The organism is Clostridium fessum (assembly GCF_003024715.1).
GTDB classification, from domain to species: domain Bacteria; phylum Bacillota; class Clostridia; order Lachnospirales; family Lachnospiraceae; genus Otoolea; species Otoolea fessa.
On sequence record NZ_PYLO01000001.1, the window covers coordinates 115,344 to 173,014 of the forward strand.

46 protein-coding genes and 1 pseudogene (2 of these 47 cut by a window edge) are annotated in these 57,671 nt (G+C 48.5%); 43 read left to right on the top strand and 4 right to left on the bottom strand.

The window, feature by feature from the left end; genetic code table 11:
* The 8 genes and pseudogenes from C7U56_RS00565 to brxL form a co-directional block, all read left to right on the top strand.
* Window positions 1-140, top strand: the 3' portion of a protein-coding gene (locus tag C7U56_RS00565) for an SEFIR domain-containing protein (protein WP_106999751.1). The gene continues 1,306 nt to the left of window position 1, outside the view; 140 of the gene's 1,446 nt are visible here — the last part of the coding sequence; its start codon lies off the left edge, out of view; its stop codon occupies window positions 138-140.
* A gap of 37 nt (window positions 141-177) precedes the next feature.
* On the top strand, window positions 178-3,624 hold the full coding sequence (gene pglX / locus C7U56_RS00570) for a BREX-1 system adenine-specific DNA-methyltransferase PglX (protein ID WP_106999752.1): 3,447 nt from the start codon (window positions 178-180) through the stop codon (window positions 3,622-3,624).
* Window positions 3,625-3,666: 42 nt separating this feature from the next.
* Window positions 3,667-5,055 carry a hypothetical protein gene (locus tag C7U56_RS00575; RefSeq protein WP_227589541.1) on the top strand — a complete coding sequence of 463 codons (1,389 nt, stop codon included), beginning with the start codon at window positions 3,667-3,669 and terminating at the stop codon, window positions 5,053-5,055.
* 15 nt (window positions 5,056-5,070) lie between these two features.
* Window positions 5,071-5,310, top strand: coding sequence for a DUF3791 domain-containing protein (locus C7U56_RS00580; protein ID WP_106999754.1), 240 nt, complete (start codon window positions 5,071-5,073; stop codon window positions 5,308-5,310).
* Entirely contained in the window at window positions 5,307-5,777 is a 471-nt protein-coding gene (locus C7U56_RS00585) for a DUF3990 domain-containing protein (RefSeq protein WP_106999755.1), read from the top strand. Before C7U56_RS00580 ends, C7U56_RS00585 begins: the two co-directional genes overlap by 4 nt.
* Window positions 5,774-5,992, top strand: coding sequence for a DUF3791 domain-containing protein (locus C7U56_RS00590; RefSeq protein WP_106999756.1), 219 nt, complete (start codon window positions 5,774-5,776; stop codon window positions 5,990-5,992). The genes C7U56_RS00585 and C7U56_RS00590 overlap by 4 nt, the downstream gene beginning before the upstream one ends.
* Before the next feature lie 86 nt (window positions 5,993-6,078).
* Window positions 6,079-8,676, top strand: a complete 2,598-nt coding sequence (gene pglZ, locus C7U56_RS00595) for a BREX-1 system phosphatase PglZ type A (RefSeq protein WP_106999757.1) — start codon at window positions 6,079-6,081, stop codon at window positions 8,674-8,676.
* Window positions 8,677-8,734: 58 nt separating this feature from the next.
* Window positions 8,735-10,806, top strand: a pseudogene (gene brxL, locus C7U56_RS00600) (protease Lon-related BREX system protein BrxL).
* Window positions 10,807-10,948: 142 nt separating this feature from the next.
* Here the strand turns inward: brxL and C7U56_RS00605 are convergent.
* The gene (locus C7U56_RS00605; RefSeq protein ID WP_146143886.1) at window positions 10,949-11,842 is read right to left on the bottom strand and encodes a selenium metabolism-associated LysR family transcriptional regulator; all 894 of its coding nucleotides are present in this window, start codon (window positions 11,840-11,842) and stop codon (window positions 10,949-10,951) included.
* Window positions 11,843-12,183: 341 nt separating this feature from the next.
* Here C7U56_RS00605 and yedE point away from each other — a divergent pair, with 341 nt between their 5' ends.
* From yedE to C7U56_RS00620, 3 genes are read left to right on the top strand one after another with little or no spacing between them, the layout of a single operon-like run.
* Window positions 12,184-13,332 (top strand): YedE family putative selenium transporter, encoded by a 1,149-nt coding sequence (gene yedE / locus C7U56_RS00610; protein ID WP_338108836.1) that lies wholly within the window; start codon window positions 12,184-12,186, stop codon window positions 13,330-13,332.
* A 19-nt stretch (window positions 13,333-13,351) separates the two neighbouring features.
* The gene (locus C7U56_RS00615) at window positions 13,352-13,573 is read left to right on the top strand and encodes a sulfurtransferase TusA family protein (protein ID WP_106999760.1); all 222 of its coding nucleotides are present in this window, start codon (window positions 13,352-13,354) and stop codon (window positions 13,571-13,573) included.
* 32 nt (window positions 13,574-13,605) lie between these two features.
* Window positions 13,606-13,842: a putative Se/S carrier protein gene (locus tag C7U56_RS00620; RefSeq protein WP_106999761.1), complete on the top strand. Its 237-nt coding sequence runs from the start codon at window positions 13,606-13,608 to the stop codon at window positions 13,840-13,842.
* Window positions 13,843-14,065: 223 nt separating this feature from the next.
* Here C7U56_RS00620 and udk read toward each other — a convergent pair whose 3' ends face one another.
* Together udk and C7U56_RS00630 are read right to left on the bottom strand one after the other, a co-directional pair.
* The gene (gene udk / locus C7U56_RS00625; RefSeq protein ID WP_233430138.1) at window positions 14,066-14,701 is read right to left on the bottom strand and encodes a uridine kinase; all 636 of its coding nucleotides are present in this window, start codon (window positions 14,699-14,701) and stop codon (window positions 14,066-14,068) included.
* Between the two features lie 218 nt (window positions 14,702-14,919).
* Complete coding sequence (locus tag C7U56_RS00630) at window positions 14,920-16,338, bottom strand: tRNA(Met) cytidine acetate ligase (RefSeq protein ID WP_106999763.1); 1,419 nt, start codon at window positions 16,336-16,338, stop codon at window positions 14,920-14,922.
* A 298-nt stretch (window positions 16,339-16,636) separates the two neighbouring features.
* Between C7U56_RS00630 and pta the strand changes: the two genes are divergently transcribed.
* The 15 genes from pta to C7U56_RS00705 all read left to right on the top strand — a co-directional run bounded on the left by pta (window position 16,637) and on the right by C7U56_RS00705 (window position 34,924).
* Complete coding sequence (gene pta, locus C7U56_RS00635) at window positions 16,637-17,632, top strand: phosphate acetyltransferase (RefSeq protein ID WP_022360441.1); 996 nt, start codon at window positions 16,637-16,639, stop codon at window positions 17,630-17,632.
* A 231-nt stretch (window positions 17,633-17,863) separates the two neighbouring features.
* Window positions 17,864-19,054 (top strand): acetate/propionate family kinase, encoded by a 1,191-nt coding sequence (locus C7U56_RS00640; protein ID WP_022360442.1) that lies wholly within the window; start codon window positions 17,864-17,866, stop codon window positions 19,052-19,054.
* Between the two features lie 98 nt (window positions 19,055-19,152).
* Window positions 19,153-19,671 (top strand): YceD family protein, encoded by a 519-nt coding sequence (locus C7U56_RS00645; protein ID WP_022360443.1) that lies wholly within the window; start codon window positions 19,153-19,155, stop codon window positions 19,669-19,671.
* Window positions 19,672-19,673: 2 nt separating this feature from the next.
* Window positions 19,674-19,856, top strand: a complete 183-nt coding sequence (gene rpmF / locus C7U56_RS00650; protein WP_003499726.1) for a 50S ribosomal protein L32 — start codon at window positions 19,674-19,676, stop codon at window positions 19,854-19,856.
* Window positions 19,857-20,645: 789 nt separating this feature from the next.
* Window positions 20,646-21,647: a hypothetical protein gene (locus C7U56_RS00655; protein ID WP_106999764.1), complete on the top strand. Its 1,002-nt coding sequence runs from the start codon at window positions 20,646-20,648 to the stop codon at window positions 21,645-21,647.
* A gap of 408 nt (window positions 21,648-22,055) precedes the next feature.
* Window positions 22,056-23,408 (top strand): ArsB/NhaD family transporter, encoded by a 1,353-nt coding sequence (locus C7U56_RS00660; RefSeq protein ID WP_106999765.1) that lies wholly within the window; start codon window positions 22,056-22,058, stop codon window positions 23,406-23,408.
* A 12-nt stretch (window positions 23,409-23,420) separates the two neighbouring features.
* Entirely contained in the window at window positions 23,421-24,035 is a 615-nt protein-coding gene (locus tag C7U56_RS00665) for a cytidylate kinase-like family protein (protein ID WP_106999766.1), read from the top strand.
* A gap of 326 nt (window positions 24,036-24,361) precedes the next feature.
* Complete coding sequence (locus C7U56_RS00670) at window positions 24,362-25,228, top strand: patatin-like phospholipase family protein (protein ID WP_106999767.1); 867 nt, start codon at window positions 24,362-24,364, stop codon at window positions 25,226-25,228.
* A 175-nt stretch (window positions 25,229-25,403) separates the two neighbouring features.
* Complete coding sequence (gene plsX, locus C7U56_RS00675; protein WP_106999768.1) at window positions 25,404-26,393, top strand: phosphate acyltransferase PlsX; 990 nt, start codon at window positions 25,404-25,406, stop codon at window positions 26,391-26,393.
* Window positions 26,394-26,494: 101 nt separating this feature from the next.
* Entirely contained in the window at window positions 26,495-26,725 is a 231-nt protein-coding gene (acpP, locus tag C7U56_RS00680; RefSeq protein WP_106999769.1) for an acyl carrier protein, read from the top strand.
* A 185-nt stretch (window positions 26,726-26,910) separates the two neighbouring features.
* Window positions 26,911-27,603, top strand: coding sequence for a ribonuclease III (gene rnc, locus C7U56_RS00685; protein WP_107000387.1), 693 nt, complete (start codon window positions 26,911-26,913; stop codon window positions 27,601-27,603).
* A gap of 2 nt (window positions 27,604-27,605) precedes the next feature.
* Window positions 27,606-31,187, top strand: a complete 3,582-nt coding sequence (gene smc, locus C7U56_RS00690; protein ID WP_106999770.1) for a chromosome segregation protein SMC — start codon at window positions 27,606-27,608, stop codon at window positions 31,185-31,187.
* Between the two features lie 40 nt (window positions 31,188-31,227).
* Window positions 31,228-32,178, top strand: coding sequence for a signal recognition particle-docking protein FtsY (gene ftsY, locus C7U56_RS00695; protein WP_106999771.1), 951 nt, complete (start codon window positions 31,228-31,230; stop codon window positions 32,176-32,178).
* A gap of 166 nt (window positions 32,179-32,344) precedes the next feature.
* On the top strand, window positions 32,345-33,622 hold the full coding sequence (gene ilvA / locus C7U56_RS00700; protein ID WP_106999772.1) for a threonine ammonia-lyase: 1,278 nt from the start codon (window positions 32,345-32,347) through the stop codon (window positions 33,620-33,622).
* A 48-nt stretch (window positions 33,623-33,670) separates the two neighbouring features.
* Window positions 33,671-34,924, top strand: a complete 1,254-nt coding sequence (locus C7U56_RS00705) for a chloride channel protein (RefSeq protein WP_106999773.1) — start codon at window positions 33,671-33,673, stop codon at window positions 34,922-34,924.
* A 128-nt stretch (window positions 34,925-35,052) separates the two neighbouring features.
* On the opposite strand, the gene C7U56_RS00710 is transcribed toward C7U56_RS00705, so the two are convergent.
* The gene (locus tag C7U56_RS00710; protein WP_022360458.1) at window positions 35,053-35,346 is read right to left on the bottom strand and encodes a helix-turn-helix domain-containing protein; all 294 of its coding nucleotides are present in this window, start codon (window positions 35,344-35,346) and stop codon (window positions 35,053-35,055) included.
* Between the two features lie 527 nt (window positions 35,347-35,873).
* On the opposite strand from C7U56_RS00710, the gene pyrH reads away from it, so the two are divergent.
* From pyrH to C7U56_RS00795, 17 genes are all read left to right on the top strand, one after another.
* Entirely contained in the window at window positions 35,874-36,575 is a 702-nt protein-coding gene (gene pyrH / locus C7U56_RS00715; RefSeq protein ID WP_106999774.1) for a UMP kinase, read from the top strand.
* Between the two features lie 13 nt (window positions 36,576-36,588).
* Window positions 36,589-37,143, top strand: a complete 555-nt coding sequence (gene frr / locus C7U56_RS00720; RefSeq protein ID WP_022360460.1) for a ribosome recycling factor — start codon at window positions 36,589-36,591, stop codon at window positions 37,141-37,143.
* A gap of 125 nt (window positions 37,144-37,268) precedes the next feature.
* Entirely contained in the window at window positions 37,269-37,994 is a 726-nt protein-coding gene (locus C7U56_RS00725; protein WP_106999775.1) for an isoprenyl transferase, read from the top strand.
* A 12-nt stretch (window positions 37,995-38,006) separates the two neighbouring features.
* Window positions 38,007-38,807: a phosphatidate cytidylyltransferase gene (locus tag C7U56_RS00730; protein ID WP_106999776.1), complete on the top strand. Its 801-nt coding sequence runs from the start codon at window positions 38,007-38,009 to the stop codon at window positions 38,805-38,807.
* Window positions 38,808-38,849: 42 nt separating this feature from the next.
* Complete coding sequence (locus tag C7U56_RS00735; protein ID WP_022360463.1) at window positions 38,850-39,992, top strand: 1-deoxy-D-xylulose-5-phosphate reductoisomerase; 1,143 nt, start codon at window positions 38,850-38,852, stop codon at window positions 39,990-39,992.
* A 1-nt stretch (window position 39,993) separates the two neighbouring features.
* Window positions 39,994-41,121, top strand: a complete 1,128-nt coding sequence (gene rseP, locus C7U56_RS00740; RefSeq protein WP_106999777.1) for an RIP metalloprotease RseP — start codon at window positions 39,994-39,996, stop codon at window positions 41,119-41,121.
* Window positions 41,122-41,349: 228 nt separating this feature from the next.
* On the top strand, window positions 41,350-42,426 hold the full coding sequence (gene ispG, locus C7U56_RS00745) for a flavodoxin-dependent (E)-4-hydroxy-3-methylbut-2-enyl-diphosphate synthase (RefSeq protein ID WP_106999778.1): 1,077 nt from the start codon (window positions 41,350-41,352) through the stop codon (window positions 42,424-42,426).
* 4 nt (window positions 42,427-42,430) lie between these two features.
* Window positions 42,431-46,939 carry a PolC-type DNA polymerase III gene (locus C7U56_RS00750; protein WP_106999779.1) on the top strand — a complete coding sequence of 1,503 codons (4,509 nt, stop codon included), beginning with the start codon at window positions 42,431-42,433 and terminating at the stop codon, window positions 46,937-46,939.
* A 72-nt stretch (window positions 46,940-47,011) separates the two neighbouring features.
* Window positions 47,012-48,286: an O-acetylhomoserine aminocarboxypropyltransferase/cysteine synthase family protein gene (locus C7U56_RS00755; RefSeq protein WP_106999780.1), complete on the top strand. Its 1,275-nt coding sequence runs from the start codon at window positions 47,012-47,014 to the stop codon at window positions 48,284-48,286.
* 242 nt (window positions 48,287-48,528) lie between these two features.
* Complete coding sequence (gene cls / locus C7U56_RS00760) at window positions 48,529-50,091, top strand: cardiolipin synthase (protein WP_106999781.1); 1,563 nt, start codon at window positions 48,529-48,531, stop codon at window positions 50,089-50,091.
* A gap of 16 nt (window positions 50,092-50,107) precedes the next feature.
* Window positions 50,108-50,668, top strand: a complete 561-nt coding sequence (locus tag C7U56_RS00765) for a DNA-3-methyladenine glycosylase I (protein ID WP_106999782.1) — start codon at window positions 50,108-50,110, stop codon at window positions 50,666-50,668.
* A 62-nt stretch (window positions 50,669-50,730) separates the two neighbouring features.
* Entirely contained in the window at window positions 50,731-53,910 is a 3,180-nt protein-coding gene (locus C7U56_RS00770) for an ATP-binding protein (RefSeq protein ID WP_106999783.1), read from the top strand.
* A gap of 33 nt (window positions 53,911-53,943) precedes the next feature.
* Window positions 53,944-55,395 carry an AAA family ATPase gene (locus C7U56_RS00775; protein ID WP_106999784.1) on the top strand — a complete coding sequence of 484 codons (1,452 nt, stop codon included), beginning with the start codon at window positions 53,944-53,946 and terminating at the stop codon, window positions 55,393-55,395.
* 279 nt (window positions 55,396-55,674) lie between these two features.
* Window positions 55,675-56,820, top strand: a complete 1,146-nt coding sequence (locus tag C7U56_RS00780; protein ID WP_055200122.1) for a DUF6017 domain-containing protein — start codon at window positions 55,675-55,677, stop codon at window positions 56,818-56,820.
* Window positions 56,821-56,921: 101 nt separating this feature from the next.
* Window positions 56,922-57,134, top strand: coding sequence for a DUF5348 domain-containing protein (locus tag C7U56_RS00785; RefSeq protein WP_106999785.1), 213 nt, complete (start codon window positions 56,922-56,924; stop codon window positions 57,132-57,134).
* 42 nt (window positions 57,135-57,176) lie between these two features.
* Window positions 57,177-57,653, top strand: a complete 477-nt coding sequence (locus C7U56_RS00790) for a PcfB family protein (RefSeq protein ID WP_055200123.1) — start codon at window positions 57,177-57,179, stop codon at window positions 57,651-57,653.
* Window positions 57,650-57,671 carry the 5' portion of a VirD4-like conjugal transfer protein, CD1115 family gene (locus C7U56_RS00795; protein ID WP_106999786.1) on the top strand. 1,784 nt of this gene lie beyond the right edge of the window, so 22 of the gene's 1,806 nt are visible here — the first part of the coding sequence; it begins with the start codon at window positions 57,650-57,652; the stop codon falls past the right edge of the window. The genes C7U56_RS00790 and C7U56_RS00795 overlap by 4 nt, the downstream gene beginning before the upstream one ends.

Here is a 57,671-nt window from a genome sequence, read left to right on the forward strand (position 1 = left end):
CATTTAAAAAGAAATATATTGAAATCGAAAGCAAAATTAAAGAAGGAAAGATTGGAGAATATCGATATAACAGTGCGTTTGAATCAGCACCAGTTATATGTCAATATGTTAAATCGGAAGAATTAGGGATCAGAAATTAATAGAAAAGTTTGGTAAAGGAAAATTAGTAGAAAATAAATGGATAAGAATGCGATTAAAAAATTTGCTGTCTGGGCAAGAACAGAGCTAATTGCCCGTGTTTCCCTGAAAGGTGTGGAATACGGTATCACAGAGGACAACATTGAGGATGCCAATGCGGACAGCGTTGGCGGCAAAGTCCTCACTGCCGATGAAAAGAAACAGCGTCAGGCTCTCATTGCCGAGATTAACGATAAAGGCTATAAGCAGGTCATGGAGGAGGTTGCCTACACTTGGTTTAACCGCTTCTCTGCTCTGCGATTTATGGAAGTCAACGGTTATCTTCCTTCCCATGTGCGAGTATTCACGGACGAGGAAAACAACTTTAAGCCGCAGATTATAACCGAAGCTATTCATCTGGATTTGGATGGACTCAATATGGAAAAGGTCTATGAGCTAAAAGATGCTGAAAAGACTGAAGAACTGTATAAATATTTGCTGATCGTGCAGTGCAACGCTCTGAATAAGATTCTGCCGGGAATGTTCCAGAAGATTGCGGATTACACCGAGCTTCTTCTGCCGGATAATCTGCTCCGTGAAGGTAGTGTGATTCAGCAGATGATCGAGCTGATACCAGAGGAGGACTGGAAGGATGCTGTCCAGATCATCGGCTGGCTGTATGAAGCATATAACATCGAAAAGAATGAATTGGTTTACAATGGCAATATGTCAAAATCAAGAATCTCCAAGGATCTATTGCCAGCAGCAACAACGATTTTTACACCAGATTGGTCTGTTCGTTATATGGTAGAGAACAGCCTTGGTCGTTTATGGCTGGAGGGACACCCGGATGTGAAAGAGCAGCTTCTGCCGACAGAGGAAGAACAGTCTGCTTATGCTGCCGGAAATCGTGACCTGGAAGATGCCAAATGGCACTACTATCTGGAAGAAGCTGAGCAGGAACCGGAAGTGCAGACACAGCTTGCCGAGATTCGTAAGGAATACGCCGCACTGACACCGGATCAGCTGAAAGTCATTGACCCTTGCTCTGGCTCTGGTCATATTCTTGCATATATGTTTGATGTGCTGATAAAGATTTATGAATCCTATGGCTATACCACCCGTGAAGCAGTGGCAAGCATTGTGGAAAATAATCTTTATGGTCTGGATATAGATGACCGTGCGGCACAGCTGGCTTACTTTGCGGTAATGATGAAAGCCCGTCAGTATGATCGTCGTTTTTTCAGCCGCGGCATTCAGCCCCATGTATATGCTATTGTGGAGAGTAATCATGTAGATAAATTCGCTATGTACTATTTCTGCAATGGTGATATGAAGCTCACAGCTACTATGGATACCATCATCAAAGAGCTGCATGATGCAAAGGAATATGGTTCTATTTTGAACATAACACCGCAGGATTGGTCTGCATTGTATGATCGTTTTACTGAGATTACGGAAGATATCAATATGTCCCGTGAGACGGCACTCAGAGAATTACTGCCGTTGGTGCAGGTGGCGGAAGCATTGGCACAGAAGTATGATGTGGTTGTGACGAATCCGCCGTATTTAGGTAGTTCGAGATTTAGTCCTAAATTAGATTCATTTGTAAAAGAGCATTATCCAGATGTAAAAACAGATTTTTCAATGGTAATGTTTAAACATTCTTTGAGAGATTTATGCAAAGATAAAGGATATGTTTCCTTTATTACAACAACTTCATGGATGTTTTTATCGAGTTTTGAAAAATTACGAGAGTATGTGATTGATGGGTATACTTTTGGTTCGTTGGTTGATTTTGGAACAGAATTATTTGAAGGTAAGGTAGGGCATAATCCGATCGTGGCATGGGTGAATTGCAAGTCAAACATTAAAGCAAATATGACAGCAATACGATTAGTGGACTATTGTTATTCAAAGCGTGATGAAAAAGAAGCAGAGTTCTTTAATTCTCAAAATCTCTATGTTTCAAATCAGAATAAATTTAAAATGATACCAGGAAGTCCTATTGCATATTGGTGGGAGAATTTCAAAATTTTTTCATTGCCGCAAGTTCAAGATTTCTATGAATCCGCAGGGAGAAATAAAACACATAACAATGAATTATATACAAGAAATTGGTGGGAAATATGTGATATGGACAGATGGCAGCCGTATGCAAATGGAGGTCCTTTCAGAAGATGGGAAGGAAATTCGCTTGATGTTGTTGATTGGTCTATTGCCGCTAAAGAGTTTTATGCAAGTCATGGAGGTTTATATAATCAGAAGTATTGTGGAAAGAGAGGTATTTGTTGGAATTTAATTACATCTTACAAAAATGGCTTTAGAATAAAATATAAGAATTATCATTATAGCTCTGCCGCACCCACTATTATTGCAAAAAAAGAAAATTTTGATTTTTGGATGCTTGCATTTTTGAATGGGATTGTAGCTTCTACAATTTTAAACATGTATAATCCTACACTTAATACAACTGTTGGAGATATTCTTAGTTTACCAGTCCAGTTCAAGAAAAGAGAACAAATTGAACCTATTGCAGAGAAAAACGTAGAACTTTCACAAACTGACTGGGATTCTTTTGAAACCTCATGGGACTTTCAGCACCATCCACTGCTTCGTAAAGTTTCTACCATTGCGGAAGCCTTTGAACAATGGAAAACGGAATGTGATGACCGTTTTAATCAGCTGAAAACTAATGAGGAAGAACTGAACCGTATTTTCATTGACATTTATGGCTTGCAGGACGAGCTGACACCGGAAGTTGAGGATAAGGATGTCACTGTCCGCAAGGCTGACCTTGGCAGAGATATTCGTTCTTTCATTTCCTATGCGGTTGGCTGTATGTTTGGTCGCTACTCTCTGGATGTGGACGGTCTTGCCTATGCAGGTGGCGAATGGGATGCCAGCAAGTATGCTTCTTTTGCTGCGGATAAGGATAACATTATCCCGATTTGCGACGATGAATACTTCGAGGATGATATGGTTGGTCTGTTTGTAGAGTTCGTGAAAACCGTTTACGGTGCAGATACTCTGGATGAAAACCTGAAGTTTATTGCCGACGCTCTGGGTGGCAAAGGTCAGCCGAAGGATGTGATTCGGAATTACTTCCTGAGCGACTTCTACTCCGACCACTGCAAGATTTATCAAAAACGCCCGATTTACTGGCTGTTTGACAGTGGTAAAAAGAATGGCTTTAAGGCTCTGATTTATATGCACCGCTATCAGCCGGACACCATTGCCCGTATCCGTACCGACTATGTGCATGAACAGCAGGCTCGTTATCGCACCGCCATTGCCGATTTGGAACAGCGTATTGCCAATGCTTCCACTGGCGAGCGTGTGAAGCTGAATAAAAAGCTGACCACCTTACAGGCACAGGATACCGAAATCAGAACCTACGAGGAAAAGATTCATCACCTTGCCGACCAGATGATTTCCATTGACTTGGACGATGGCGTGAAGAAGAATTATGCAATTTTCCAGGATGTTTTGGCTAAAATAAAGTAAGGAGGGATAGTTATCGAACCGAAACAAAAGAAATCTGTTCTCTTGGGGAATGGAGTAAACATACAGTTTGGTGGAAAAGCCTATTCAAATAGATTCATTTTGTCAAGAATTATCTTTAACGCACAGTGCGATAAGTATGATAGTCTTTTTGAAGGTACGCTGTCGGGAAGTGAAATTGAACAGATATTTCGAGGACTTCTTCCTACTGTAAATGCTGTGCTTGATGGAAAATATGATAAAGTCAATGCTGACGATGTAGTGAAAAGAGCTGTAATGGAGTTCAAGGCACAAAACGCAGAACGCAGCAAATTTGAGCATTATTATGAAATTCCATTAGAAGATTGGTTTTTGTTACTTCGATTATTCTTCATGGATAATCCAGATTTGAGTGATATGTGGAAAGCATCAAAACAAGGATTTGAATGGATGATTCTGGATGCTATCTATAATGCTGGTAAAATTCAAGAAATTTATCAAAAAATGAAAAAGCCTGTCAAACATTTTTTTAAATCGTTTGATTCGATATTTACATTGAATTATGATAATAATATTGAAAAGTTGACTAATAAAACAATTTACCATTTGCATGGGGATTATTCTGTCCTTGCAGATTCTGAAAATCCTGAAACAGTTCAGGGATTTTTGAACAAGCAAAACGGAAAAATTGTTATGAATCCAGATTATCTGCAATGTTATTGTAATGCGCTACTTAATTTTAGTGGACAGAATAAATATAAAGAAGCTCAGGATAAAGTGAAAGGAATTGAGGCACTTCAAAGACTAAAGCAATTACATGATTCGGATGTAGAGAAATTTGAGATAATGAGAGCAGGTGTAGAATCAGAAAAAGCTCAAATTATAGATACTTATATCAAACATCCAGAACTGAAAATTGCTACGGATTATCATTTTGGGGAACTTGAAAAACTTTCAGGTGAATTGCATATTATAGGGCTTTCACCACAGAATGACAGTCATATATTTGCTTGTATAGAAAAAAGCTCATTAGATAAGGTGGTTTTCTATTCGTATGGTGAGCCGCCAAAGAAATTGCCATTGACTAAACCATATGAATTTGCAGATATTAAGCAGTTATGGAAGTCATTGGATGCGAATCAGCCACAATATAATTGTGGTAGAAAATATCCGGATTCTGATGAAGCTAAAAAGTTTTTTGAACTTTTTAATGCATTATCCCTTGATCCGATCACAAAAGAAGAAATTGAGAAAGAAGCAAATTCAATTCCTGAATATATGGCGTTGCCATTATGCAAAGAAGCTATGAATTTGATTAAGGTTCAGACAACACCAAAAAGTGAAGAAGAACTTATGAAACAGTTTAGAATGGTTAGTAGAATAGCTTTAAGAGAGGGAATTTATCCGTCTGCTTTTTATTTGATTTTAATAGACAATTTTTCAAAATTATCGTAAAAGGAGGGCTTGCATATGATAACGGATGAAAGAATCAAAAATTCCAGTGAGCTGGAGTTTGCTGTATTTTGTATTGAAAATGTAGCAGCAAAGCTGGGTGTGGATGCAGAGCGTGTCTATCAGGCATTTACTGAACAGAGTGATATTTTGCACGGTTACATCGTGCCGGAATATGAAGTGCTGCATACCCAGAGTCGGGAATATATCGTTGATGACCTCCTTGATGTGATGAAAGAAAGGGGTGTGGAAGTATGATTCTCTATCATGGTTCTTTCTTAGAGATTGCAAAGCCGGATTTGGTTCATTCCCGTCCCAATGTAGATTTCGGGCGTGGCTTCTATGTCACGCCGCTGTATGAACAGGCGGCGAAGTGGTGCGGCAAGTTCAAACGCCGTGGGAAAGATGGCATTATCTCTCGGTATGAATACGATGAAAGCCGGGAATCTGAACTGAAAACGCTGAAATTTGATTCTTATTCCGAAGAATGGCTGGATTTCATTCTGAACTGCCGCAGCGGAAAAGATTCGACAGATTACGACCTTGTTGTGGGCGGTGTTGCCAATGATAAGGTGTTCAATACCGTGGAGCTGTTTTTTGACGGACTGATTGATAAAACGGAAGCTATCAACCGCCTGCGTTATGAAAAGCCGAACCTGCAAATATGTTTCCGCACAGAGAAAGCACTATCTATGTTGCATTTTGAAGGGAGTGAAGCACTATGACAGCGAACCCGATTTTGCTTCAGAAAAAATATAGCCGTGTTATTGAATGCTTTGCTAAACAGCAGGGACTTTCGCTGGATGCGGCATTGGATTTCTTTTATCATTCCCAGGTTTATCAGCTGATCCGTGATGGTGTTTCTGATATGCACTGCATGAGCGATGCGTATCTGGCAGAGGAACTGGAACAGGAATATGCCGAGAAAACCGCCGGATAAGTGCCGTTAAACCGCCGGATACTACAAAAAGTGCCGGGAAAGTGCCGACAAAATGCCGGATACCAAGGAAGGAAAGAAAGTGACTTATGGATACAGACAAAGTAATACAAGACTTAAACCGCAGGTTTGCTGCACTTCTGCCGGAGTTTTATCAGCGTCGTATCATCTTCTGGTACGATGAAGATAAGGAATTTGAGGATAAACTGGACGAAGTGGTTCTGGAAAATGCAAAGATAATTGCTCTGACCGGAAACAATGCCTTTTCTGTGAAGAAACTGCTTTCAGTGGACGATCTGACCACAAACTATCTGGTTTACAGTCCATTAGCATATAACCGCCCGGATGATAACTGGCTTCTGGATGTGGAGCTTTATAGTGAGGAGTTCCGGGCAGACCTGATTTCTATTTGGATGGATGAGATGGGTCTTACATCGAATCCGGCCATGCGGAAGCAGGTCAAGAATTATCGTGCTTATTTCAATGCGAAAGACCGCCGATTGAAAGTCAGCACACAGAATAAAGTTCCGGCAACGCCTGCACAGCTGCACATGGCTGTCATGGCGGCAATTTGTGGATTAAAAGACGCACAGCCGAATATGATTTTCCGTAGCGTGTTCCGTGCTGGATTGGATTTGAAGAACAATACTGTTTATCAGGATTTTGTAAAATATCATGTTGACGGTGCATTTTGGACAATGGTTCGCCAGGGCTGCGGATTTGTGGAGGAAGAACCAGACCTCGGACGGCTGGCAATTCATTTGCTTTTGACCGCCGCTACCCGTACCATGCGGCAGGAATATCTCGCCGGACTGGATAGCTTTATTTCCATGCCGCATCAGGCATATTGCTATGATTTTATTTCCGAGTGGCTGCACAGCGAGGATATTCAGCAGTTATATGATGTGGCACGGTATGTTGAAGATGAAGCCCGTCTGCATCAGCGTTTTGAAAAGCTGATGGTGGACGATCTGGCAGGAACCGAGTGTTTCCCGTGCATCAACGAAGTGATTTTGACAAAGCTGATGACAGAGATCAGCGACCATATCATTGATGTAGATATGATTACTTCCACCGTTGAAAAGCGAAGAACCTGTGCGTGGTATGAGCCGTTTGAGAATTTCTATGACGGTATCCTGCAAGTGGCGAATATGCAGAGCTTTTTCAAGGAACACTCTGTCGGATTCCATACTGCCGAAGCAAAAGGCATCTGGAAAGAATATACGGAAAGCTACTATCAGATGGATACCTATTACCGTTTGTTTCATCTGAGTTTCCAAAAGAGTCTGGAGACTTCCAATATTCTGCTGGATGATTTGTTTAAGCACGTTGTTGATAAAGTGGAAGGACTCTATACTCACTGGTTCTTGGGTGAATTGGGTAATAACTGGTCAGATGTGTGTGCGGATGAACTGGCAACCTGCGGTAAGGTTTTGGAAGTGCCGCAGCAGGAAGAATTTTACCGTTCTCGCATTAAGACTTCGAATACCAAGGTATTTGTGATTATTTCAGATGCTATGCGATATGAAGTGGCGGCAACTATGGCAGATCAACTTCAGAGAGAAACGCAGAGTAAGGTTTCCATCAGTAGTATGCAGAGTATCTTCCCGTCTATCACAAAGTTTGGTATGGCAGCGTTATTGCCACATAAAGAACTGACAGTAGAAGTTCGGAACGATATTTTGACGGTTCTGGCAGATGGTCAGTCTACGGCAAGCACTTACCGGGATGAAGTCCTGAAATCAGAAGATCCGGCGAGTGTGGCTTTGAAATACAATGACATCATTGCCATGAAACGAGCAGAACGAAGTGCGCTGGTAAAGGGCATGGATGTGGTTTACATTTATCACGATACTATTGATGAAGCCAGCCATACTTCTGACACCGCTGTTTTTTCTGCCTGTGATAAGGCAATTTCAGAGTTAAAAAACCTTGTGCGTATTATTGTGAATGAATTTGGCGGTACGAATATTCTGATTACGGCTGACCACGGATTCCTTTATACATATAGTCCGCTGACTGAGGATGACAAGGTAGATAAGACCAGCTTTAACGGCATGGATGTGGAATATGGCAGACGCTATGCAATCATGCAAAAAGGCGCACAACCGAACTATCTGTTGCCTGTGAAGTTCCTGGGCGGCAAAACGGAATTTGATGGATTTGCACCGAGGGAAAGTATCCGTATCAAGATGAATGGCGGCGGCATGAACTTTGTCCATGGCGGTATCAGCTTACAGGAAATGGTTGTTCCGGTGATCGAGTACCATTATCTCCGCAATGATTCTATGGAATACAAGCGTAATAAACAGAAATATGATACCAAGCCGGTAACAGTCAATTTGCTGTCTGCAAACCGTAAAATTAGCAATATGATTTTCTCATTGAACTTTTATCAGAAGGATTCAGTCAGTGCAAACCGTGAAGCGGCTACCTATCATGTTTACTTTACGGACGAAAATGGCAAGCAGATCAGTGATGTTCAGAAGATTATTGCAGATAAAACCAGCGACAACGGTGCAGAGAGAACTTTCCGTTGCCAGTTTAATCTGAAGTCTCTGAAATACAGCAATACTGCTACTTACTATCTGGTAATTGCAGATGAACAGAGCTTGCAGATGCCGCAGCGTGAGCCGTTCCAGATTGACATCGCCTTTGCGGTGGATGAGTTCGATTTCTTTAGTTAATACCGCAGGAGGATAGAAAGATGGGCAATTTACAGAGGGTGAAAGCACCCGTGAAGAAATAAAGAATAAGCTCCGTCAGAACTTTGACGGTAAGATTGTTCGGAAAGACCTGACAAAGAAAATCAAGGAAGGGGAAAATGTCCCGGTGTATGTCCTTGAGTTCCTGCTGGGTCAGTATTGCAGCTCAGATGATGAAACGGTCATTGAAAAAGGCGTACAGAACGTGAAGCGTATTCTTGCTGATAATTTTGTACGCCCGGATGAATCGCAGAAGATTCTGTCTCAGCTGCGAAAGAAAGGCAGTCACACTATCATTGATATGGTGACTGTCCGACTGGATATGAAAAAGGACTGCTTTTTTGCGGAGTTTTCCAATTTGGGCGTTGGCAATGTACCGATTGCCGACGAATACCCGGAGAAATTTGACCGCCTGCTCTGCGGAGGTATCTGGTGTATCGTTCAGCTGGATTACGAGGTTGAGGGCGACAATAACTTTGGCATTGAGGATATTGACGGAAATCCGCTTCGTTCCAAACACAAAAAGATATTTCTCCGATCAGTATCCGTAAGCTGACACCGATCCAGATGCCGCACATTGATATTGATGAACTGAAGCAGGGACGAAAGGCTTTTACGAAAGATGAATGGCTGGATATTCTTCTTCGTTCTATCGGCATGGAGCCAGATGAATTTACATATCGTGAGAAATGGCTGCTCCTAACCCGTATGATTCCATTAGTTGAAAACAACTTTAATCTTTGTGAGCTGGGACCGAGAAGTACCGGTAAATCTCATCTTTACAAAGAAATTTCACCGAACAGTATTTTGATTTCCGGTGGGCAGACGACGGTTGCAAACCTGTTTTACAATATGGGACGCAAAACGGTCGGACTGGTCGGCTTATGGGACTGTGTAGCTTTTGATGAAGTGGCAGGTATCAAGTTTAAAGATAAAGATGGCATTCAGATTATGAAGGATTACATGGCATCCGGCTCTTTTGCCCGTGGCAAAGAAGAAAAGTCTGCTATTGCGTCGATGGTATTTGTGGGAAATATCAATCAGAGTGTGGATGTGCTGTTGAAAACGTCCAGCCTGTTTGCACCTTTCCCGCAGGAAATGGGAACAGATACAGCATTTCTTGATCGTATGCACTGCTATCTTCTAGGATGGGAGATACCGAAGTTCAGACCGGAACATTTTACCGATGATTACGGTTTTATCAGTGATTATCTGGCTGAATTTATCCGGGAACTTCGCAAAGAACAGTATGGTGATGCACTTGACCACTACTTCCGCCTGGGAAGAAATCTGAATCAGCGTGATACGATTGCAGTCCGCCGTATGGTAGACGGTTATCTGAAGCTTATGTACCCGAATGGTGAGTTTACCAAAGAGGAACTGGAAGAAGTCATTCAGATTGCATTGGAAATGCGCCGCCGTGTAAAAGAACAGCTGAAAAAGCTGGGCGGCATGGAGTTTTACGATGTGAACTTCTCCTATATTGACCTGGAGGATATGTCAGAACATTATGTTTCCGTACCGGAACAGGGTGGCGGTAAACTGATACCGGATGGAATGTGCAATCCGGGACAGGTTTATACCGTATCCAGAGGAAAAAGCGGCATGATTGGCGTGTTCCGTCTGGAAAGTCAGATGCTTCCGGGCAATGGCAAGATTGAACGGACAGGCTTAGGCAGTGATTCCAAGTGCAAGGAAGCTGTGAACACGGCGTTCAATTATCTGAAAGCCAACGGCAACCGGATCAGCGGTTCTATCAGCACTTCGACCAAGGATTACATCATCAATTATCAGGATTTGCAGGGTATCGGTATGACAGACAAATTGGCACTTCCAACATTGATTGCACTTTGTTCGATTGCCCTTGGAAAGCCTGTTGTCAGCAACTTGGCAGTGTTGGGAGATATAACAATTAGTGGCACAATGATAAAGGTGGATGAACTTGCCAATACGCTTCAAGTGTGCCTGGACAGTGGTGCAAAGAAGGTACTGATTCCGAGTACCTCATTTGTTGATTTCGCAAGTGTTCCGGCTGATCTGATGAGCGCATTTCAGCTGATTCCGTATCAGAGTGCGGAGGATGCGGTGTTTAAGGCGTTGGGGGTAGAATGATTGAAGAAAGACGTAATTGTACTTATAGATTCACGAAAAGAAATAGAAAAGATGTTCCATCCGTTTGATGGAGGTATGGGAACATCTTTTGAACGGATCGGTGATGTGCCTAAATTTCAGAATTGGCTATGAAAAGTTAAAGTTATAACTTATAAAACCTCTTCGCAAATTCCAAAAACACCCCGCCTTCCTCTGCCATATACTTAACCGGCGAATACACCAGATAGAGTTTCCGGAGAAAGGCAGCTTCCCCAAGCGGAAAGAGAAGCAGTTTCCCCTGCCGTGCATCTGCCTGCACAGTTGCTTTTGAGAGAATGGAGATGCCCATTCCCAGCATGATACATTGCTTGAGGGCGGCGGCATCGTCCATCACGGCAATAACATTTAAATCATCGAGTGAAAGCCCTTTATTTTTTAGGAAATGAAGGGTTTCCTGCTTTGTGCCGGAATTATCTTCCCGGAGCAGAAACGGTTCTTTTAAGAGGGCATCCAGCGGTGATGGAATAGACTGGTAAGCCTGATAATGCGGTGCGGCGGGGGCAGCGATCACAAGCTCATCGGAGGCAAATGGGAGAAATTCGCAGGAGGTGTCCGAGGTAGTAGTTCCGACCAGACCGATGTCGCAGATGCCGTCATCCACCTTATGTACAACGTCCAGGCTGTCTGAGCAGGAGGCATAGACACGGATATCAGGATGAACTGCGTGATAAGCGCTTAAAAGTTCCGGCAGAAAATAGAGGGACGGAACGGAGGATGCGCCGATCCGAAGCTGCGGTTTCGTCTCGTTGGCGAGTTCCACGATTGCTTTCTGCTGCAGGGTCAGAATCTCCGTGGCATAGGAATATAATTTTGTCCCGGCAGGAGTCAGGAAGAGCGATTTGGTGGTGCGCTTTAAAAGCTGGGTGTGAAATTCCTCCTCCAGACTGCGGATGTGGGCGCTGACAGTCGGCTGTGAGATGTACAGCTTCTGGGCGGCAAGCGAAAAACTCTGATATTTGACGGTGTACACGAAAGCTTCTAATTGGCGGATGTCCATATATTTAAAATCCTTTCTATAGATAAAATCAATTTTTAATGATTCTGTGATAAAATCCAAAATTAAAATGAATAGTAGACAGGTGAAAACAATCTCTAAAGAAGAGTGTAGCTTTATTTATTGAAAATATCAATAAGTTTATAGCAAATATCAATATAAACGATTTTACCATAAAAATACAGGATGTTATACTTGTCTGCGGAAAGTATGGATAGATCCATGAAATGTACGCGCTTGAAATTTTTCTTGTTTGATTTTGTGAGATGATTTTTTTGCCGGATGCACTCAAATTTCTGATATGTATTGATGAAATGCGAGTGTGGTGCGTGAAATCACCCACAATGACGAGTGTGAGAAAAACTTTAAGAGTACATGAAATAAAAAAGGAGGCAGGTATGAAAGTATTTGACAAGACATGGAAGCTGGCAGTGGCAGGCGCGCTTGTGGGTGTGCTGGCAGCATTGCTGGCGTATTTTGGAAATCCGGCCAATATGGCGATCTGTATTACGTGCTTCGTACGTGATACGGCGGGCGCGCTGAAACTTCACTCAGCAGCACCGGTTCAGTATTTCCGTCCGGAGATTGTAGGATTTGCAGTGGGAGCATTTGCAATCTCACTGGTGACGAACGAGTATAAGGCGACAGCAGGTTCTTCACCGATGATCCGCTTTGTTCTGGGTGCGATCATGGTAATCGGCGCGCTGGTATTCTTAGGGTGTCCGCTGCGTATGGTTCTGCGTATGGCAGCCGGTGACCTGAATGCGTATGTAGCGCTGGTTGGATTTGCAGGCGGTATTGCAACCGGTTCGTTCTTCCTGAAAAAGGGATTTTCGCTGGGCAGAGCGTATGAGACGCAGAAATCAAGCGGATATGTGCTTCCGGTGCTCCTTCTGGCGCTTTTTATCATTGGAGCAGTAACAGGCGTATACGCAGCCAGCACGGAAGGACCGGGAAGCAAGCACGCACCGATTCTGATTTCCCTGGTTGCGGCTCTCCTGATTGGTGCACTGGCACAGAAGAGCCGTATGTGTTTTGCAGGCAGCATCCGTGATGTGATTCTGATGAAAAACTTTGATTTGCTCAGCATTATCGGCGCACTGTTTGCAGTCATGCTGATTTTTAACCTTGCAACTGGCAATTTCCATTTGAGCTTTTCCGGTCAGCCGATCGCGCACTCCCAGCATCTCTGGAATATTCTGGGTATGTATGCCGTTGGATTTGCAGCCGTTCTGGCTGGCGGATGCCCGCTGCGTCAGATCATTCTGGCAGGGCAGGGCTCCTCGGACAGTGCGGTAACCTTTCTGGGAATGCTGTTAGGTGCGGCACTTGCACACAATTTTAACCTGGTTGGTGCGGCAGCAAAAGCGGCAACCGAGACAGAGGTAGCCGTTTTGGGTGGTCCGGCGATGCCGGGCAAAATTGCCGTAATTGTATGTATTGCCCTGTTATTCGTGATTGCAGCGGCAAATATGAAACGTAGAAAGAAATAAAGAAAAGAGGAAACGGAAAATGTCAGATTTTGTTGAGGTAGATGTGCGGGGACTCTCCTGTCCGGAACCGGTTTTGATGGTGATGGATGCGATGGACGAACATCCGGGAAAACAGATCCGTGTGCTTGGCGATGAGGCACACACCCGGACGAATATTGAGCGCACGTTGGAGTATCATGGAAAAGAGGGGCACACCGAGGTGCTGGAAAACGGCTGTTTCACCATTACCTTTGAAGCGTGATGCTGCTCTGGAATATTAAATAGGTGGAAATGATGAGGCAGAAACGGGAATATCGGATTTTTACCTTTCACACGACGGCTGCGGCGATGGAGATGGAGGCATTCTGCCGGGAACAGGGAATCAGAGGGCGCCTGGTGCCTGTCCCACGCGAACTCTCAGCAGGCTGTGGAATTGCCTGGCGGATGGAACCGGCGGAATATGAACGGTTTCAGGGAGTGATTGCGGAGAGCCAAATTGAGATCGAGCAGAGCTGTGTGGTTATGAATTAAATAAAATGTTATGTTAGAGCAGGCATCATAGAAAAAGTATATAGGAAAAAGCGGCGGTATCGGCAGTGGCGAGACATTCAAAAAAGAATGGAGCGCTGACTGTGTGATACTGCTGCTTTTTGGCGTGTAAATCGAGGTCAGAATGAGGTCATTGAGGTCAGAAATCAAATCATGACCTCGATGACCTCATTTGTGACCTCGATGATCCCAATATTTTGAAATATTATTCTTCCGCCTTCGCCTCCTCCAGCAGCCGTGCAATCTCCCCCCGCACCAGCGAGAATGCAACCTCATTCCGTCCGCTGTTTGTAACGACATCTGCATAGGCGCGGGTCGGTTCAACAAAGAGAGCATGCATCGGTTTGACGGTAGTCAGATACTGGTCGATGATGTTTTCGATATCGCGTCCGCGCTCTTTCGTGTCACGTAAGATTCGGCGGAGGATGCGCTCGTCGGCGTCGGCATCGACGAAAATGCGGATGTCGAGCAGATTGCGGAGTGCTTCGTCATAGAGAACGAGAATGCCCTCCAACAGGATAACCGGGCGCGGCTCGATGTGAATGGTCGCTTCGGCGCGGTTGTGGTTGGCGTAGTTGTAGGTTGGACAGTCGATTGCCTCCCAGTTTTTCAGTTTGTTGAGATGCTCAAGAAGCAGCTCCGTCTCAAATGCATCCGGGTGGTCGTAGTTCAGCTTTTTGCGCTGTTCAAATGGCATATCGTCGTGGGCGCGGTAGTAGTTGTCGTGGTAAAGCACGGTCACCTGATTAGCAAATGCGTCTTTCAGACGGTTTGTAAAAGTGGATTTTCTTGAACCAGTTCCTCCGGCAATTCCGATGATAATAGGTGATTTTCTATTCACTGTGGTTTCCTCCATTTGTAAGTTTTATCTCAGTCGAGAAGAGTCCCACCTCTTTAGGTGGCGAGTAATAGCAAATTTGTCTCAGTGGGAGGTGGGTCTCCGACTGAGATAAACGCTCCGCGGGGATGCGCAGTGATTCTGTATGGAATATGTCAGCTTCGCTGACCAGAATCACGCGCCAAGTCTCACGGACGTTCGACTTGAAAACTGGTTCATTTTTATACAAAAACCAGTCCTTCTGTATATTCATTTTGAAATACGCCGCTGCGCTTCATCCGCACCGTCTGGTATAAATGCGAGGCGTACACCTCCTGCTCCAGCAGCGCGAGCGCCGACGGGGAGAGGTTCTGGGCGGCATCTGCCATTTTAGTGATGAGGGGGATGCTGCTTTTTTTATGCAGACAGGAGAGCAGAGGGCTGCTCTGCCTGCAAAAACCGAGAATCCGTGCATAGAGTGCATAGCCCTCTTCCTTCCACCGGGAAATATCCTCCTCGCGCATACCGAGTACCAGATGCAGAAGCGCCCGGCTGACACGCGTGTAGGTAAGCTGGCGCGTCTTTAACGCCTGAATCCGTTCTTCAAAAGAGAGAGGAAAGTAAGGTGGTTTTGCAAGACGGGCGGCAAGCTCCGGGGAGAGATCTGCGATGCGGGATATAGCCTGCGTATTGGTATCAACAGACAAAGTGCTGGAAGGCATAACGACGTTTGTGGCAGCAATGGAACCTTTCGCTGAAGATTTCTGCATCTGTAAAACAGCCATATTTAAAAGTTCTGAAAAGTCATCCGTAAAAACGGGAAGTGCACCTGCGTATGCGGGATGCGTCACGGCTGGCAGATGAGGTATTAAAATATTAAATAAAATCTCACTTTTTGAATCAGAACCCGGTTCCTGTTTTAGTGAAGCTGGACTATCTGCTGACAGATTTTCATAGCTCTTCCGAACTATCCCGCGAATTGCCGAAGCGGATGGAAACTTTGCTTCAGACAGTGCATCCTCATGATATCCGCTTCCCTCCCGCGAAATCGTATAAAATTCCATCGGGCTGTGCAGATCTTCCGCCGCCCGCAGATATTCAATCCCAAGGATATTATTAGGGGAGTTTAAAATGGAAGACCATATATGAGAGTTCGACACATCTGTATTTGCGTGAAAATCTTCCACATTTTCAACTCTTGTCCCGCCCGCCTGTGTTTCTCCCAGCGCCTTCGCCCGTGCCTGCGGATAAGTCAGTCCCGCTTTCAACCCTTTCCGCAGCCGTTCCTGAAATTCCGCCGATTCATGATTCAGCGCATAAGCAGCCTGCTTAAGGATCTCAATCTGCCCGCATTCACTGCCGAACACAACGGCATCCACACCGATCGCCGACAGAAGCGCGACTCCATAGGCGGCAAATTCATGCGCTGAGGCGGTGGAGAAGGCGGCTGGCATCTCAAGTACCAGGTCGGCACCGGCGAGAAGAGCGGCTTTTGTACGACGGTACTTATCAAAGATGGCGGGTTCGCCGCGCTGGACGAAGCTGCCGCTCATCAGGACGACGCAGTAGTCTGCGCCGGTCAGTTCCCTTGCCTGTTGCATATGATACAGATGTCCGGCATGGAACGGGTTATATTCGGTAATTAAACCAACGATTTTCATAAATTTCAATCCTGTTTTTTGCATTTTTGCGAGGAATTTTGTAGCAGCCTATTTATAATAGAAATAAAAATAAAAGACTGTTGCTGTTGCGGCAGAAAAATCTGTAAAAAATAGCAGCCATTTTCTGCTTCATTTACATTATATAGTGGAAGTGCGGGAGCGTAAAGGAAAAATTATAGTGCATCTTGTTAAAAATTTAATTAATCAAAAATTTGAAAATCGCTCTTGTATACAATAAACAACTGGTATATAATGTTAGCAGTAATAGACACACACTTATGAAAGGGGTTTTATAACCATGGCATTTATTGACAAGATTAAGGAAAGAGCAAAAGCAGACAAGAAAACCATCGTTCTTCCAGAGTCAATGGACAAGAGAACATACGAGGCAGCTGAGAAAATTCTGAAAGAGGGTATCGCAAATCTGATCATCATCGGTACTCCGGAAGAGATTGAGAAAAACGGCAAAGGCTTCGACATTTCCGGTGCCACCATCGTTGACCCGTACAATGATCCGAATAAGCAGAAATACATCGACAAGTTCGTTGAATTAAGAGGCAAAAAAGGTGTTACTCCGGAAGTTGCAAAAGAGCAGATGGAGAAAGACTATATGTACTATGCTTGCCTGATGTGCAAGTGCGGCGATGCTGACGGCGCTGTATCTGGTGCATGCCATTCTACCGGCAACACCATTCGTCCGGCTCTTCAGCTTCTGAAGACCAAACCGGGTATCAGCTCTGTATCTGGCTTCTTCCTGATGGAAGTTCCGGATTGTGAGTTCGGTGAGAACGGTCTGTTCGTATTCGCTGACTGTGCAGTAAACACTGACTTCGATTCCAACAAGCTGGCTGAGATCGCTGGTCTGTCCGCAGAGAGCTTCAAGATGCTGGTTGGCGCAGAGCCGAAGGTAGCTATGCTGTCCTATTCTTCTATGGGTTCCGCTAAACATGATGATGTTACCAAGGTAGCAGATGCAGTTAAGATTGCTCATGAGAAGTTCCCGGAACTGAAACTGGATGGCGAGCTTCAGCTTGATGCAGCACTGGTTCCGTCTGTAGGCGAGGCTAAGGCACCGGGCAGCTCCGTAGCTGGACATGCTAACACCTTAGTATTCCCGTCCCTGGAAGCAGGCAACATTGGTTACAAACTGGTTCAGAGACTTGCAAAAGCTGGCGCTTATGGTCCGGTTCTTCAGGGTCTGTCCATGCCGGTAAACGATCTGTCCAGAGGATGCTTCGCAGACGATATCGTAGGCGTAGTAGCTATCACAGCTGTACAGGCTCAGCAGGCATAATTAATATTAATTGGAATCAAATGGATGGAGAACTGGCACTGCGTCAGAGAATCTTAAATCCGTTTAATTAAGAATTAAAAGTGATAATTACAGTTCAGCCCGGTATTCATACATAATCCTGCAGTTCACAACAGGGCAGTGCAGACGTTTTTGCAGATGCTTCCGTGTGAACCGCATATAGAGAATACCTGCGGCTGAATTGTGATGTTATAAAGAAAGGAATCTATTACCATGAATATTTTAGTTATTAACTGCGGAAGTTCTTCCTTAAAGTATCAGTTAATCAACTCTGAGACAGAGGGCGTCCTGGCTAAGGGTCTTTGCGAGAGAATCGGCATCGACGGTATGCTGACTTACCAGCCGGAGGGCGGCGAAAAAGAAAAATCTGAGATCGCTATGCCGACCCATACAGAGGCTATCAACGCAGTTCTGGCAGCCCTGACTAACGAGAAGAGCGGCGTTATCAAGAGCCTGTCTGAGGTAGGTGCAGTTGGACATCGTGTCGTACACGGCGGCGAGAAATTTACTTCTTCCTGCTTAATCAACGACGAGTCCATGAAAGCGATCGAAGAGTGCAACGATCTGGCACCGCTTCACAACCCGGCAAACCTGATCGGTATCCGTGCCTGCCAGGAACTTATGCCAGGCGTACCGATGGTAGCTGTATTTGATACCGCTTTTCATCAGACCATGCCGGATGTTGCTTACACTTACGGTATTCCGTATGAATACTATGAGAAATACAAAGTTAGACGTTACGGCTTCCATGGTACTTCCCACAGCTACGTATCTAAGAGAACCGCTGAGATCGTTGGAAAACCGTATGATCAGATGAAAATCATCGTTTGCCACCTGGGTAACGGCGCCAGCATCTCCGCTGTAAACTGCGGCAAATCTGTAGACACCAGCATGGGTCTGACTCCACTGGAAGGTCTGGTTATGGGTACACGTTCTGGTGACCTCGATCCGGCTATCATCGATTTCGTAGGTAAAAAAGAAGGTCTGTCCCTGGATGAGATGAACGAAGTCCTGAATAAGAAATCCGGTATGCTCGGTATCTCCGGCGTATCCAGCGATGGTCGTGATCTGGAAGCAGCAGCTGAGACTGGCAACAAGAGAGCACAGCTGGCCCTGGACGTATTCGATTACCGCGTAATCAAATATATCGGTGCATACGCAGCAGCTATGAACGGTGTAGATGCAATCGCATTTACCGCTGGTATTGGCGAGAACAACATCAAGATGAGAAAAGATGTTTGCAGCAGCCTGACCTACTTAGGCGTTAAACTGGATGAGGAGAAGAACAACGTAAGAGGTGAGGAGAGAATCATCTCTGCTGACGACTCCAAGGTTCAGGTTCTTCTGGTTCCGACCAACGAAGAGCTGGCTATCGCCCGCGAGACTCTTGCACTGGTAAAATAATTAAATATGAATTAAAATTTGCAAAAATATGTAAAATTAATCATTGACAAACGCGCTCGACCTTTGTATAATATCAAAGTGCGTATTAGGAGATTAGTATGCTGATTCATTTATCGGAACTTTTTAACTGCGAGGGTAGAAAGAAAGTCTATACAGTCGAGACTGCGCTGGACTCTGTTGATTTTGACGGAGAGACGTTTCAGATTGAGAAGGCTGAGCCTTTTGAACTGGAACTGACGGCTAAGACACGGCATAAGTATACGATGAGTGGTCATGCGACGCTGACGGTGGGAGGTCACTGTGCGCGTTGTCTGGAGCCAGTATCTTTCGACTGCGAACTGGATTTTGGACGAGAGTTTGAGGTGCAGGACGGTCAGGAGGAGAGTTTAGATGATGAACCCTTTATGAAGGGGTACAATCTGGATGTAGACCAGTTGGTTTGCAACGAACTGCTACTGAGCTTGCCTATGAAAGTCCTGTGCAGAGAAGACTGCAAGGGGATTTGCAATAGATGTGGTACAAATCTTAATCTTCGGACTTGTACCTGTGACACTAGGTCGCTCGATCCAAGGATGTCGGTTATCCAGGAGATATTCAATGAATTTAAGGAGGTGTAACCATGTCTATCTGTCCTAAGAACAAATCTTCCAAAGCAAGAAGAGACAGCCGCAGAGCTAACTGGAAAATGAGTGCTCCGAACTTAGTAAAGTGCAGCAAGTGCGGTGCTCTGATGATGCCTCACAGAGTGTGCAAAGCTTGCGGAAGCTACAACAAGAAAGAAATCGTTAAAGTAGAAGACTAAGCTACAAGTGTTGAAAAATAAGGGGTTAAGCGATTTTTGCTTAACCCATTTTTCGCATTTTAGCCCATTTTTAGCCCATTTCAAGAGGGTGTTTAACAGGTGTTTTTGGGTAGATTTTAGCAACTATAACTTATGGCTTATAAAATGTGGTCAAAAACAGGAGAGATTATTAATTTGCAATAATCTCTCCATTTTTTATATTTCGTGAATATTATCAAATCTGTGATTTTTATTAGTAAAAATGTAAAAAATAGGGATAGAAGAGCATTAAGCTCAACTATCCCTATAAGAATGTTATTTAACAAAGTATTTTATGTACTGTTATTTGTTATTTAACTTTTACTAGCAAAAGTCATATATGTGCCTCCTGTAAATGAAAATATATTTCTAATTACAGGGGCCGCTCTCGCTACTTCTGAAAAAGATCAATAGCGAGAGCGGTCGCATATTTTGACATTTTTGTCAAGTATCAATTTAAAAATATGTTAGACTCCTATAGGGGATTTAACGCTAAAGCTTAACTTACTGACATTGGTTCATGGGTAGGCACTTTTGGAACCGAAAGTGCCGTAAGAAAACGTGGTGGCAGCAGGAATTTGCCGTATTTAAATGCGAAGCCACGGCAAATTCCGTTACTGGGCACGTATGCGTGAACAGTAACGCAGATAATGTGTAGATGGCGGTGTTGTATGCAAAAAGGTGTACAATGCCGCTATTTTTTGTTAATATAGAGAAGAAAGAAAAAAGAGGGATAATATTTTATAAATATCACGTTAGGAGGTTTTACATATGAAAAGGGGAAAATATTTACTTTTGACCGTCACAGCCGCCGCGCTTCTGGCGGCGATCCCATTTCAGGCATTTGCGTCGAAGGATACGGAGGACCGCAGCCCGGTTGGCTCGATCGGCTTAAATGTTTCGTCCTCGATCCATGTCGGTGATGAGAGTTCAGATGTGGATGTTTCGCTCGATTTCGGTGACTGCGATATTTCCAATGTTGATGTGATCAATGAGCCGTCCGGCAAATGGGTGGACAAGGATAAGCCAAAGCTGGAGGTTACGCTGGAGGCGGACGATGATTATTATTTTAAATCCGGTTATGCGAAAAAGAATGTAACCCTGAGCGGTGACAGTGCGACGGTTACTTCTATCAAGCGCAAGGGCGATGAGGAACTCCGGGTCGTGATCACCCTGAAAGCTTTAAAAGGAACCTCCAGTGATTACAGCCTGGATGTTGATGAGGCAGAGTGGGATCAGATGGATGGCGTTGCAGAGTGGAACGGCAGTGAGGATGCGAAATACTATGAGCTGCGCGTTTACCGGGATGAGAAATTTTTAAGTACGGTAAAACCGGGAAAAGAAACGAAATACAATCTTGGACGTTATCTTACGCAGGCGGGAACCTACACGTTTGATGTGCGCGCGGTTTACAGCGATTCACGGCACGGCGAATGGCAGACATCGGATTCCTTCACAATCACGGCGGAGCAGGCGCAGGAAATTCAGAAGACGCTTGTCTTCAAGGAAGCAGGCAGCGGTCCGGCAGCCGGTGCGTGGGAACAGGATGCGCTTGGCTATAAATACCGCAATTCCGATGGAAGCTATGTGACCAATAACTGGCAGCAGATCGGCGGTGTGTGGTATTTCTTCGATGAAAATGCATATTGCAAGACGAATACCTGGGTGTTCTGGAATGGAAAATGGTATTATCTGGATGTAAACGGCGCGATGTTAGTTAATACGACGACGCCGGACGGCAAGCAGGTCGGGGAAGATGGGGCGCTTCTGTAAAATTTTTAAGAAACAATTTTGATGAAAATCCGTCAGGGAAGATGGAGACAGAATTGTAAAATAGATGTGAGAAGAGGCAGATTGCACGGAATATGCGGTCTGTCTCTTTTACATTTAAAAACAGAGAAAAATAAAGAGAATATTTGCAAACAGAACGATGATAGAATGAAAATACATACATGAAAAGAGTGCTGAAGGACAAGCTGGCAGTTATTTCTGATGGAATAAAAAAATTAACAAAAAGAATACTTGCATATTGTGAAATAAGTAGTAAGATAGAGGTGGTATCTCATGACTGCCTATTTTTTAACAATCTAGGGGAAGGGGCGGTCTGAGAAGAGACTGCAAGGGGTTCTAAGCCAGTATGGAGGATGGCAAAAAAAGGACTGACAAAGGAGGGGCACAAAGATGGCAGCACAAATTTTGGCTGTGATTATTTTTATTGTAATGTTTGGACTTATCATCTGGGATCACATTGAGAGGCATATCGTATCGCTCGGATGCGGGCTTCTGACGCTGGTGCTGGTGTTTGGCATCTGTATGCACAGTGAGGCGGCAGCGGCGGAGACACTGAGCCTGCAGAGCTTCATGGTTCCGAACTTCTGGTTTCAGACTGAGGCGGCGGCAGAGTCCTCGAGCGGCATCAACTGGGCGACGATTCTTTTTATTGCCGGTATGATGCTGATGGTGGAGGGTATGGAGCGCGCGGGATTTTTCCGGTGGCTGTGCCTGACAATCGCCAAGGCGGTACATTATAAGACGATCCCGATTTTTATTTCATTTATGCTGATGTCGGCGTTTCTGGCGATGTTTATCGACAGTATTACCGTTATTCTTTTTTTGGCAGCGGTCACGGTAGAGCTGGCGCATCTTCTGCATTTTGATCCGATTCCGATGATCATTTCAGAGATCTTCTGTTCGAATCTGGGCGGCTCTGCGACGATGTGCGGCGATCCGCCGAATATCATCATCGGAACCTCGCTCGGATATTCATTTAAAGATTTTATTTTAAATACAGGTATGATGGCGGGTGTTTCGCTGATTTTTGTCGTACTGTTTTTCTATTTTTCCTTTAGGAAAGAATTAAAGGCGAGTGAAAAGCATGACGAAGCGGTTACATATCCATCCCCACAGGAGGCGATCACGGATCGGAAACGGTTTGCGGTCAGCGTGGTGATCTTTGCGGCGGCGATCGTAATGCTGGTGACGCATGCACAGACGGGACTGACAGTTGCGACGATTGGCGTATTTATCGGTGCTTTTTCGCTGCTGGCATCCGGCGGTGAGGCGCTCAGCATGATTAAGAAGCTTGACTATAAGACGCTGCTATTCTTCATTGGTCTTTTTGTCGTGGTCGGCGGCATGGAGCAGACGGGCGTCCTAAATTCTTTAGCAGGGATCATTGACGCAGTCAGTGGAAATAATGTAAAATGGGTAGTAGCGATTGTGCTGTGGCTGTCGGCGCTTGCGAGTGCATTTGTGGACAATATCCCATTTGCGGCGACGATGATCCCGGTTATCCGGAGTCTGGCGCAGGCAGGCGGCATGGATCTCTCGGTTCTGGCGTGGGCGCTTTCGATGGGTACGGATATTGGCGGCTGCGGAACTCCGATCGGAGCCTCGGCAAACGTAGTTGGTATCTCAGTGGCAGCGAAAAACGGACATTTTATCGGCTGGGGGAAATATTGCCGGTATGCAGCTCCGGCGACGGTGCTGGTAATCCTGATTTCCATGGTTTGTATATATGTGAGATACTTTTAAGGGGGCTTTTATATGGAGGAGAGGAAAAACAGAGTGATCATCTCGGTCAGCAGACAGTTTGGCAGCGGCGGACACAAGATAGCGGAAGCGCTGGCAGAGCATTTTGAACTTCCGATTTATGATCATAGGATGCTGGACAGTATTGCCAAGGAAAAGGGTGTGGATCCGCGTGTGCTGGAAAAATACGACGAGAAGCCGCTAAACCGTTTTCTGGCGCGCAATGTCAGCGGATTTTCAAGCTCTCTGGAGAACAATCTGGCGCAGATGCAGTTCAGTTACCTGAAAGACAAGGCCGATTCAGGGAAATCGTTTGTGGTAGTTGGACGGTGTGCGGAGACGGTTTTAAAGGAATATGACGGACTGATCACGATCTTTGTGCTGGGCGATGAGGAAACACGGGTGAAGAGAATCGAGCAGCTGCACGGACTTTCAGAGGACGAGGCGAAACGTCTGGTAAAGACGAAGGACTGGAGGCGGAAATCCTACCACAACTGTTACAGCCGCGGACGCTGGGGAGATTCCAGAAATTATGACCTTTCGATCAACAGCAGCCGGCTGGGAATTGAGGGAACGACGAAGATGCTGGAGGAGTATGTGCAGGCGCGGATGGACGCGATGCAGAAATAAAATAATAGAGATATCGAAGGAAAAGAGAAAGGGGAACGTGTGCATAGGCGGCGCACGTCCCCCTTTCCCTTTTTCTGCCGAGGTGTTATACTGTTACTGTTTCCGGGTGGGCACTTTTGGAACCGAAAGTGCCGTAAGAAAACGTGGTGCCAGCAGGAATTTGCCGTATTTAAATGCGAAGCCACGGCAAATTCCGTTACTGGGCACGTATGCGTGAACAGTAACGTTATACTAAAAAATATGGAATTAGATAGAAAAATCGTATTTGCTATCTGTTTGATCTTGTTTTATAGTATATAAGATATTTAATAGGAGTTTGATGATATATGACAGAGTTAAAAAAAGAAAAAAAGACCGGTCTCGTTCTGGAGGGCGGCGGGATGCGCGGTATTTACACAGCGGGCGTCCTGGATGTGTTTTTGGATCATGATATTTCATTTGACGGCGTGATCGGCGTCTCGGCGGGGGCAGTGCATGGGGCTTCGTTTGTGTCGGGGCAGAAGGAGCGGAGCATCCGCTATTATAAAAAATACTGCAATGACAAGCGTTTTATGAGCTTTAAAAACTGGCTGCGGACGGGAAATCTGGTGGACGAGCAGTTCTGCTTCCATGATATACCGGAACGGCTGGATCCGTATGATTACGAGGCATTTGACCGGGGAAATACACGGTTTTATGTTGCATGCAGCAATGTGGAGACAGGGAAAGCAGAGTATCTGGAGATCAAAGATATGTTCAAAGATGTCGAATATTTCCGTGCGACGGCATCCCTTCCGTATGTGTCCCATATGGTCGAGGTTGGTGGAATGAAGCTTCTGGACGGCGGCTGCACGGACAGCATTCCGTTGCGTGCCTTCGCTAAGATGGGGTATAAAAAATGCGTCGTTGTGCTGACCCGTCCGGCGGGCTACCGCAAGAAACCGGGCAATTTCTGGCTGCCGGAGGCGGCATATCACAAATATCCGGCGTTCGTGAGGGCGCTTCGCAGCCGCTATTATTTCTATAATAAGACGGTGGAATGGATCGATCGCCTCGAACAAGAGGGAAAAATTTTTGTTATCCGTCCGAGCGTGGCGCTTCCAATCGGCAGAACCGAACATAGTGTTGAAAAATTGCAGGAGACGTATGATATCGGCAGGAAGGATGCTGCCAATCAGATGCATGCAATGGAAAATTGGTTCAAATCTTATTGATTTATAGATTGATCTCTAGTATAGTAAAGATTGATGTAATGTGGCTGTGGACAATAAAAAGCGGGACAGCTGCAGCGTGATGATGAAAGAGCGATTCGTTCGGACCACATATGCCGCAGTGGCGGAAGACAGGTTTGGTATGTGTATCGCTATAAATATAGAAGGAGAACACGCAATGGTTAAGATAGCAGTAGATGCCATGGGGGGCGACAACGCACCGGGTGAGATCGTGGCAGGTGCCGTGATGGCAGCCCAGTCGAGGGAAGATATTCAGATTTTCCTGATCGGCAAGGAAGAAGTCGTATCAGAAGAATTAAAAAAGCATACATATAAGAAAGAACAGATCGAGGTTGTCAATGCGACTGAGGTCATCGAGACGGAGGAACCGCCGGTCAATGCGATCCGCACGAAGAAAGATTCGTCCATCGTGGTCGGCATGAATATGGTCCGCAGGGGTGAGGCGGATGCATTCTGTTCCGCGGGCAGCTCCGGCGCGATTCTGGTCGGCGGACAGGTGATCGTCGGCAGAATCAAGGGCGTTGAACGTCCGCCACTGGCTCCATTGATTCCGACAGAAAAGGGCGTATCCCTGCTGATCGACTGCGGCGCCAATGTCGATGCAAGACCGTCCCATCTGGTACAGTTTGCAAAGATGGGCTCCATCTACATGGAACACGTGGTTGGCATCAAGAATCCGCGTGTGGCGATCGTCAACATCGGTGCTGAGGAAGAGAAAGGCAATGCGCTGGTGAAAGAGACATTCCCGCTCTTAAAAGAATGTAAGGATATCAATTTCATCGGCAGCATCGAGGCACGCGAGATTCCGCACGGCGGCGCGGATGTCATCGTTTCTGAGGCATTTGTCGGAAATGTCATCCTGAAACTCTATGAAGGTGTCGGTGCAACACTGATTTCCATGGTAAAACAGGGCATGATGACGAGCCTGCGCTCAAAGATCGGCGCATTGCTTGTAAAACCGGCGTTAAAGACGACGCTCAAAGCATTCGATGCGAGCCAGTACGGCGGCGCACCGCTTCTGGGATTGAAGGGGCTGGTTGTCAAGACGCACGGAAATTCCAAGCGCATCGAGGTGTGCAATTCGATTCTTCAGTGTGTGACCTTTAAAGAGCAGGCGATTAATGAAAAGATCAAGGAAAGTCTGTGAAACTTTCGCAAAATTATAAAATGTAGCGAAAAAACGATATGTTTTTAATCAATCTAGAATTCTAAATATTTTAAAATAAGTTCATAGAAAGGAAGAAAATTATGGAATTTGAAAAATTACAGAACATTATCGCGGAGGTACTGAATGTTGAAGCAGATGAAATTACGTTAAATACGACGTTTGTGGATGATCTGGGCGCTGATTCGCTGGATATTTTTCAGATTATCATGGGAATCGAGGAGGCGTTTGATATCGAAATTCCGACTGAGGAGGCAGAAAAGATTGTATCTGTGGGCGATGCAGTAGAGCAGATCAAGAACGCACTGAACTAATTCAATGTTTGTTAAAAAGTTATAGAGAAGTCTGTCAGGCAAAGGGGCTGGGCGGGCTGCCGAAGGGCAGGATCGCGACAGCTCCTTTCCAAAAAGAACGGATGTTTGACTCTGGCTCACAGACACAAATAGCAATGATTGCCGGAATCAGTCAGCAGCAGGACAGGCTGGAAAGAGAGAAATATATGGAGTATACATTAAATAAATTGGAAAAACGGATTGGCTATTCGTTTCAGGACAAGAAGCTTCTGGAACACGCGATGATACACAGTTCGTATGCCAATGAGCACCATCTTGGAAAACTGGGATGCAACGAGCGTCTTGAATTTTTAGGCGACGCGGTGCTGGAAGTGGTATCGAGTGATTTTCTGTTCCGCACGTTTCCGGAGATGCCGGAGGGCGATATGACAAAGACACGTGCGAGTCTGGTCTGCGAGCCGACGCTTGCATTCTGCGCACAGGAGATCGATCTGGGTGGATTTTTGCTGCTTGGAAAAGGCGAGGATGCGACCGGCGGACGGGGGCGCGATTCGGTGGTGTCGGATGCGATGGAGGCACTGATCGGTGCGATTTATCTGGACGGTGGTTTTGCTAATGCAAAAGAGTTTATTCATCGATTTATTCTCAACGATATGGAACACAAAAAGCTCTTTTATGATAGCAAGACTATCTTGCAGGAGATTGTGCAGGGCCATACGGACGAGACACTTACATACGTTCTTCTGAAAGAAGAAGGACCGGATCACAACAAGAGCTTCGAAGTGTCCGCGATGCTGGACGGTCAGGAGATCGGCCGCGGCATCGGACGGACGAAAAAATCAGCGGAACAGCGTGCGGCGTACCGTGGGATCCTCACTATCAGAAAACCGCAGGAGTAGGTATGTATTTAAAGAGTATTGAAATACAGGGTTTTAAGTCATTTGCCAATAAAATTCTGTTTGAGTTCCACAACGGAATCACGGGCATCGTCGGGCCAAACGGCAGCGGCAAGAGCAATGTCGCCGATGCAGTGCGCTGGGTGCTCGGTGAGCAGAGAAGCAGGCAGCTGCGCGGCGGCACGATGCAGGACGTTATTTTTGCTGGTACGGAGCTTCGAAAACCGCAGGGATTTGCCTACGTGGCGATCACACTGGATAATGCCGATCACAAACTTCCGATTGAGTACGACGAAGTCACGGTTTCAAGACGTCTTTACCGTTCTGGTGAGAGTGAATATAAGATTAATGGAACGAGCTGCCGTCTAAAAGATATCAACGAGCTCTTTTACGATACGGGTATCGGTAAAGAGGGATATTCCATCATCGGACAGGGGCAGATTGATCAGATTTTAAGCGGGCGGCCGGAGGAACGGCGCGAGCTGTTTGACGAGGCGGCTGGAATCGTGAAATTCAAGCGGCGCAAGGCGATCGCACAGAAGAAGCTGGAAGATGAAAAACAGAACCTGATCCGCGTGACGGATATTTTGTCCGAGCTGGAAAAACAGGTAGGACCGTTGGAACGGCAGTCGGAGGAGGCGAAGGAGTATCTGCGTCTGCGGGAAGAGCTGCGCTGCCTGGACGCCAACCTGTTTTTGGCAGAATCGGAGGAATTGAAGCGCCAGATCCGGGAAGTGGAGCAGAAGGAGATGATTCTGACCGGCGATCAGGAGAGTGTGCGGGCGGAATCGGAGACACTGAAATCGGAGTACGAATTGCTCGGAACCGAGCTGGATGCGCTGGATGCGGCGATTGCCGCGGATCGTGAGGCGTGCAGCCGGGAAGACCTGGAACGCCAGGAGAAGACCGGACGGATCGGAGTTCTCAGAGAGCAGATCCGGACGGAGCAGATGAACGAAGAACATATCCGCAGCCGGATGGTGTCGATCGACGGCGAAATGCATCAGAAAGAGGAAGAACAGGCGGAATATGAGTCTGAAAAACAGGCACTAAATGCATCGGTGCAGACAATCGAGGCAAAACAGCAGGAAGCGGAGGCAGCAGTCCGTTCGATGGACGAGGCGGTCAGCCGGACGGAAACCTTGATCGAGACGGCAAAAGCCGAGATCATGGACGCTTTGAACCAGAAAGCGGAACTTGCCGCCCGCCGTCAGCGCTATGAGACGATGCTGGAGCAGGCGGATGTGCGCCGGGCGGAAGTGACGCAGAAGCTTTTGAAATTCAAGAGCGATGAGTCGGTTCAGGAAGAGCAGAAAAAAGAAGAAGAAGCCAAATTAGGGAAGGTGCAGGAATGTCTGGAAGCGTTTTCGGTGCAGGAAAAAGAGCTGCAGGAGCAGACGCGCACGGAGGAAGAACAGGAACGCCGCCTGAACCAGAAACTTTCGAGCCTTCAGCAGGATTACCACACGAACCGGACGAGGCTGGAATCGATGCGGAATCTGGCGGAGCGCTACGAGGGCTACGGCGGCAGTATCCGCCGCGTGATGGAAGTCAGGAACTGCGTTCCGGGTATTCATGGCGTTGTGGCGGATTTGATCAGCACGACGAAGAAATATGAGACGGCGATCGAGACGGCGCTTGGCGGCAGCATCCAGAACATTGTGACGGATTCCGAGGAGACGGCGAAACGCCTGATTGAACACCTGAAAAAGAACCGGTATGGCCGTGCGACGTTTCTGCCGCTGACCAGCATGGAACGCCGCCAGAGTTTTGGACAGCCGGGGGCACTGAAAGAAATGGGTGTTCTTGGACTGGCAAGCGAACTGGTCTCTGCGGATGAGAAATACAGCGGGCTGGTGTCCTATCTGCTGGGACGCGTGGTCGTGGTGGATCAGATCGATCATGCGATTGCGCTGGCAAAGAAATATCGGCATTCTCTCCGGATCGTGACGCTGGACGGCGAGCTTTTAAGCCCTGGCGGTTCGATGACCGGTGGTGCATTCAAGAACAGCAGCAATCTGCTGGGACGCCGCCGTGAGATCGAAGAACTGGAAGCTGCCTGCAAAAAGGCATTGGAACAGGTAGAAGCGGTACAGAAGGAGCTGGCAGAGACGGGACGCAGGCTGACGGAAGCGAAGAGAACACAGGCATCCGTCCAGGAGAGGCGCCAGCAGATGCAGATCCAGCAGAATACGTTGGAACTGACGATCTGCCAGTTAGAGGCGAGACGGCAGGAGATTGCAGATTCCTCGCAGGATCTGTCTTCGGAAAATCAGGAACTCGAACTGCAGGTAGGCGATCTGCGCGGGGCGCTGCGGGAGCTGCAGACCGAAGAGACGAAGCTTGAAACGCTAAGCAGTGAGAAGAACCAGTACGTGGAAGAGCAGCAGACGGGTCTTGAGACGGCGAAAAAGCAGCGTGGGGAAGCGGCGGCAGCCCTTTCGGAGATACAGCTTGGGCATTCCCAGGCGGAGCAGAAAGGCGCGTTTATCGAGGAAAATCTGCGCCGTGTATTGCAGGAGCAGGAACGTCTCCGGGCAGAGAAAGAGAAACTTTCCGGCGGTCACGCGGACAGCAGCGAGACGATCGCTGCCAGAGAGCGCGAGATTGCAGCGCTGGAAGCCGAGATACAGGCGTCCGGGGACAAGCGGACGCAGATGGAACTGGTAATCCAGAACAAGCAGCGTGAGAAGGAAGAAAAGGCGGGGCGGCAGAAAACTTTCTTTGATAAAAAGGAAGAGCTGAACGAACGTCTCCAGCTTTTAGACCGAGAGAACTTCCGTCTCCAGAATCAGAGAGAACGCCTGAATGAGCGCCTGGAGTCGCAGGTCGATTATATGTGGAGTGAGTATGAGCTTACGTATTCGCGAGCGGAAGAGCTGCGGAAGGAAGAGTTGACCTCGATTCCAGAAATGAAGCGGTCGATCAATGAGAAAAAGATGGAGATCCGCGCCCTTGGGAATGTCAATGTCAACGCGATCGAGGACTACAAGGAGATATCCGGCCGATACGAATTTATGAAAAACCAGCATGAAGATCTGGTAGCGGCACAGGCAGCGCTGGAAAAAATTATCGAGGAGCTCGATGAAGGAATGCGGCGTCAGTTCCGGGAAAAATTTGGTGAGATCCGCCGCGAGTTTGATAAAGTATTTAAGGAATTATTCGGAGGCGGAACGGGTACGCTGGAGCTGTCGCAGGAAGAAGATATTCTGGAGGCAGGCATCCAGATTATTTCACAGCCGCCGGGCAAAAAACTGCAGAATATGATGCAGCTCTCCGGTGGGGAGAAAGCATTGACGGCGATCGCACTGCTTTTTGCAATTCAGAACTTAAAACCGTCGCCATTCTGCCTGCTTGATGAGATTGAGGCGGCACTCGACGATTCCAACGTAGACCGGTTTGCCGGGTACCTGCATAAGCTGACGCGCTACACGCAGTTTATCGTCATCACCCACCGAAGAGGCACGATGGTGTCGGCAGACCGCCTGTACGGTATCACGATGCAGGAAAAAGGTGTGTCCACGCTGGTATCGGTCAGCCTGATCGAGGCGCAGATGGAGCGGGAAGAGGAAAAAGCAGAATTATAATTGCAAAAAAGAGTTCAGAAATAGAGAAGGAGGCGCAGCCATGGGAGATAAGAAAAAGGGTTTTTTCAGCCGTCTGGTAGAAGGGCTGACGAAAACGAGAGATTCCATTGTAAGCGGAATTGATTCCGTATTCAGCGGTTTTTCCGCGATCGATGATGATTTCTATGAGGAGATCGAAGAGACGCTTATCATGGGCGATCTAGGTATCCAGACGACGATGGCGATCGTCGAGGATCTCCGGAAAAAGGTAAAAGAAAACCACATCAAGGATCCGGCAGAGTGCAAGGATCTTTTGATTGCCAGCATCAAGGAACAGATGGATCTGGGCGAAAATGCCTACGAATTTGAAAACCGCAAGTCGGTTGTGCTGGTGATCGGCGTCAACGGCGTCGGGAAGACGACCTCGGTCGGCAAGCTGGCGGGTCAGTTAAAGGATCAGGGCAAGAAGGTCATTCTGGCGGCGGCGGATACATTCCGTGCGGCAGCGATTGAGCAGCTGACGGAGTGGGCAGGACGCGCGGGCGTTGAGCTGATCGCCCAGCAGGAAGGTTCTGATCCGGCAGCTGTTATCTACGATGCGATCGCGGCGGCAAAATCAAGAAATGCCGATGTGCTGATCTGCGACACGGCAGGTCGTCTGCACAACAAGAAAAACCTGATGGAAGAGTTAAAGAAGATCAACCGGATCATCGACAAAGAATATCCGGACGCCTACCGTGAGACATTGGTTGTCCTTGATGGAACGACCGGTCAGAACGCGCTTGCACAGGCAAAACAGTTTATGGAGGTGGCGGATATCACCGGCATCATCCTGACGAAGCTGGATGGCACGGCAAAGGGCGGTATCGCGGTTGCGATCCAGTCCGAGCTTGGTATTCCGGTTAAATACGTCGGAATCGGTGAAAAAATCGACGATTTACAGAAATTCGATGCGAATGATTTCGTCAATGCACTGTTTAAGAGAAATGAAGCATTGACAGAGAATGAATAAAGCTAAAAATAGCTGAGCATGCCGCGGCTGAAACTGGTTTGGCGGAGAACAAATCTGCTTAAGCCGTAGATTCAGATAAACAGGACACACCCGGCAGACTGTCTGGTCAGAGAACCGGCAAAAGCAGGGCGCATTCTGAGAAATACGGATAAATGGAGGAAAGACAATGAGTGAGACAATAAAGGAAGAGACAGCAGAGGTGGTACAGGCTGAGCCGCAGGGACTGACGCTGGAGAAATTCGAAGAAGCAACTGAGGTTGTCAGCAAGGTTATTTCCGAGACAAAACTGGTTTACAGTGAATATTTTTCGAATTTGACCGGCAATAAAGTATATTTAAAACCGGAAAATATGCAGTATACAGGTGCTTACAAGGTAAGAGGTGCATTTTATAAGATCAGCACCCTGAGCGATGAGGAGAAACAGCGCGGTCTGATCACCGCATCGGCTGGAAACCATGCACAGGGCGTTGCATACGCGGCAAAACTGGCTGGCTGCAAGGCAACGGTTGTTATGCCGACGACCACGCCGCTCATGAAGGTAAACCGTACCAGAAGCTATGGCGCAGAGGTGGTTCTTCACGGCGATGTATTCGATGAGGCGCTGGCATATGCAAATGAGCTGGCAGCGGAGCACGGATATACCTTTATCCATCCGTTCAACGATCTGGACGTAGCCACCGGTCAGGGAACCATCGCGATGGAGATCATCAAAGAGCTTCCGACCGTTGATTATATTCTGGTTCCGATTGGCGGCGGCGGACTCTGTACCGGTGTTGCAACGCTGGCCAAACTGCTGAATCCGAAGATCAAAGTGATCGGTGTAGAACCGGCAGGTGCAAACTGTATGCAGGAATCCCTGAAAGAAGGAAAAGTAGTGACTCTCCCGAACGTCAACACAATCGCGGATGGTACTGCAGTTAAACGCCCGGGCGATCTGCTGTTCCCGTACATCCAGATCAATGTGGATGATATCATCACCATCGAGGATTCCGAGCTGATCGTGGCATTCCTTGATATGGTAGAAAACCACAAGATGATCGTTGAGAACTCCGGTCTTCTGACTGTGGCTGCTTTGAAACACCTGAATGTGAAGAAGAAAAAAGTCGTATCCATCCTGAGCGGCGGCAACATGGACGTGATCACAATGGCATCCATCGTACAGCATGGTCTGATCCAGAGAGACCGCGTATTTACCGTATCGGTACTGCTGCCGGATAAGCCAGGAGAGCTTGCAAAGGTTGCAAATCTGATGGCAGCGGAGCAGGGCAATGTCATCAAACTGGAGCACAACCAGTTTGTCAGCATCAACCGCAACGCAGCAGTGGAGCTGCGGATCACCGTTGAGGCGTTTGGTACGGATCACAAGAATAAGATAGTGGAAGCACTCAAGGAAGCAGGCTACCGTCCGAAGCTGGTAAAATCCAAAAATATCTATGATGTCTAAGATGGAAATGAAAAGCAGTGTGGATAGAGCAGACAGGGGAGAGTTGAAATGAAGCGGGAGAAATATGAGCCGGTGTTAAAAAATATTTCCTATTTTATAAAATGGGTGGAAGGCGCGATTGTGATTGGAATTGTGAGCGGCTGCATCGGCACGGCATTTGGAAAATGTGTCCTATGGGTGTTGGCATTCTTTCAGAGCCACCCGTGGATGGTCTTTCTGCTGCCGCTCACCGGTCTTCTGGTTCTGGGTGTTTACCACATGCTGGGAGAGGATAATAACCGGGGCACAAATATGGTGATCGAATCGATCTATTCGAACACGGAGATCAGTTTTGCGACTGCCCCGGCAGTCTTTGCAGGAACGCTTCTGACGCATTTGGGCGGCGGTTCTGCCGGACGGGAGGGCGCGGCGCTGCAGATGGGAGGAAGCATCGGAACCCAGATCGGAAAATGGCTGAAATTTGATGAGAAAGATAAGAAAATTGCGGTCATGTGCGGCATGAGCGGTGTGTTTGCCGCCTTGTTTGGCACACCGATGGCGGCGGCGATCTTTTCGATGGAGGTTATCAGCATCGGCGTTATGTACTATGCAGCGCTGGTTCCATGTGTCTTTTCTGCCTTTACGGCGGCGGCGCTGGCGAGGTTCTGGGGACTGATGCCGGAGCAGTTTGCGATTGGTGCGGTTCCTGCGTGGAGTATTGAAACAGCGATCGTGGCTGTCGGTCTGGCGGCTGGCTGCGCGCTGGTGTCGGAGCTTTTCTGCATCACGCTTCACACAACGGAACATCTCTACAAAAAATATCTTCCATCGCCGGTCTGGCGGATTCTATCCGGCGCGGCGATTGTGATTGTTTTGACGCTTCTGACCGGTTCGACCCGCTACAACGGAAGCGGCGTCTCCCTGATTGAAAAATGTTTCGAGGGCGAGGGACTTCCATGGGATTTCCTGATGAAAATTCTCTTTACGACGGTTACGCTGGAGGCAGGCTTCAAGGGAGGCGAGATCGTGCCGACCCTGACGATCGGCGCGGCGTTTGGCAGTTTCTTTGCATTTCTCTTTGGACAGCCGGTCGGTCTTATGACCGCCTGCGGTATGCTGGGACTCTTCGTGGGAGTCACAAACTGCCCGATCTCAACGCTTCTGCTGGGCTTTGAGCTTTTTGGCTATGAGGCGATGCCGTTTTTCGTGCTGGTGATTGCAGTCAGCTTTAGTTTCTCTGGTTATTACAGCCTGTATGCGAGTCAGAAATTTATCTACTCGAAGACGAGGACGGAGTTTATTAACCGGAAGACGAATAAATAGGTGGAAAATGCTCACCATAATTTTGATTTTTTACTTTTGAATACCACAAAAAGGGTTCCAATTTATCTTTGGAACCCTAAAATGTCATGCTTTAAAGAAATTCATGAATCTACGTGCTCTATCATGATTTATTCATGAAAATCCTGCGGTTTCTCATCACGGAAATCGAGCAGGGCGCGCGGTGCAACCTGCAGAACACCTGCAATATCAAAGAGACTCTCTAAGGAAAGACTCGTTTTCATGTTCGGTGCCTCGATGTTGGATATATGAGTCCGGCTTAAATCGGTCGCCTCTGCTAAAGCCATCTGGCTCATGCCGCGGAGTTTGCGGTAATAAGCGATGTTGAGACCTATCTGACGGTAATATTTTTCATAACGGTTTGTCTGCTGCTTGTTAATTTGTTTTTGATCGATTGCTGTCATATTTTTCAAGTGCCTCCCCGATCCGAAAGAATCATGCGTTATTGTTATTTCAGAGATAATAAATAATTACAACTGATATAACTATTGTAGCTGGAAATTGATTTTTATCAAACAATATAATGATTCAAATTTGCAATGTTATAAAATGCATATCCAATAAAACAATGCACATACATGGATTGCACCTAGGAAGGCTGTTAAATAATGCACAGAAAAAGATTGCAGAGGATAAGTGCAGATAAATAATGAGAAACTGGGGGCAGAATGAGAGCGGCGGGAAAAGGTGAAATAGAAAAAAAGTAAAACGGGCGCTAAAATTTGAGAAAAAATGAAAAATAGGGCGAAGAATCCGTATACAGAAAGGCGTTTGGGGAAAATGATGAAAGGATGCACAGGATTTACGAAAATTCTATCGCACATTCGGATTTTTTGTGGTAGAATATCTTTGATAAGGTGACGCAGCTTTTTACGGTCATCACAGATAAAATGTACATCAGAACGTACATATAGACAGGGAGAACCGAATTATGGAATTAAAGCGGGTATTACTGAAGCTGAGCGGAGAAGCGCTGGCAGGCGACAAGAAAACCGGGTTTGATGAAGCAACGGTCAAGGAAGTAGCCAGACAGGTTAAGACGGCGGTCGATGACGGAATCGAAGTAGGTATCGTGATCGGCGGCGGAAACTTCTGGAGAGGCCGCCAGAGCAATGCAATCGATCGGACCAAGGCGGATCAGATCGGAATGCTGGCAACGGTCATGAACTGTATTTACGTGTCGGAGATCTTCCGGAGCGAGGGTATGATGACACAGATTCTGACACCATTTGAGTGCGGTTCCATGACGAAGCTGTTTTCAAAGGACAGAGCCAATAAATATTTCTCAAAGGGTATGGTCGTATTTTTTGCAGGTGGTACAGGCCATCCGTATTTCTCAACTGATACCGGCGTAGCGCTGCGTGCGATTGAGATGGATGCAGACTGCATTCTTCTGGCCAAGGCGATCGACGGCGTCTATGACAGCGATCCGAAGATCAACCCGGATGCAAAGAAGTATGATACGATCACGATTCAGGAGGTGATCGATAAGCAGCTGGCGGTTGTAGACCTCACAGCTTCCATCATGTGTATGGAAAATCACGTTCCGATGGCAGTATTCAGCCTGAATGAAAAAGACGGAATTGTAAATGCAATGCGCGGAAAAATTAACGGTACAGTGGTTACCGCATAACTAGGAGGATTTTATGCAGGAGAGATTAAAAGTTTACGAAGAGAAGATGAATAAGTCCTATGACGCACTGCTGAATGAGTATACATCCATTCGTGCTGGACGTGCGAACCCGCATGTACTGGACAAAATCAAAGTAGATTACTACGGCGCACCGACCCCGTTACAGCAGGTGGCAAATATCTCTGTACCGGAGCCGCGTATGATTCTGATCCAGCCGTGGGAGAAGAAGCTCATTAAGGACATCGAGAAAGCGATCCTGACTTCCGATCTGGGTATCAACCCGAACAACGATGGAAGTGCAGTACGCCTGATTTTCCCGGAGCTTACTGAGGAACGCCGTAAAGATCTGGCAAAGGATGTTAAGAAAAAGGGCGAGGGCGCGAAGGTTGCAGTCCGCAATATCCGCCGTGATGCAAACGACCTGTTAAAGAAGCTGGAAAAAGGCGGCGAGATCACCGAGGATGAGCTGGCAGATGGCGAGGATCAGATCCAGAAGCTGACTGACAAGATGATCGCAAAGGTTGATAAAGCAGTAGAAGAAAAAACAGCTGAGATCATGACTGTATAAAAATACAATAGAGTTTAAATGTAAAAATCAGGCTGCCTCAAGCAGGGCTGGCCGGCATTGCAGATGCGGATGGCCGGCTGGTCCTGTTTTCTGGCTATTAAGGGAATATTATGGAGGAAAACTGGATGGAAAGGGACATCGAAAACATGGTAATTCCGCAGCATGTCGCCCTCATTCTGGATGGCAACGGCAGATGGGCGAAGAAGAGAGGTCTTCCGAGAACCGTAGGTCATAAACAGGGGTGTGTGACGGTTGAACAGACGGTTGAGGATGCAGCGAGACTGGGAATCCGTTATCTGACGGTATATGGTTTTTCAACGGAAAACTGGAAGCGTTCTGCTGAAGAAGTAGGGGCGCTGATGCAGCTCTTCCGTTTTTATCTGAAACGGCTTTTAAAGATTGCCAAGAAAAATAATGTAAGAGTCAAAATGATCGGCGACCGCACGCGCTTTGACAGCGATATCATCGAGGGTATTAACCGCCTGGAAGACGAGACGGCGGCAAACACGGGCATGACCTTTGTGATCGCAGTCAACTACGGCGGCAGAGATGAGATCACGCGCGCGGTGCGCCATATGATGATGGACTGTCAGGACGGAAAGCTGGTGCCGGAGGACGTGACAGAGCAGACCGTTGCGTCCTATTTAGATACGGCGGGCATCCCGGATCCGGATCTTCTGATCCGCACCAGCGGCGAGATCCGCCTGTCCAATTATCTGCTGTGGCAGCTTGCCTACAGTGAGATTTATATCACGGACTGCCTGTGGCCGGATTTCAACCGCGACGAGCTTATAAAGGCAATTGAGCAGTTCAATCAAAGAGACAGACGCTTTGGCGGAGTCAAGGCATAAGGAGGAGTTGCCATGTTCAGAACGAGGCTGATAAGCGGGATTGTGCTTGTAGCACTCGCGATTTTACTGGTTACAAAGGGCGGTGTCCTTCTGTACTGTGTGACCGCCGCGATCTCCCTGATCGGTATGTTTGAGCTTTACCGGGTTATGGGGATTGAGAAAAAAGCGCCGGGCATCGCCGGGTATCTGGCGTGTCTGGGATATTATGGGCTGGTTTGGTTTGAAGGGCAGCATTATGTGACGCTGCTTGCGATTGCAGCCCTGATGGTGCTGATGAGCATTTACGTGTTCACGTTTCCGAAATATGGGACCGAGCAGATTACAGTAGCATTTTTCGGCATTTTTTATCTGGGAATTATGCTTTCCTACCTGTATCAGGTGCGGGCAATGGCGGACGGAAAATACCTTGTCTGGCTGATCTTTTTAAGCTCCTGGGGCTGTGACACCTGCGCATACTGCGCGGGAATGCTCCTTGGAAAACACCGTCTGGCACCGGTTTTAAGCCCGAAAAAATCGATCGAGGGCGCCGTCGGCGGTGTGGTTGGATCGGCTCTGTTAGGCTGCATTTATGCGTATTTCTTCGGTGCGAAGATGGACGAGGTCAGCAATCCGATGGTGGCATGCGCGGTGGCGTGTGCGATTGCGGCGGTCATTTCCCAGATCGGGGATCTGGCGGCGTCGGCGATCAAGCGGAACCACAATGTCAAGGATTACGGAAACCTGATTCCGGGACACGGCGGCGTGCTGGATCGGTTCGACAGCATGATTTTTACGGCACCGGCGATTTATTTTGCACTGACGTTTTTACGATAAAACGGAAGCATGTATGAAAATACAGAAACAGGAGAATAAGAAATGAAAAAAATTGCGATACTTGGATCAACCGGATCGATCGGAACACAGACATTGGAAGTGGTCCGGGCGAATAAAGATATAGAAGTAACGGCTCTGGCGGCTGGAAGCAATATTGATCTTCTGGAGAAACAGATCCGGGAGTTTTCTCCGAAGATCGCGGCGGTCTGGAACGAGGAAAAAGCAAAAGAACTGAAAGACCGTGTGCGCGATCTGGATATCCGTGTCGAGAGCGGCATGGATGGACTTCTCGCAGTGGCAACGGAGCTGGGTGCGGAGATTGTGGTGACAGCGGTAGTCGGAATGATCGGTATCCGCCCGACGATCGCAGCGATGAATGCTGGAAAAGATATTGCACTTGCAAACAAAGAGACCCTGGTAACGGCCGGGCATATCATTATGTCGCTGGCAAAGGAGAAGCATGTCCGCATTCTGCCGGTGGACAGCGAGCACAGCGCGATTTTCCAGAGTTTGAACGGTGAGACGGGAAATAAGATCCACAAGATTCTCCTGACAGCGTCTGGCGGACCGTTCCGCGGATGGACGAGAGAGCAGATGAAAGGTGTTCAGGTCGAAGATGCGCTGAAACATCCGAACTGGACGATGGGGCGCAAGATCACGATCGACAGTTCCACGATGGTAAACAAAGGTCTGGAAGTTATGGAGGCAAGATGGCTCTTTGGCGTGGAGATGGATCAGGTGCAGGTGGTTGTGCAGCCGCAGAGTGTGATTCATTCAATGGTAGAATACGAGGACGGCGCGGTGATAGCGCAGCTCGGCACGCCGGATATGAAGCTTCCGATCCAGTATGCGCTGTATTATCCGGAACGCCGCTTCCTGGCGGGCGACCGGCTGGATTTTGCAAAGCTGGCACAGATTACCTTTGAAGCGCCGGATTTTGAGAATTTCCACGGACTTTCCCTGGCATACAAAGCCGGACGGCGCGGCGGCACGCTTCCGACCGTGTTCAACGCGGCAAATGAGCGGGCAGTCCAGAAATTCCTCGATCGCGAGATCGGATATCTGACCATCACTGATATGATTGAGGCGGCGATGGAACACCACACCGTGAAAGAGAATCCGACGGTCGAAGAGATTCTGGCAGCAGAACAGGAAACCTATGATTTTATAGAGAGCAGGTGGTAGATTGGTAAGTTTGCTGGCGGCGCTGATTGTATTCAGCCTGATCGTGCTGTTTCACGAATTTGGACATTTTTTATTGGCAAAACGGGGCGGAATCTGCGTCGTTGAGTTTTCGCTCGGCATGGGTCCTAGACTTTTCAGTTTTGTGAAAGGCGGGACGCGGTACTCGCTGAAGCTGCTTCCGTTTGGCGGTTCTTGTATGATGCTGGGGGAAGATGAAGGGTATGATGCGCCGGATGAGACGGAAAAAGGGAGTTCCTGCGATCAGAACCAGAGTCTGACAGATGGAAAAACGGATCGGCTCCTGTTGCCTCCGGGTGCAACGGGGACTTATTTTAATGCGGTTTCTGCCTGGACACGTTTTAAAGTCGTGGTGGCAGGACCTGTATTCAACTTCATTCTGGCATGGTTTTGCGCCTTTTTCGTGATTAGCTGTGTGGGATTTGATGCGGCGTCGGTTGTCAGTGTTGAGGACGGCTATCCGGCACAGGAGGCGGGGCTGCAGGCGGGCGATACGATCGAGCGCTTAAATGGTACGCGCACCTATCTGTACCGCGATGTGCAGACGTATCTGCAGTTTCATCCGGGAAAGAGTGTCACGGTGGAGTATGTGCGGGATGGGAAATCCTACACGACGCAGATGGTTCCGCGCTATTCTGAGGAAGCGGGACGCTATCTTATTGGAATCAGCGGTGGTGTTTACCAGAAACCGGCGTCCGTGATTCAGACGGCGCAGTATAGCTTCTATGAAGTGCGCTATTGGATCCGTGTGACGTTCAGCAGCCTTGGCATGATTCTGAAGCGGCAGGTCAGCTCGAACGATATCGCGGGTCCGGTGCGGATTGTGTCGATGATCGGCACGACGGTCAAGGAGAGCCAGAGCTACGGACTTATGATTGTGCTTGTCAATCTGGCCAATATGTGTATTCTGCTCAGCGCCAATCTGGGTGTCATGAACCTGCTTCCGGTTCCAGCGCTGGACGGCGGACGGCTTGTATTTATCATTCTGGAGATGCTGCGCGGCAAGCCGGTTGATCCGGAAAAAGAGGGCATGGTCCATATGGCGGGCATGGCGGCGTTGATGACGCTGATGTTATTTGTATTGTTTAATGATATTAGAAATTTATTGTAATAATTCATGTAACTGTTCAGTAGGTCTGCGCATTTACTGCGCTGACCGTACGAAAACATGGGCCAGCAGGCAAAAATCCCATTGCCGTAGGCAATTTTTGATGGATTTTTGCGCGTGACTGTGAAGGTACTGAACAGTTACTAATTCATTTGATTCAAAGGCATGAAAGATTCGCTCGAAAAAGGCCGGAAATTTTGTGTCGGAGAAGAATGGTTTGGGAGGAACGATATGGGATACCGGGACGAGACGAAAGTGGTGCAGATTGGAAAACGACAGATCGGCGGCGGCAATCCGATTCTGATCCAGTCGATGTGTAATACGAAAACAGAGGATGTGAAGGCGACCGTCGAGCAGATTCTGGCGCTGGAGCACGCGGGCTGCGATATTATCCGTGTGGCAGTGCCGACAATGGAGGCGGCTGCTGCCCTGACGGAGATTAAACGCCAGATACATATTCCATTGGTGGCGGATATTCATTTTGACTATCGTCTCGCGATCGCGGCGATCGAGTGCGGCGCGGACAAAATCCGTATCAATCCGGGAAATATCGGTTCCAGAGAGCGGATCCAGGCGGTGGTTGACAAGGCAAAAGAGTATGGCGTGCCGATTCGTGTCGGCGTCAACAGCGGTTCTTTGGAAAAGCCATTGGTAGAGAAATATGGCGGCGTGACAGCGGAAGGACTCGTTGAGAGTGCGCTGGATAAGGTTGCCCTGATTGAGCAGATGGGTTATGACAATCTGGTTATCAGCATCAAATCTTCGGATGTTATGATGTGTGTAAAAGCACATGAACTAATTGCAAAAAAGACTCATTATCCGCTGCATGTCGGTATCACAGAGGCGGGAACTGTAATTGCGGGCAATATCAAGTCAGCGGTCGGTCTGGGACTGATTTTGAGTCAGGGAATCGGTGATACGATCCGCGTGTCCCTGACAGGCAGCCCGCTGGAGGAGATCAAGTCGGCAAAGCTGATTTTGAAGACGCTGGGCCTTCGTCGGGGAGGAGTGGAAGTTGTTTCATGTCCGACCTGCGGACGCACGCAGATCGACCTCATCGGTCTGGCAAACCAGGTGGAGACGCTGGTACAGGGATATCCGCTGGATATCAAGGTTGCCGTCATGGGCTGCGTGGTCAACGGACCGGGCGAGGCGAAGGAAGCCGATCTCGGGGTAGCCGGCGGTATCGGCGAAGGACTTCTGATACGCAAGGGCGAGATTGTGAAAAAACTGCCGGAGAGTGAACTTTTACCGGCGCTCAAAGCGGAGCTTGACCGGATGGTGGAAGATAAAAAAGCAAAGGAATGATAGAATGAAAACATTTCTGGAGGTATTTCCAGATTTACATATTGCGGAAAATGTGCGGGGACTGCTTGAAATGGTCGGGATCGAGAAGATCTCGACGAACCGTGACCGGAGCGTGATCCGCGTATACATCGACAGCCCGCGCCTGATGCACAAGCCGAGTATCTACGATCTGGAAAAAGGCATCAAGGAGCAGTTGTTTCCGGGCAAACGGGTGACGATCAAGATTTTGGAGAAATACCATCTGTCCAGCCAGTACACGCCGGAAAAACTCATGAATGTATACCGGGACAGCATTTTGATGGAGCTGAAAAATTACAGTATCCTTCTTTATAATATGTTCCGTAAGGCGGAGATGGATTTTGAAGAAGAAGGATACCTGAAGCTGTCGCTGGAGGACACGATGATCGTGCGCGATAAGGCACCGGAATTGGTGCGGATTCTGGAGAAAATCTTCACCGAGCGCTGCAATGTGCCGGTGGTTGTGAAGACTTCCTACCATCCGGTTGAGAAGAAGAATACCGAGCCGGAGATCATCTACATGAAGCCGCAGGCGGCAGGCGGAAGCGGCGTGGCTGCCGGGGCAGCAGGTGCCAATGAGGCGTATATGGAACCGTTGGGGGCGGAACCTGCCTCTGGCGGTGTCGATCTGCCATTTGACGAGGGAAAGACTGTTTTAAAACCGGTCGGTAAGTTGAAAACCGGGGGAAATCCGGCAGCAGGCAGAAACCAGGCGGGCAGCGCAAATGCTGGATCCGGCAAGGGCGGCGAGTACCGCCGTTCGGGCTATATGAAGAAGTCCGATAACCCGGATGTGCTGTTTGGGCGCGATTTCGATGAGGAGGCGAGCCCGATCGAGGAGCTGGAAGGCGAGGTTGGGCAGGTTGTCATCCGCGGAAAGATCCTGACCTGCGAGCTAAGGGAGCTTCGCAGCGGCAACACACTGTTTATGTTTTCGGTAACGGATTTTACAGATACAATCGGCGTCAAGATCTTTGCACGGGAAGATACGCTGGATGATTTGAAGACGGCGACCAAGGCGGGACAGTTTGTCCGCATCAAGGGTGTTGCCAACATTGATAAATTTGACGGCGAGCTGACGATCGGTTCGGTTTCCGGCATCAAGAAATGCGAAGATTTCACCAGCAAGCGGATGGACAACAGTCCGGTCAAGCGCGTGGAGCTTCACTGTCACACAAAGATGAGCGATATGGACGGTGTTTCCGAGGTCAAGGATATCATCAAACGTGCCAAACAGTGGGGCATGGACGCGATCGCTGTCACCGACCACGGCTGTGTGCAGGCGTTTCCGGATGCGAACCATGCGGTTGATAAGGGCGAAAACTTCAAGATCCTCTATGGTGTTGAGGGCTATCTCGTCGATGATATGAAGGAACTGGCGGAGAATGAGAAAGGACAGACGTTAGATCACACCTGCGTTGTATTCGATATCGAGACGACCGGTTTCAGCCCGATCAAGAACCGCATCATCGAGATCGGCGCGGTGCGTGTGACGGATGGAAAGATTGTGGACAAATTCAGCACATTTGTCAACCCGGAAGTGCCAATCCCCTATGACATTGAACAGCTGACAAGCATCAACGACGGCATGGTAATCAGCGCGCCGACGATCGAAGAGGTTCTGCCGGAATTTTTGGCATTCTGCGAGGGTGCGGTCATGGTCGCGCACAACGCGTCGTTTGATATCAGTTTCATCAAAGAAAATGCGAGACGGCAGGGACTCACATTCCAGCCGACCGTTCTCGATACGGTTTCGCTGGCGCGTGTTCTGCTGCCGAACCTGAACCGCTTCAAGCTCGACACGGTAGCGAAAGAGCTTAAAATTTCCCTCGAAAACCATCACCGGGCGGTCGATGATGCGGGGGCGACGGCAGAGATTTTTGTCAAGTTTATCGAGATGTTAAAAGCTCGTGATATCGAAAATCTGACGCAGCTCAACGAACTCAGCAAAATGACGCCGGAAATGATCCGGAAGATGCCGACCTACCATATTATTATTCTGGCGAAGAATGATGTCGGGCGAATCAATCTGTACCGGCTGATTTCCCAGTCAAACCTGACGTATTTTGCAAAACGTCCGCGGATTCCAAAGAGTCTGCTGGCGAGCCACCGCGAGGGGCTGATTCTTGGATCGGCGTGCGAGGCGGGCGAGCTGTTTCAGGCGATCCTGCGCGGGGTTCCGGAGGAGGAACTGGGAAAAATAGCGAATTTCTACGATTATCTGGAAGTGCAGCCGCTTGGAAACAACGCATTTATGCTGAGGGATGAGAAAAGTTCAGTCAACACCTGGGAGGATCTGCAGGATCTGAACCGCAAAGTGATTGAACTTGGCGAACAGTGGAACAAGCTGGTCTGCGCGACCTGCGACGTACATTTTCTCGATCCGGAGGATGAGGTCTACCGCCGTATCATCATGGCGAGCAAGGGCTTTAAGGATGCAGACGATCAGGCACCACTGTATCTGCGGACCACAGAGGAAATGCTGGGGGAATTTGAATATTTAGGCAGCGATAAGGCGGAGGAGATCGTTATCACAAACACGCGCAAGATCGCGGCGATGTGCGAGCGCATTTCCCCGGTACGCCCGGACAAGTGTCCGCCGGTTATTCCGAATTCGGATGATACGCTGCGTACCATCTGTTACAACCACGCGCATGATATGTACGGCGATAAGTTGCCGAAGGTGGTAGTCGATCGGTTGGAGCGTGAACTTCACTCGATCATTTCCAATGGATTCGCCGTTATGTATATCATCGCGCAGAAGCTGGTTTGGAAGTCGAATGAGGATGGATATCTGGTTGGTTCGCGAGGATCCGTTGGTTCCTCGCTGGCGGCGACGATGTCTGGTATCACGGAGGTAAATCCGCTGAGCCCGCATTATTACTGCCCGAACTGCCATTATTACGATTTTGATTCCGAAGACGTAAAGAAGTTTTCGGGTATGGCGGGCTGCGATATGCCGGATAAGATATGTCCAAAGTGCGGAAAACCGTTGAAAAAAGACGGGTTCGACATCCCGTTTGAGACGTTCCTGGGATTCAAGGGCGATAAGGAGCCGGATATCGACTTAAACTTCTCCGGCGAGTACCAGAGCCGGGCGCACAGCTATACGGAGGTCATCTTCGGAAAAGGACAGACCTTCCGTGCGGGGACGATCGGTACGCTGGCGGATAAGACAGCGTATGGTTTTGTGGCGCATTATTATGAGGATAAGGGAATCCGTAAGCGCCGGTGCGAGATTGAGCGCATCGTGTCCGGCTGCGTCGGCGTGCGGCGTACCACCGGACAGCATCCGGGCGGTATCATCGTATTGCCCCTCGGAGAGGAGATTGACACGTTTACACCGGTGCAGCACCCGGCGGACGATATGACGACACGTACCGTCACGACGCATTTCGATTACCACTCGATCGACCACAACTTGTTGAAACTCGATATTCTCGGACACGATGATCCGACCATGATTCGTATGCTGCAGGATTTGACGGGACTCGACCCGGTTAAGGATATTCCACTGGATTCGAAGGAGGTCATGAGTCTCTTCCAGAACACGGAGGCGCTCGGTGTCACGCCGGAGGATCTCGGCGGCTGTAAGCTCGGGGCGCTTGGCATTCCGGAGTTTGGTACAGACTTCGCGATGCAGATGTTGATCGATGCCAAACCGAAATATTTTTCGGATTTGGTGCGGATTTCCGGTCTGTCCCACGGTACGGATGTATGGTTAGGAAACGCGAAAGATCTTATCCTGAGCGGACAGGCGACGATTCAGACGGCGATCTGTTGTCGAGACGATATTATGATTTATCTGATTCAGAAAGGACTTGAAGAGGGACTTTCCTTCACTATCATGGAGTCTGTCCGAAAAGGAAAAGGACTGAAACCGGAGTGGATCGAGGAGATGAAAGCTCATGATGTGCCGCAGTGGTATATCGATTCCTGCCTGAAAATCAAGTATATGTTCCCGAAGGCGCACGCGGCGGCTTACGTTATGATGGCGTGGCGTGTGGCGTACTGTAAGGTATTTTACCCGCTGGCGTACTATGCGGCATATTTCAGCATCCGTGCGAGTGGATTTACCTACAAGCTGATGTGCCAGGGGCGCGATAAGCTGGAGTACCATTTGGCGGAATACAAGAGCCGGTCGGATTCTCTTTCCAAGAAAGAGCAGGACACGCTGCGCGATATGCGTATCGTACAGGAAATGTACGCGCGCGGATTTGAGTTCATGCCGATCGATATTTACCGGGCAAAAGCCCGCAATTTCCAGATCATAGACGGAAAGCTGATGCCGTCGTTAAGCAGTATCGACGGACTCGGCGAGAAAGCGGCAGACGCGATTGTTTTTGCGGCGGAGGATGGAAAGTTCTTGTCGAAAGAGGACTTTATCAACCGTACCAAGGTTACGAAAACGGTGTGCGATCTGATGGCAGAGCTGGGAATTCTGACGGGGTTGCCGGAGAGCAATCAGCTTTCGCTGTTTGATATGGTGATGTAAAAGAGCTGTACTAAAAAATAGGCTCAATTACTATATAATTATTTAAAAATAAACATATGAAGGAGAAGAAAAATGAAACGTTCAATGGAAACAACGTGCATCCAGGGCGGATGGCAGCCGAAAAATGGCGAGCCGAGAATTCTGCCGATCTACCAGAGCACGACCTTTAAGTATTCAACCAGTGAGCAGATGGGAAGACTCTTCGATCTGGAGGAAAACGGATATTTTTATACCCGTCTGGCAAACCCGACCAATGATGCAGTCGCAGATAAGATCCGTGAGCTGGAGGGCGGCGCGGCAGCAATGCTGACATCCTCCGGACAGGCGGCAAACTTTTATGCGGTATTTAATATCTGCGGCGCGGGCGATCATCTGGTCTGCTCGGCAACCGTATACGGCGGCACATCAAACCTGTTTGTCGTTACGATGAAAAAAATGGGCGTCGATGTTACGTTAGTTGACCCGGATGCGCCGGAAGAGGAGATCGAGAAGGCGATCCGCCCGAACACAAAGTGTATCTTCGGTGAGTCGATTGCAAACCCGGCTCTGGTAGTGCTGGATCTGGAAAAATTTGCCCGGATTGCACACAGAAATGGTATTCCATTTATTGTAGATAATACGTTTGCAACTCCGATCAACTGCCGTCCGTTCGAGTGGGGCGCAGATATTGTAACGCATTCTACTACAAAATATATGGATGGACATGCGATGACCGTCGGCGGCTGCATCGTGGACAGTGGCAACTTTGACTGGGAGGCACATGCAGATAAATTCCCGGGTCTGACGACGCCGGATGAGTCTTACCACGGCATTATTTACACGAAGAAATTCGGTAAGGCGGCTTATATCACCAAGGCAACCGCACAGGTAATGCGTGATCTCGGTTCCATCCCGTCCCCGCAGAATTCCTTCTTATTGAATATCGGTCTGGAGACACTGCATCTGCGTGTGCCGCGCCACTGTGAGAATGCACAGAAGGTCGCCGAGTATTTACAGAGCCGTGAAGATGTGGCCTGGGTGAATTATCCGGGACTTGAAAATGATAAATACCATGCACTGGCGCAGAAATATATGCCGAACGGTACATGCGGCGTTATTTCTTTCGGCTTAAAGGGCGGTCGTCAGGCAGCCGGCGAGTTCATGGATAAGCTGAAACTGGCAGCCATCGTAACCCATGTTGCCGATGCGAGAACCTGCGTGCTGCATCCGGCAAGTCATACTCACCGTCAGCTCTCCGACGAGCAGCTCAAGGAGGCGGGCGTTGATCCGAGCCTGATCCGTTTGAGTGTCGGAATTGAGAATGCGGATGATATCATCGAGGATATCCGTCAGGCACTGGAGGACTAAAATTCCAGAAAATGGCGATATATAAGCCTTATGCGGAATATCAGTGAGATGTTTCAATGCGGTTGTTAAAATAAGCGCTTGCAATGACAGGTCAGTCGGGATGACACATAAATCTGTGTCAGTCTCTGGCTGACCTCTTGTTTTATTTGCAAAAATCTGTCATACTATGAGAGATGGCACTGTAGTTTTAAATGATATGGCAGATGCCCGATGAACAAGATAGAGAAATGGACTGGTAGAAAATGGAGAAAATACTTAAAAAATTGAAAAAACTGCTGCGTCTGATTTTCGGTCGTACCACGCTGGGAACGCTGTTTCTGCTGATACAGATTCTTGTGCTCTTTGCCGGGTTTGACTGGTTTAGAGAGTACCTGATCTATATGTATGGCGGATCTGCGATACTCAGTGCGCTGGTTTTGATCTATATTATCAGCGATGAGGGAAACAGCACGATCAAGCTGTCCTGGGTAGTGCCGATATTGATATTTCCGGTGTTTGGAACGCTGTTTTATCTGTTTTTGACGCTGCAGCCGGGCACGCGCCGCATTAACCGGCGGATCGAGGAGGTTGGGACAAAACTGCGTCCGTACCTTTTACAGGATCCGGAGGTGCTGGCACACTATGAGAGCATCAGCGCCAGCGGCGGCAATCTCGTCCGCTATATGAACCAGTACGGACGTTTCCCGGCGTATGAAAATACGGGGGTACGCTATTTCCCGCTGGGAGATGATATGTTTCCAGTATTATTGGAAGAACTCAAAAAAGCGGAACATTTTATATTTATGGAATATTTTATCGTAGAACACGGAGTGATGTGGGATGCGATTTTACAGGTGTTAGAGACGAAGGCCGCCGAGGGCGTGGAAGTCCGGTTTATGTATGACGGCATGGGAAATCTCTTCACGCTGCCGCACGGCTATGAGAAAGCGATGCAGGAGAAGGGGATCCAGTGCAAGATTTTTGCGCCGGTGCGTCCGGCTCTCTCGAGTTATCAGAATAACCGCGATCACCGGAAGATCTGCGTGATTGATGGTCATACTGCGTTTACCGGAGGCGTGAACCTGGCGGATGAGTATATCAACCAGCGGGTGCGCTTTGGACACTGGAAGGACACGGCAGTCCTGATCAAAGGAAAAGCCGTGGATAGTTTTACGATGATGTTTCTGCAGCTCTGGGATGTGACGGAGCGGGATGGAGAGGAGTACCGCCGATTTTTATGTCCGCCGGAATTTCATATGCCGGAGGGGATGGATTACGGCGGCTTTGTGATGCCGTATGCGGACAGCCCGCTCGACGGGGAAAATGTCGGCGAGTCGGTGTACCTCGATATTTTAGGGCGTTCACGCCGGTATGTGCACATCACGACCCCGTATCTGATTCTCGATGATACGACGCTGGCGGCGCTCAAGTTTGCGGCAAAGCGCGGCGTGGAGGTTATTATTATCATGCCGCATATACCGGATAAGTTATATGCGTACCTGCTGGCTCGCAGCTATTACGCGGAGCTTCTGCGGTCTGGTGTCCAGATCTATGAATACACGCCGGGCTTTATCCATGCGAAGATGTTTACGAGCGACGATGAGAAAGCGGTGGTCGGAACGATCAACCTTGATTTCAGAAGCCTGTATCTGCATTTTGAGTGCGCGTCCTATTTCTTCCGCAATGCGGTTGTGATGGATGTGGAAGAAGATTTCCAGAAAACACTTGCAAAGAGCGAGCGAATCACTCTGGAAAACTGCCGGAAGTATCCGTTTATCCGGCGGTTTGCGGGGAAGGCGCTGCGGATTCTGGCGCCGCTTATGTAGGCGAAGGGAGAAAAACATGGAATGGCACGATGGAAGACACCGCTGCCGCTGGGCGAATCCAAAGAATGAATTGTATATCCGTTATCACGACGAGGAGTGGGGAAAGCTGGTTCGGGATGATGCGAAGCTCTTTGAGATGCTGATCCTTGAATGCTTTCAGGCAGGGCTTTCGTGGGAGTGCATCCTCAATAAGCGGGAGGCGTTCCGCGCCGCGTTCGATGAATTTGACCTAGACAAGGTGTGCGGTTACGACGAGGCGAAGGAGGAAGCACTCCGGACCGCACCGGGAATTGTACATAACCGGCTGAAAATTCATGCCGCTGTCACGAATGCACGGATATTCCGGGAAATTCAGAATGAATATGGGAGTTTTGACGCGTATCTGACTCACTGGACAGGAGACGCGGTGATTCATGAGACAGGCAAGGTCAGCTCGCCGCTCTCAGATGCAGTGTCGGCAGATCTCAAAAAGCGTGGGATGAAGTTTGCCGGGACGGTGATTATTTATTCGTATCTGCAGGCGGTCGGGCGGATTGAGTCGCATGAGGATGAATGCTTTCTGGGATATAAGATGTAAAATAACAAGATGGCAGGTGCAGGGAAACGGGCGTGCCAGGGTTTTTGCGGGAGGACGGAGCGATGGATTCCGAGAATGCGAATAAGAGTAAGAAGAAAAAGACTTCAAACATAATACAGATCTGCATCGGCGTGCTGGCGGTTGTGCTGGCGGCACTGATTATCGTGATGATGGGAATTGTCTCCAGTATTCAGGGAACGGCGCGTGTGGTCAATTATGCGGGACTGGTGCGCGGAAAGACACAGCGTATCATTAAATTGGAAATTTCCGGTCAGCCGGAGGATGGTATGATTCAGGATATTGAGGCCTTCGTCGACGGTCTGCGGAATGGCAATGGCGAACTGGGGCTGGTGCGCCTTGATGACGGGGCGTTTCAGAGTAAGATGCAGGAGTTGGAGGAGTACTTTGCCGCGCTTCACTATGAAATCCTGCGTGTCCGAGAAGTCGGCTATGAGAATACAGAGATCATTGATAAGAGCGAGCGGTTCTTTGAAATCTGTGATGAGGCGACGGGACTGGCGGAGGCGTATTCCCAGAGGAAGGCATCCTCGCTGACGGTAATTGAAAAATATATCACGATTGATATTATTGTTCTGATGCTTCTGATTGGATATGAATTTATCAAGGCGGTGCGCTTTGCGGCGATGAACCGTGCGCTGCAGAAAAAGGTGTATTTGGACAAGGCGACCGGACTCCCCAATAAGAATAAATGCGAAGAATTGCTGGATGATCCGGAACCGGCGGCAGAGAATGTGGGAGTATGCAGTTTTGACCTGAATAATCTCCGCCGAATCAACAACAGCATGGGGCATGAGGCGGGGGATGCCTACATCAGGCGGTTCGCCGTCTGTCTGCGCGCGTCCATGCCTGCGGAACAGTTCGTAGGGCGGGACGGCGGCGATGAATTTATTGCCGTTACGCATGGTCTGGATGAGGAGGCCATGCGGGAATGCCTCACCCATGTGCGGGAGGCGATGACAGAGGAGTCAAAGGGATATCCGGATATGCCGCTCAGCTATGCGGCCGGGTATGCACTTGCCAGTGATTTTCCGGGCAGCACGATGCGGGAGCTTTTCAGTTTTGCCGATAAAAATATGTATATCAACAAAAACCATGTAAAGCGCGAGGAAGCGGCAGCGGAAAAACGGCTGGATTTCCACCTGCTCAAGCTTTTAAACCGGTACGGGAGAAACTTTTCGGATTGTCTCTACTGCGACGCGCACATGGATACTTACCGGGCACTCCGTGCCAGTGCTGATTTCTTTCTGGCGTCAGACGGAAGCTATTCCGGTGCGGCGGAGCAGATAGCAGCGGAACGGGTGGCTCGTGCTGACCGCGCCCACATCCGCCAGAGCCTGCAGGTTTCAGAGCTTTCCGGGAAGCTGCAGGCGGAGGGAGATCTACTCGAATTGCAGTATGACACGAACGGTCAGGGACTCTACAGCCGCCTGACGCTGATCCCGGTAGATTGGGATGAGGAAGGAAAGCTGCATCATTTCCTGCTGGCATTTGAGACGATCCGGAAAAGTTCAGAAGGGCGGGCAGATGCGAAGGAACAGCTGACGCTTTATTATGAACAGCTCAAACAGTCGATTCTGGAAAATGACAGCTATGTGGATGCACTCCTGGATCTGTCGGATATGATATATACAGTTAATTTGACAAAGGATATTCTGGAGAAGAGTGTTGTCCTGAATGGAAAAGACGAGGAATGCCGGGAGCTATTTATGGACTATCCGCTGCCGTGTTCTTACCGTGATTATTGCAGTGAATATATGAAGATGGTCACCCAGGAGACCTTGGGAAGCTATCGTCTGGCAGATGATCCGGCTAAGCTGTTGAAGCGGTTTGAGGCAGGGGAGAAACATATTTCTGTGGAATACTGTATCCAGGAGGAAGATGGCACGATCTGCTGGGTACAGAAAACAGTTCTGATGACGCAGACGATCGTGTTTGATACGGAGCTTTCTTGTGAGATGCCGGTGGTTCATGCGATCATTCTTCTGCAGGATACGTCGCAGATGCACGCGCGGGATGAACAGGAGCACGCGCGCCTGCAGGCGGCATTTGATGAAATGAGGACGGCAAACCGGGCGAAAACAGATTTCTTAAGCCGCATGAGCCACGATATCCGGACACCGCTCAATGGCATTATCGGGCTTTTGAAAATAGATGAGGCACATTTTGATGATAAGGAGATGCTGATGGAAAATCACCGGAAAATGCAGGTGGCGGCGGGGCATCTGCTGTCCCTCATCAATGATGTGCTGCAGATGAGCAAGCTGGAAGAAGGAAAGATCATTCTGGCACATGATTATATTTCATTGGCAGAGATGACGCACGATATCGTGAGCATCATCATCGAGCGCGCGGTAGATGCGGGCATTCAATGGGAGTATGATAAAAGAAAAGCGGAGATTCCGTATCCGTATATTTATGGCAGCCAGCTCCATCTGCGCCAGATTTTCCTGAATATTTATGGAAACTGCATCAAATACAATCATCCGGGCGGAAAAATCAGTACCAGGGTGGAGGCGCAGGATGTACGGGACGGCTGGTGCGTCTATAGGTGGACGATCTCGGACACGGGAGTTGGCATGAGCCAGGAATTTCTGGACCACATCTTTGATCCGTTTGTACAGGAGAAAAATGATGCGCGCAGTGTTTATCAGGGAACTGGGCTTGGTATGACGATCGTCAAAGGGCTGATTGAACAGATGCACGGAACCATCGAAGTGACGAGTGAGGTCGGCATTGGAACGACGTTTGTGGTGGAAATTCCATTTGAGATTGCACCGCCGCCGGAGGAGCTTCCGGTTAAGGAAGCAGCGCCGTCAGGAGATATTCACGGTTTGAAGCTGCTTTTGGCGGAGGACAATGAGTTGAATGCAGACATCGCGGAGACACTTCTGACCGATGCGGGTGCCCATGTCACGATTGTGGAGAACGGGAAGAAGGCATTAGACTGCTTTGAGGCGGCACCTCCGGGGACGTTCGATGCGATTCTCATGGATGTGATGATGCCGGTGATGGATGGTCTGGCTGCGACACGCGCGATCCGGGCGATTCCGCGGGCGGATGCAAGGCAGATTCCGATTCTTGCCATGACGGCAAATGCCTTTGAAGAGGATGCCAGGCAGTGCCTGGCGGCTGGGATGAATGTGCATCTGGCAAAACCACTGCAGATTGATAAGGTGGTAGCGGCGCTCATGGAGTGCTGCGGCAAAAAGAGGGATCTATAAAGTTTGGAAAGGGCGAAAAGGAACGCAGGTGGTATGAAAGCAATCTCTATTTACACGATTACCCGAAATCAGAATACGGAATACCTTCAAAAGCTGGAACGACAGCTTTCGGGGCGGGATGTGTTTCTGAAAATACGGGAATGGGAGCTGGACAGCATGAAAGCGCTGGTTTCGGAGTTGGAGAGACATATACAGGCGGTGTACGCACTGCGTTTTTTCTATTCCTTTCAGATTCCGAGACTGGGAAAAGAGTTTGATCTGCTTCAGATCAAGGAAGAACAGATTTTAAACCTTGAATTAAAGAGCGGACAGGTGTCGGATGAGGCGATCCGCAAGCAGCTCATACAGAACCGGTATTATCTGGCGGCGCTGGGAAAGCCGATTCGTTCGTACACTTATATTAGCAGCCAGAACCGCCTGGTGCGTCTGACGAATCATGACCGCATTGTGGAGGCGGACTGGGAACAGCTCTGCCGGGATTTGCAGCAGGAGAGTGCTGATTATCCAGGCGATATCGAAGACTTGTTTCAGGCGGAGCTGTACTTGATTTCTCCGCTTACAGAGCCGGGACGGTTCTTAAAGAAAGAATATTTCCTGACATACCAGCAGAGGGATATTGAACGCCAGATTTTAAAGAAAATCCGGGCAGACCGGACGGGATATTTCTGGTTTACCGGGCTTCCGGGGACGGGAAAAACGCTGCTTTTATATGATATTGCGATGAAACTCTCCGGGCGGCAGCGGGTGTGCATGATCCACTGCGGTGAAGCGGGAAAAGAGTGGAAGGTGCTGCATGAGCGGCTGCGGCGGGTGGAGTACCTGGCGGAGGATAGTGTTCAAACGGGAGCGGAAATCAGGTTTGAAGCATACAGCGCGATCTTAGTAGATGAGGCACACCTTCTGTCACCCAATACATTGGAAATTTTGCTGGAGATCGGCAAAACGCGTCCGGTTATTTTTTCCAGTAACTGTGAGGATATGATTTCGCCGGAAGAATTGGATCTGGGTGCAATAAAGCTCTTGGGGAAGCAGCCGGGAATCCAGACATTCCATCTGACGAATCGGATCCGTGCGAATGCAGAACTTTCCTATTTTATACAAAATATGATGCACCTGCCGCACGGACGCGGAATGCGGCGCTATCCCCATGTCGCGGTGGTTTATGCCAACGATGAGTCAGAAGCAGCTAATTTGCTGAATGATTACATTCGTCAGGGATATGAGTGCCAGGAATCCGATTGGCAGGAAAAACCGGAAAAGCCATCCGATTCTGCCGTAGAAATACAATCTCGCCATACGCGAGAAGTCGATCGCATGGTGCATCGGCTGGATGGGCGCTATTATTATGATGAAATGGGATATCTGCGCTCGACGGAGCGCGATGTGAGACATCTTTTTTATCAGCTCAGCGAGGCAAAAGAAGAACTGGCGCTGGTGGTGATGGGAAATGAGAAGCTGTATGGAGCGCTGCTGAACTTGTTTTAAGGTGTTTTTAAGGAAAGGTTTTATATAAACAACTCTGATTATCTCCAAAAAGCCCGGAAATACGGGCATTTCACGGGATATAAGAACTGAATTTACTACCGATTTACTACTTTCGGATTGAGCTTTGACACGCTTCTTCCTCCCGTGAAGCCCACCGCCCAAATAGTGACACATCGAAAATTGAATACGACACCGCAGACAGCGGCGTTCTCTTTTCCCCTTTGGGGAGATCAGGACGCCGCTTTTTTGCGCCCAAAACCAGAAAGGAGGCGACCGCCTATGTACTTTACTTCCGGCAGCGACCGGGCCTTTGAACAGCTCATGCAGACGAGGCCGGGCGCAGATCATTTTGACAGTGGCGAGGCCGGAGCGCCGGAGGGCTGCGGCACCTGCCGTTTCTACCGCCCGCACTGGAAGTACCAGTTTTGTGTGTATGAGGAATGTCCCTACCAGCCGGGCAAGCTCACCGCCCTTGACGGCGCGGTGAAATTTCAAGTGAAAGGAGTGGACGACGAGATGGCAGTTTTTCGAGTGGAGAAAAACCGGGGCTACACGGTGATGTCCAACCACCACCTGCGGAACAAGGACTTGTCCCTGAAAGCCAAGGGCCTGCTGTCGCAAATGCTGTCCTTGCCGGAGGATTGGGATTTTACGCTGAAAGGCTTGTCCCTTATCAACCGGGAGCAGATCGACGCGATCCGGGCGGCTGTCCGGGAGCTGGAACAGGCGGGCTATATCGTGCGTTCCCGTGAGCGTGACAGCCAAGGCCGCCTGCGCGGGGCGGATTACATCATTTACGAACAGCCCCAGCCTGTGCCGGATTCACCTACATTGGAAAATCCAACATTGGATAATCCAACGCAGGAAAAGCCTACGCAGGAAAAACCAACGCAATTAAATAAAGATAGATCAAGTAAAGAGAAATCAATTACAGATGGATCAAATACCGATTCCATTCCTATCCTTTCCCCTCCCTCTCCTTTGGGGGAAGAAGCGGCTGCGCCGCCGGAACGGAAAGGAACGGGAGCGAAGTCACAGAGCGCCGTAGAGATTTATCGGGAGATCATCAAGGACAACATCGAGTATGAACACCTTTGCCAGTACGCCAAGGGGATTGACCGGGATATGCTGGACGAGATCGTGGACTTGTTGGTGGAAACCGTATGCAGCGCCCGAAAGACCATCCGCATTGCCGGGGACGATTACCCCGCCGAGCTGGTGAAATCCAAGCTGATGAAGCTGAACAGTTCTCACATTGAGTTTGTCTTTGACTGTATCAGCAAAAACACCACGGAAATACGGAACATCAAAAAATACCTGCTGGCGGTTCTGTTCAACGCCCCAAGCACCATCAACGGCTATTACACGGCGCTGGTGGCCCACGACATGAACACAGGCAGTTGGGGAACCCCGCAAAATCGGTGATTTTGTGGGGAGAGGAGGAACAGCGAAATGAGCGAGCTTTTCACGCTTGCGTGGAAACAAGCGATATGGAGCTTGTGACGACGAGAAAGGAGGACGGCCCTATGAAACAGGGTGCTTTGATTTTTGACGAGCAGACAGACCGCTACGACATCCGCTTTGACCTTGCGGACTATTACGGCGGCCTGCACTGCGGAGAAACTTTTGATGTGATGGTGGGCGGCAGATGGAGGCCGACCCGCATTGAAATGGCCGAGAACTGGTATCTGGTGGGAATCCATGCCAACGACCTCTCCGGCCTGCGGGTGCGGATTTAAGCCATCCGCCTGCCTGCTGACTTTCCAAAGGAGGGATAGCAGTTGCAGGAAGAAGTAGACCAGAAAACCATAGCGTTAGCGGTTAAGACGGGCAAGCTCACCGCCCAAGTGCTGCAAGCGGCCATCCGAAAATATCTGTCCGCCCGGCAGAAAGGGACGGGTAAGGCCCATCACGGCCAGCAGAGCTTACGGCAGCTCAAAAAGGACGGTTCCGCCCTGTCCAACATTGAGATCACCGACGCCAACATTGGCCTGTTTAAGCCCTGCGCCAAGAAATACGACATTGATTTTACCCTGCGGAAAGACCGCACTACCCATCCGCCCCGGTATATCGTGATCTTCAAATCCAAGCAGGCGGACAATCTGGAACAGGCGTTTAAGGAGTTTACAGCCAAGAAGCTCCAACAGCAGGAACGCCCCTCCATCCGAAAAACCCTTGCCGTCCTGAAAGAAAAGGCAGCGGCCAGAAGCAGCCAGCAGGCCAAGGAGAAAATCAAGGAAAGGGGGCTGTCACGATGAAGCCGGAAATGAAAAAGC

What these genes read in the sequence shown, in the direction of transcription:
- pglX (WP_106999752.1), top strand. Translation starts at nt 178, where the DNA reads ATGGATAAGAATGCGATTAAAAAATTTGCTGTCTGGGCAAGAACAGAG.
- C7U56_RS00580 (WP_106999754.1), top strand. Translation starts at nt 5,071, where the DNA reads ATGATAACGGATGAAAGAATCAAAAATTCCAGTGAGCTGGAGTTTGCT.
- C7U56_RS00585 (WP_106999755.1), top strand. Translation starts at nt 5,307, where the DNA reads ATGATTCTCTATCATGGTTCTTTCTTAGAGATTGCAAAGCCGGATTTG.
- C7U56_RS00590 (WP_106999756.1), top strand. Translation starts at nt 5,774, where the DNA reads ATGACAGCGAACCCGATTTTGCTTCAGAAAAAATATAGCCGTGTTATT.
- pglZ (WP_106999757.1), top strand. Translation starts at nt 6,079, where the DNA reads ATGGATACAGACAAAGTAATACAAGACTTAAACCGCAGGTTTGCTGCA.
- C7U56_RS00605 (WP_146143886.1), bottom strand. Translation starts at nt 11,842, where the DNA reads ATGGACATCCGCCAATTAGAAGCTTTCGTGTACACCGTCAAATATCAG.
- yedE (WP_338108836.1), top strand. Translation starts at nt 12,184, where the DNA reads ATGACGAGTGTGAGAAAAACTTTAAGAGTACATGAAATAAAAAAGGAG.
- C7U56_RS00615 (WP_106999760.1), top strand. Translation starts at nt 13,352, where the DNA reads ATGTCAGATTTTGTTGAGGTAGATGTGCGGGGACTCTCCTGTCCGGAA.
- C7U56_RS00620 (WP_106999761.1), top strand. Translation starts at nt 13,606, where the DNA reads ATGAGGCAGAAACGGGAATATCGGATTTTTACCTTTCACACGACGGCT.
- C7U56_RS00630 (WP_106999763.1), bottom strand. Translation starts at nt 16,338, where the DNA reads ATGAAAATCGTTGGTTTAATTACCGAATATAACCCGTTCCATGCCGGA.
- pta (WP_022360441.1), top strand. Translation starts at nt 16,637, where the DNA reads ATGGCATTTATTGACAAGATTAAGGAAAGAGCAAAAGCAGACAAGAAA.
- C7U56_RS00640 (WP_022360442.1), top strand. Translation starts at nt 17,864, where the DNA reads ATGAATATTTTAGTTATTAACTGCGGAAGTTCTTCCTTAAAGTATCAG.
- C7U56_RS00645 (WP_022360443.1), top strand. Translation starts at nt 19,153, where the DNA reads ATGCTGATTCATTTATCGGAACTTTTTAACTGCGAGGGTAGAAAGAAA.
- rpmF (WP_003499726.1), top strand. Translation starts at nt 19,674, where the DNA reads ATGTCTATCTGTCCTAAGAACAAATCTTCCAAAGCAAGAAGAGACAGC.
- C7U56_RS00655 (WP_106999764.1), top strand. Translation starts at nt 20,646, where the DNA reads ATGAAAAGGGGAAAATATTTACTTTTGACCGTCACAGCCGCCGCGCTT.
- C7U56_RS00660 (WP_106999765.1), top strand. Translation starts at nt 22,056, where the DNA reads ATGGCAGCACAAATTTTGGCTGTGATTATTTTTATTGTAATGTTTGGA.
- C7U56_RS00665 (WP_106999766.1), top strand. Translation starts at nt 23,421, where the DNA reads ATGGAGGAGAGGAAAAACAGAGTGATCATCTCGGTCAGCAGACAGTTT.
- C7U56_RS00670 (WP_106999767.1), top strand. Translation starts at nt 24,362, where the DNA reads ATGACAGAGTTAAAAAAAGAAAAAAAGACCGGTCTCGTTCTGGAGGGC.
- plsX (WP_106999768.1), top strand. Translation starts at nt 25,404, where the DNA reads ATGGTTAAGATAGCAGTAGATGCCATGGGGGGCGACAACGCACCGGGT.
- acpP (WP_106999769.1), top strand. Translation starts at nt 26,495, where the DNA reads ATGGAATTTGAAAAATTACAGAACATTATCGCGGAGGTACTGAATGTT.
- rnc (WP_107000387.1), top strand. Translation starts at nt 26,911, where the DNA reads ATGGAGTATACATTAAATAAATTGGAAAAACGGATTGGCTATTCGTTT.
- smc (WP_106999770.1), top strand. Translation starts at nt 27,606, where the DNA reads ATGTATTTAAAGAGTATTGAAATACAGGGTTTTAAGTCATTTGCCAAT.
- ftsY (WP_106999771.1), top strand. Translation starts at nt 31,228, where the DNA reads ATGGGAGATAAGAAAAAGGGTTTTTTCAGCCGTCTGGTAGAAGGGCTG.
- ilvA (WP_106999772.1), top strand. Translation starts at nt 32,345, where the DNA reads ATGAGTGAGACAATAAAGGAAGAGACAGCAGAGGTGGTACAGGCTGAG.
- C7U56_RS00705 (WP_106999773.1), top strand. Translation starts at nt 33,671, where the DNA reads ATGAAGCGGGAGAAATATGAGCCGGTGTTAAAAAATATTTCCTATTTT.
- C7U56_RS00710 (WP_022360458.1), bottom strand. Translation starts at nt 35,346, where the DNA reads ATGACAGCAATCGATCAAAAACAAATTAACAAGCAGCAGACAAACCGT.
- pyrH (WP_106999774.1), top strand. Translation starts at nt 35,874, where the DNA reads ATGGAATTAAAGCGGGTATTACTGAAGCTGAGCGGAGAAGCGCTGGCA.
- frr (WP_022360460.1), top strand. Translation starts at nt 36,589, where the DNA reads ATGCAGGAGAGATTAAAAGTTTACGAAGAGAAGATGAATAAGTCCTAT.
- C7U56_RS00725 (WP_106999775.1), top strand. Translation starts at nt 37,269, where the DNA reads ATGGAAAGGGACATCGAAAACATGGTAATTCCGCAGCATGTCGCCCTC.
- C7U56_RS00730 (WP_106999776.1), top strand. Translation starts at nt 38,007, where the DNA reads ATGTTCAGAACGAGGCTGATAAGCGGGATTGTGCTTGTAGCACTCGCG.
- C7U56_RS00735 (WP_022360463.1), top strand. Translation starts at nt 38,850, where the DNA reads ATGAAAAAAATTGCGATACTTGGATCAACCGGATCGATCGGAACACAG.
- ispG (WP_106999778.1), top strand. Translation starts at nt 41,350, where the DNA reads ATGGGATACCGGGACGAGACGAAAGTGGTGCAGATTGGAAAACGACAG.
- C7U56_RS00750 (WP_106999779.1), top strand. Translation starts at nt 42,431, where the DNA reads ATGAAAACATTTCTGGAGGTATTTCCAGATTTACATATTGCGGAAAAT.
- C7U56_RS00755 (WP_106999780.1), top strand. Translation starts at nt 47,012, where the DNA reads ATGAAACGTTCAATGGAAACAACGTGCATCCAGGGCGGATGGCAGCCG.
- cls (WP_106999781.1), top strand. Translation starts at nt 48,529, where the DNA reads ATGGAGAAAATACTTAAAAAATTGAAAAAACTGCTGCGTCTGATTTTC.
- C7U56_RS00765 (WP_106999782.1), top strand. Translation starts at nt 50,108, where the DNA reads ATGGAATGGCACGATGGAAGACACCGCTGCCGCTGGGCGAATCCAAAG.
- C7U56_RS00770 (WP_106999783.1), top strand. Translation starts at nt 50,731, where the DNA reads ATGGATTCCGAGAATGCGAATAAGAGTAAGAAGAAAAAGACTTCAAAC.
- C7U56_RS00775 (WP_106999784.1), top strand. Translation starts at nt 53,944, where the DNA reads ATGAAAGCAATCTCTATTTACACGATTACCCGAAATCAGAATACGGAA.
- C7U56_RS00780 (WP_055200122.1), top strand. Translation starts at nt 55,675, where the DNA reads ATGTACTTTACTTCCGGCAGCGACCGGGCCTTTGAACAGCTCATGCAG.
- C7U56_RS00785 (WP_106999785.1), top strand. Translation starts at nt 56,922, where the DNA reads ATGAAACAGGGTGCTTTGATTTTTGACGAGCAGACAGACCGCTACGAC.